This window comes from Pseudoxanthomonas sangjuensis, from assembly GCF_010211755.1.
In the GTDB taxonomy this organism is placed as follows: Bacteria; Pseudomonadota; Gammaproteobacteria; order Xanthomonadales; family Xanthomonadaceae; genus Pseudoxanthomonas_A; species Pseudoxanthomonas_A sangjuensis.
The window spans coordinates 1-55874 of the sequence record NZ_PDWR01000020.1 but is presented as its reverse complement, the minus strand read 5'-3'; the positions used below and the strand labels follow the sequence as shown (position 1 = coordinate 55874).

Here is a 55874-nt window from a genome sequence, read left to right as displayed (position 1 = left end):
GGATGGCCGGGCGCGGACGACGGCGCGTTCGTCGTCGATACGCTGGGCGAACTGATGGCGTTCTACGCCTGCGCCGACGTCGCCTTCGTCGGCGGCAGCCTGCAGCCGGTCGGCGGGCACAACCTGCTGGAACCGGCCGCGGTCGGCACGCCGATGGTTACCGGCCCGCACCTGCACAACTTCGCCGAGATCTCGAAACGGCTGAAGGAGGCCGGTGCGCTGGAAATCGGCAGGGACGCGGAAGAAGTCGGCGCGCTGGTCGAGGCGTTGTTCGACGACGAAGCGGAGCGCCAGGCGATGGCAGCGGCCGGCCGCGAGCTGGTCGAACGCGGGCGCGGCGCGCTGACGAAGACGCTGGAGATGATCGCGGCGGATATCCCGCCGCCGTAGGGGCGCGGCGCGTCGTGCGCCCGCGCGATCAATGCATCCGCGACGGACGTGCGCTCAGGTCCACCAGCTTCTCGCGCATCGCATCGGCATCGCCGGCCTGCGGCGCGGCGTGCAGGTAGCGGGCGAGGTCGTCGCGCGCGCCGCGGGCGTAGTCCATGTGCAGGTAGGCCAGGCCGCGGTCGCGCAGCGCTTCGGGCTGGTCGGGGCTCAGCTTCAGCACGCGGTCGGCGCTGCGCGCGGCGCGGTCCCATTCCTCGCGCTCGGCGTAGACGCCGTGCAGGTTGCGCAGCACGCGGATCAGGATCGAGCGGTGGCTGGCCGGGTCGAGGATCTGCAGCAGCGCGTTGTCGTCGGGGATGTCGCCGCCCAGGTGCGGCTTGGCGCGCTCGCGCAGCTCGTCGGCGCCGAGCGGGCGTCCGCCGTTGAACGGGTCCATCACCAGCAGGCCGTCGTCGACCGGCAGGCGCACGAGGAAGTGGCCGGGGAACGACACGCCGTCCAGCGGCACGCCGAGCCGGCGCGCGACTTCCATCTGCACCATCGCCAGCGAGATCGGGTTGCCGAGGCGGCGGTCGAACACCTCGTTGAGGTAGCTGTTGCGCGGGTCGTAGTACTCGTCGTGGTTGCCCGTGTAGCCGACTTCGTCGAACAGGTAGCGGTTGATCGCCGCCATCTTCAGCGGCCACGGGTCGATCGCGTCGATTTCCGGGCGCAGGTGCTCGGCGTGGGTCTGCGCCACGGTGTCGTACAGGTCGGCGTCGAGGTCGGGGTATTCGTCGCGCGCGATCAGCAGCGCGGTGCCCAGCAGCGGCAGGCTCTCGTCGGGCAGCTCCGCCAGCGCATTCCAGTCCGGCAATGTCAGTCGTTCCCCCATGCCCGCACTGTGCGGCCATTCCCGCGGACAATCAAGCCTTATGCCGGGAAATGTGCGGCATTGCGCCGTCCGGACGGGGCCCCGGTTCAGTTGGCCGGCGCGGGGATGCCCTTGCCGAACTTCAGCTGCGCGCCGTTCTCCAGCTTCAGCTTCGTCGCCTCGCCGGCATTCAATTCCAGCACGTAGCGCGCCGGCACCTTGCTGGGGTAGGACGGGCAGCCGTTGCCGGCCGAGCACGGCGGCACGTCGCGCTGCTGCGCGACCAGCTTGCGGCCGTTGTCGAAGTACAGGATGTCGAGCGGGATCTTCGTGTTCTTCATCCAGTACGCCTGCGGCTCCTCGTACTCGTGGATGAACAGCATGCCGTGGTCGGCTTCCATGCGGTCGCGGAACATCAGCCCGCGCTCGCGCTCGGCCTCGTCGTCGGCGATTTCCACCTGGTAGCGCTGGCCCGCGATCTCCACCCAGCTGCCGCTGGCGCTGGCGCAGCCGCCGAGCAGCAGCATCGAAACGAGGAAGGTCGGTCGGAGCAGGGACATGGCGGGATCCGTTGGATGCGTCCCGCCTAGGTTATTCGACCCGGCCGGCGCGGGCGATTTCCGCGGGAGCCGCCCCCGCGAATCAGAACAGCGGCTGCGTTTCGCCGCTTCCGGGCTCCGGCCTGCGCTTGCGCGGACCCCAGCCGCCGGCGCCGGCCTTGAACGGCTCCGCGCCTTGCGGCGCCGGCCGCGCCTTGCGCTGTCGCGCCTGGGCTTCCCGATGGCTCGCTTCGGCCATCTTCCTGACCTGGCGCTCGCGCTGCAGCCAGACCTCGTCGAGCACGGCATCCTTCCGCTTCGCGCTTTCCTTCAGCGCATTGTGCTTGCGGGTGACGACGTCTTCCTCGCTCGCGGTTTCCGGCACGTGCTGGAACGGGATCCGCATCGGCGCCGCGTCCAGCGCCACCGCGCGCTGCATCGCGCCGAAGTAGACCGAATTGTTGCCGTACTTGCGGTTGATCGCATCGACCACGCGGCTCATGCCGCGGTCGCGGCGGCGGTCTTCCATCAGCTCGCCGGTGACGCTGCCGGCTTCCTCCAGCCCGACCAGGGTCACCGCCACCGACAGCGGCGGGTTGCGCTTCGGGTTCCAGCGCCGGGTCGCGATGTGGCGTTCCAGTTGCGCCAGCTGTTCGCCGAGCAGGCGCAGGAACGTCGGCGTATCGTCGATCGGCGCGAACGACAGGTCGCGTTCGAAGCGGTTGTCCAGCCCGACGAAGCGGATGCGGATCGCCATGCCGCGGGCCAGGAAGGGGCCTTCCCCCTTCTTCTCGTCGCGCATCCGCAACCGCATCGCCGCCTTGGCCAGCAGCTTGAACAACACCGAGCGCGCGCCTTCGAAGCTGCGCAGCTCCGGGCCGAGCACGTGCGAATGGCCGATCGAACCGCGTTGCGTCCTGCGTTCCGGCAATTCGTGGCCGCGCAACTGCATCCAGAAACGCTCGCCCTCGACGCCGCCCCAGACGCGGCGCAACTGCTCGCGCGGCGCGCTGCACAGCTGTTCGCTGGTTTCGATGCCGGCGTCCAGCAGGCGCCGTTCCATCGACGGGCCGATGCCGCAGAAGTCGCGCAATGCCAGCGCGTGCAGGCGATGCGGCAGGTCGGACTGTTCCAGCACCACCAGGCCGTCGGGCTTCTGCATGTCGGACGCGGTCTTGGCCAGGAACCTGTTCGGCGCGATGCCGATGGAGCATTTGATCCAGTCGAATTCGCCGGCGATGCGCCGCTTGATCCGCCGTGCGATCTCGATGGCGTTGTCGCGCTGGCGTTCGCGGCCGATCAGCCAGCACGGCACTTCGTCGATCGACGCGGCGTTGCCATGCGGGATGCAGTCCTGGATGGCGTCCATCAGCCGGTGGTGGACCGCGACGTAGCGCGCCGGCCGCGCTTCGACCAGCGCCAGGTCGGGACATTTGTCCAGCGCCTCCCACACCAGCGTGCCCGTGCCGACGCCATGCCGCTTGGCTTCGATGCTGGCGGCGATGCAGCAGGTGTTGTGCGACACGACCGGCACCACGCCGACCGGCCTGTCGCGCAGTGCCGGCCGGTCCTGTTGCTCGACCGAGGCGAAGAACGAGTTGAAGTCGACGTACAGGCAGCGCAGGGTCATGGCGCGGCGGCGGCAGCCACTGGGTGGCCAGTATCGCGCCGTTTCGTCTCAGTCGCGGAGATACGCCGGCGGCGTCAGCCGGCCATTTCGACCAGCCGGGCGATGGTGTTGTGGATGCGCGTGGTCGCGGTCAGTTTCAGCCTGCGCTCGATCAGGTTGTTGTTGAGCTTCGAGTCGCCGAACCGCGACGCGACCAGCAGCCAGGCCTGGTCGCCGATGAATTCGATCCGGTCGGGTGCGTGACCCGGCGCGAGGAAGGCATCGAGCAGCCCGCGGTCCGGCGCCGAAGACAGCAGGGTGAGGTAGGTGCGGCCCGGGTCCTCGCGCCGGAACGGATTGCGCTGCAAGGCCTGGCGGAAATAGCCGGCCGGTCGCGCGAGCACGGCGATGTCGCCGCCGAATTCCTCCGCGATCACGTCGTGCACCAGCGTTTCCAGCCGCGCCTGCCCCAAGCGGGTGTCGGCGATCACGTTGCCGCTCTGGATCAGGGTGCGCACGTTGCGCAACCCGGCCTGCTCCAGCGCCTCGCGCAGCGGCGCCATCGGCACCTTGTTCCTGCCGGTCGGCATGACGCCGCGGAGCAGGACGATCCGGGTGGCCATCGACGCGGCCTTCGCGTCAGAACACCTTCGGCGGTTCGCCGCCGACGATCACCACGTCCGCCGGTCGCCGCGCGAACAGGCCGACGCTGACCACGCCCGGGATCTGGTTCAACTCGCGCTCGAGCCCGACCGGGTCGACGATGGCCAGGTTGTGCACGTCCAGCACCCAGTTGCCGTTGTCGGTGACCACGCCGTCGCGCCACACCGGCTGGCCGCCGGTCCTCGCCACGATCTCGCGCGCGACCAGGCTGCGTGCCATCGGGATCACCTCGATCGGCAGCGGGAACCTGCCCAGCACCGGCACCTGCTTGCTCGGGTCGACGATGCAGACGAACCTTTCGCTGGCCTCGGCGATGATCTTCTCGCGGGTCAGCGCCGCGCCGCCGCCCTTGATCAGGCGCTTGTGCGGGTCGCATTCGTCGGCGCCGTCCACGTACAGCGACAGCGGGCCGGTGTTGTTCAGGTCCAGCACCTCGATGCCGTGCTGCTTCAGCCGCGCCGTGCTCTGTTCGGAACTGGACACCGCGCCGGCGATGCGATGCCTGATCCTGCCCAGCGCGTCGATGAAGAAGGCGACGGTGGAGCCGGTACCGACGCCGACGATCATGCCGTCCTCGACGTATTCGATGGCCTTTTCGCCGGCCAGGCGCTTCGCTTCGGACATGGTCTATTCGAGGGAGAGGAGGAATTTCCATTGCGCCGCGGTCACCGGCATCACCGACAGGCGGCTGCCGCGCTGGACCAGGGCGAAGCCGTCGCCGAGTTCGTCGGCGCGGCCCTTGATCTCGTCCAGCGAAATCGTGCGCTTGAGCTTCTTCACGAACTTCACGTCGACCAGGTCCCAGCGCGGCTGTTCGCGCGTGCTCTTCGGGTCGAAGTAGTCCGACTTCGGGTCGAACTGGGTCGGATCCGGGTAGGCCTCGCTGGCGACTTCGGCGACGCCGACGATGCCGGGCACGTCGGTGTTGGAGTGGTAGAACAGCACGCCGTCGCCGGGTTGCATCGCACGCATGAAGTTGCGCGCCTGGTAGTTGCGCACGCCGTTCCAGGGCTCGACGCCGACCTTCTTCAGCGCGTCGATGGAAAAGGCGTCCGGTTCGGACTTCATCAGCCAGTAGTGCTTGCGGCGGCTCACGCGGCAGCTCTCATGGGGCAACCCCGGTCAGGTAAGTGGCGGATTCGGTGCAGATCGCATCGGCGTGCACGTCCCAGTCCTCGGCGCGCAGCGATTCGACGCGCTGCGCGTCGAAACCGGCGCCGACCAGGTGCGGCGGCGCGGGCGCGATGCGGCGGAAGGCGAAGGTGCGGTCGTACCAGCCGCCGCCCATGCCGAGGCGGCGGCCGTTGGCGTCGAAGCCGACCAGCGGCATCACGACCAGCGACATGGCCTCCGGTTCCAGCGCGCTCGACGGTTCCACCGCCGGTTCGGGGATGCCGAAGCGGTTGCTGACCAGTTCGTCGCCGGGGCGCCACGGGGCGAAGCGCAGCTCCTCGCCATGGAGGATGGGCAGGCAGTACACCAGGTTCTTCGGCAGCTTCAGCTGGAAGCTGTGCAGGGCGATCTCGCCGTCCATGGCCCAGTAGCCGGCGACGTAACCCTGCCCGGGTGGGGCGTCCTGCCGGAAGAAGGGTAGCGCGAGCAACTGCGCAGCCAGCCCGTCGGCGGCGGCGATGCGCTGCGCGGCCGGGAGCTCGCGGCGGCGCTGGCGCAGTTCGCGGCGCAGCGCGGCGCGGTCGTCGCCGGTCGGGGCAGGGCTGGAGGCCATGCGGGGGATTTTGAGGCAAATCGCGCCTCGAATGTAGGAGCGGCGTAAGCCGCGACCGCTTCGCCATTGTGCGGAAAGCGGTCGCGGCTTACGCCGCTCCTACAGGAATGAATACATCCTCCGCCATGCCGGTGCCCGCGAAACGACCTTGAACCCGGGGTTCAAGTAGGAAGGCTCTGGGAACCATCGGGCTTCCCGCTACATGGCGGACCTGCACTCCCGGCTCACCGTCGCCTTCCCGTGGTCGTCATTAAGGGACAAGGCGAATGTTTGCGCGTGCTGTCGGACACGGCAGAGGATGTGGAGGTCAGTATAGCGACGCGCCGCCGAATGCAAAAGCCGTTTGTCGGCTGGGAATCGATTCCATCTGAGGCCGACGCGTGGAACGCGGAATGCGCATGCAATGCGTGGCCCGGAATCCCTGAATCAGGTCGTCTCGCGAAGCGGATCCGGCCGGAGTGATCCGGTCGGGAGCTGACGACGGATCTGCGAACCAAGCCACATGGCTATGGCCAGGGCGAATACGTTGACCCCCACGACAACCGGCTGATCCGTTTGCATGAGCGAGTAGTTGAATTTGCTGCCCACCAAGAAGTCGCCGTTGAGTTTGAGCGGCGAAAACTGGATGGATGCGGTGACGTGGAACCCGCTCGACAGGAAATAGCCGATGATCGGCGAGCTGAAGGCGGGAATTTGCACAAGCCAGTATTTGAAGTTCGACCGCTCTGCGCCGGGTTGTGCCTCGATGAGCTTCACGCCACACCAGATTCCCCACGCATAAAGGGTCGTGACGGCGATGCAGACAAGCCATTCGAGGGGATTGCTGCGGGTGAACAGCAGGGCCAGGCTTGCTGCGAAGCCCACGGCGCCACCGCCTGCGGCCAAGATGCCGAGCGTCCGGCGCTGCCAAGTTTTCATCCATCCCCCCGATTGCGTTTCAGCTTCCCAGCGCCCGGTCCAGCTTGTGGTTCAGGTCTTCGAGCACGCGGGTGAGTTCGCGTTCGCGCGAGCCGGCCTGGTCGCGCAGCAGTTGCAGCTCGTGCGCCAGGTTCAGCGCGGCGAGCACGGCGACGCGGTCGACCGCGGCCATGCGGTTGCTGCCGCGGACCTCGCGCATCTTGCTGTCGAGCAGCTTGGCCGCGGCCATCAGGCTGCCGCGTTCGCCGGCCTCGACGCCAACCGTGTATTCGCGGTCGAGGATGTGGACGCTGACCGGCTCGTTTCCGCTCACGTGTGCTGCTCCAGCGACTTCAGCCGCGCGATCATCGCCTCGACCCGGGAACGCGCCTGCTCGTTCTTCGCCAGCAACTGCGAACGCTCGCCGACCAGCTGTTCCTGCTGGTTGCGCAGGCTGCGGTTCTCGTCGCTCAGGCGTTGGCAGCGGTCGGCCAGTTCCTGGACCCGCGCGGCGATGGCGCGGAGCTGGTCGAGGAGGGCGTCGTGGTCCATGGCGTCACGATAGGGGCGCGGCCGACGGCCGGTCAAGGGCGGGGGGCGGGCGGGCCGTGACGCGGCTCACGACGCGGCCACGAACGCCGATTGCGGGTAGTAGTCCCGGATGAACTGCAGGCACTGTTCGGCCGGCAGGGCGCGCGAGACGTAGTGGCCCTGGATCTCGTCGCACTGGTGCCCGTGCAGGAACGCCAGCTGGTCGGCGGTCTCCACCCCTTCGGCGACGACGGTCTTGGACAGCGAATGGCCCATCGCGATGATCGTGCTGGTGATCGCCTCGTCGTCGCCGTCGCGGGTCAGGTCGCCGATGAAGTCCTGGTCGATCTTCAGCGTGGTGATCGGCAGCCGCTTCAGGTAGGCCAGCGACGAATAGCCGGTGCCGAAGTCGTCGATCGCCAGCGACACGCCGAGGTCGCGGCAGGCGCGCAGGGTATCGGCGTTCTGCTCCGGGTTGGCCATGATCACGCTCTCGGTCAGTTCCAGCTCGAGGAAGCGCGCCTCCAGCCCGGTTTCGGCGAGGATCCTCGCCACCACCTCGGACAGGTCGCCGCGCTGCAACTGCAGCGCGGAAACGTTCACCGACACGCTCAACCCGGCCATGCCGGCGTCGTGCCAGCGGCGCAGGGTTTGGCAGGCCTGGCGCATCGCCCATGCGCCGAGGTCGAGGATCAGCCCGGATTCCTCGGCCAGCGGGATGAACAGCGCCGGCGAGACGTCGCCGAACTCGTGGCTGTGCCAGCGCATCAGCGCCTCGGCGCCGACCACGCGCTGCGACGACAGCGACATGCGCGGCTGGTAGACCAGCGACAGCTCGTTGCGCTCCAGCGCGCGGCGCAGGCCGCCGGCGAGGATCGCGCGATGGCGGGTCTTCTCGTCCATCGACTCCGAGTACATCTGGTAGGTATGGCGGCCGATCGCCTTGGCCTGGTACATCGCGGTGTCGGCGTGCTTGAGCAGGTCGGTCGGCACCTGGGCGTGGTCCGGATACAGGCTGATGCCGACCGACGGCGACACCGCCAGCTCGAGGCGTTCGCCGAAGGTCAGCGGCACGTTGAACGCGGCGATGATCTGCTGCGCGACCTGCTCGGCTTCCTGTGGCGAGCCGATGTCCTCCAGCACCACGGTGAATTCGTCGCCGCTCAGCCGCGCCACGGTGTGCTGCGCGCCGACGGTCTGCTGCACGCGCGCGGCGGCGGCGCGCAGGATGCGGTCGCCGGTGGCGTGGCCCAGCGAGTCGTTGATGTCCTTGAAGCGGTCCAGGTCGATGAACAGCACGGCGATGCGGCCGTTCTCGCGGCGCGCACGCACGATCGCGCGCGACAGCCGTTCCGACAGCAGCGAACGGTTCGGCAGGCTGGTCAGGGTGTCGTAGTTGGCCAGGTAGCGCAGCTCCTGCTCGGCGCGCTTCTGTTCGGTGATGTCGTTCAGCACCAGCACGTACAACTGGCGCTGGCCGCTGGCGTCCGGGACCACGTTGGTGTCGATCCGGCACAGGATCTCCTCGCCGTCCTTGCGCACTTCCCACACCTCGCCCGACCAGCTTCCGTCGCGCGCCAGGTCGTCGCGCATGCGCTGGAAGAAGGCCCGGTCGTGCTGGCTGCTGTTGAGCAGCGACAGCGGCTGGCCGATCACCTCGTCGTCGAGGTAGCCGGTGATGCGGCTGAACGACTGGTTGACCGCGATGAAGTTGTAGTCCCAGTCCAGCACCGCCACCGCCTCGCTCATGCTGCGCATCACTTCGCTGGCGATGCGGTGCTCGTACTCGGCGTTGCGGCTGGCGGTGATGTCGCGCGCGGTGCCGGCGATGCGCAGCGGGCGGCCTTCGCGGTCGCGCTCGACCACGCGGCCGCGCACGCGCACCCAGGCCCAGGTGCCGTTGCCGAACAGGTCCATGCGCATTTCCGACATGAACAGCGGCGACTCGTCCTGCAGGTGGCTGCGCAGCGCCTGCATCACCTGCGGCAGGTCCTGCGGGTGGATCGGCGGCACGTCGCCTTCGCGGTTGTGCACGGTGATGTCGGCCGAACGCGCCACGTTCTCGTCGGCGCGCATCCGGTGCAGGCGGCGGCGCTCCAGGTCGTAGTCCCAGAACAGTTCGCCGGAGGCCCACAGCGCCAGCTTCAGCCGTTCGTCGGGTCCCGGCACGGCAGCGTCCCAGGCCGGTCCGCGCGCATCCCGCCACCAGCGCGCCAGGCGCGCACGGTTGGCGAAGCCGACCACGCCGGCCAGCACCGCCAGCGCCAGCAGCAGCCACGGCCATGTCGGCGCGGCCTGCGCGGCGGACGCGATCGCGACGACGACGGAGGCGGCGATGGCGGCCATGGATGTTGGGGATCCCCTCGGCGCTGGGCCGGACAAGCGAGTGTAGGCATGCATCCGCCCGGACAACAAGCGGCGCGGGCGCGGCGGGTTGCTACACTTTGTCCATCCGGCCGCACTTTGTCCGGCCCGGCCAGTGGATTGCGTTCAAAAACGACGTTCTGGAAATGACCGAGCTACCCGAACTTGGCGATGTCGTCCGCAGCGCGCAGCGCCTGGCGCCGGGCGTGGACCCCTCCGAATTGCATGGCGCGCTCAGCGGCTGGCTGGCCGGCGGCGGCGCGGACGCCGCGGACTGGCCGGCGCGGGTGCTGGCCGATCCCGCGCTGCCGGCGCCGGAACCGGGCAGCGCGCTGGACGAATTGCGCACCGCCACCGTGGCGCAGCTGGAAGACCGCGAGCTCGGATTCGAACTGCTGCTGCCCGATGCCGCCGCACCGCTGGGCGAACGCGCCACCGCGCTGTTCGACTGGTGCCGCGGCTTCCTCGGCGGCTTCGGCCTGGCCGCCGGTGCGAAGCCGAAGCTGTCCGACGAGGGCGAGGAAGCGTTGCGCGACCTGGCGCGGCTGGCGCAGGCCAGCGCGGAGCAGGGCGACGACGAGCAGGAAGACGAGGACGCGCTGGCCGAGATCGAGGAATTCGTCCGCGTCGCCGCGCTGCTGCTGCATGGCGACGTGGTGCTGGCCGCGCGGCACCGGCAGAAGTTGAATTGAGGGTTGTTCGGTTGCTGGTTCTTGGTTGTTGGGCAAGCGCCGGCCGTCGATTCCCTCCAACAACCAAGAACCAGCAACCAAGAGCTAGATGAAGTCCCTTGCCGGCATCTCCGCCACCGAATTCGCCCGTCGCCGCAAGCAGCTGATGCGCATGGCCGGCGACGACGCCATCCTGGTGCTGCCGGCCGCGCCGGAACGCGTGCGCAGCCACGACACGCATTACCCGTACCGGCAGGATTCCGATTTCTGGTACCTCAGCGGTTTCCCCGAACCCGAGGCGGTGCTGGTGCTGGTGCCGGGGCGCCGGCACGGCGAGGCGCTGCTGTTCTGCCGCGAACGCGATCCCGAGCGCGAAAGCTGGGACGGCCCGCGCTACGGCCAGGAAGGCGCGGTCGACGTGTTCGGCATGGACGATGCCTACCCGATCGACGACCTCGACGAGATCCTGCCGGGCCTGCTCGAAGGCCGCGGCCGCGTCTACTACCATTTCGGCCGCGACGCCGACTTCGACCTCAAGCTGATCGGCTGGGTCAACCGCGTGCGCGCGCAGGTCCGCCACGGCGCGCAGCCGCCGCACGAGTTCCTCGAACTCGGCCACCTGCTGCACGAGATGCGCCTGTTCAAGTCGAAGGACGAAATCAGGCTGATGCAGCAGGCTGCCGACATCAGCGTGCGGGCGCACGAAGCGGCGATGCGCGCGGCGAAATCCGGCGTGCGCGAGTACGAGCTGCAGGCGGAAGTGGAGCGGGTGTTCCGCGCCGCCGACGCGTGGCCGGCCTACGGCAGCATCGTCGGCGCCGGCGCCAACGGCTGCGTGCTGCACTACCGCGCCAACAACGCGGCGGCGAAGGCGGGCGACCTGGTGCTGGTCGACGCCGGCGCCGAATACCGCGGCTACGCGTCGGACATCACCCGCACCTTCCCGGTCGGCGGCCGTTTCTCGAAGGAACAGCGCGCGCTGCACGACCTGGTCGGCGCGGCGCAGGCGGCGGCGCTGGCGCAGGCGAAGCCGGGCGCGCCCTACGAGGCCGGGCACAACGCCGCGGTCGAAGTGCTGACGGAAGGGTTGCTGCACCTGGGCCTGCTGAAGGGCAAGGCCGGCAAGCTGATCGCCGAAGGCGGCTACAAGCGCTTCTACCCGCACAAGAGCGGGCACTGGCTGGGCCTGGACGTGCACGACGTCGGCGAATACCGCATCGACGGCGAATCGCGCCTGCTCGAGCCGGGCATGGCCTTCACCATCGAGCCGGGCCTGTACATTCGCCCCGACGACGCCACGGTCGACGCGAAGTGGCGCGGCATCGGCATCCGCACCGAGGACGACATCGTCATCACCGCCGACGGGCATCGCGTGCTGACCGACAAGCTGGCGCGCAGTGCCGACGAGATCGAGGCGCTGATGGCGTCGTGACGGGTCGCAGGCCGGGGCCGCGCCCCGATGCGCCTGCCTCCCTGCATGGCCGGTTTCGTCGCCGCCAGCGGCGTTTCGTCGCAACGGCGCTTCCCCGGCCGCCGGTCGCGACTATGCTTCGCCGCATCTTCCCGCGACGGAACCGCCACCGTGATCCGCAACTGCTTCTTCCTGATTCGCCTGGTCGCTGCCTGGGTCGGCGTGTTCTTCCTGGCCGCGCTGCTGTGGAATGGCCTGCTGTTCCGTGGCGCTGATCCGTGGCCGGTCGTGTTGGCCGGCGCCGCGGTGCTGGTGTTCGTGATCACCGGCGCGTTCTCGCACCTGCGCCGGGTGCGCCTGATCGCCGGCCGCACCGACGGCGGCACCTTGGGCAACCGCCAGCGCCGGCAGATCGAGATTCCGTTCGAGGCCGGCGAAGCCTTCGACCTGCTCGACGCCGCGATCCGCGAGCTGCCGCGCGTCGAGGAGGTGGAAAGCGCGCGCGACAGCCTGCAGATCAAGGCGAAGGTGCGCCGCCCCGATCCCTACGGCCGCAATCCGCTGGGGCGCTGGAATCCGCTGGAATGGTTCGGCGTGCCGCGCAACCAGATCCTGGCCACCGTGACCCCCGGGCACGACAGCGGCAGCGTCACCCTGGTCTGCGAACCCGAGAGCGGGGCGTGGAGCGACTGGTTCCGCGTCGACGACGGCACCAACCTGGAGAACGCCGAGGCCATCGCCCGCGCCGTCACCCGCCGCGTGGCCGAGCGCCGCCGCAACGAGCAGGCCGATGCCCAGCGCACCACGGTGGAAAAGGACCTCACCGTGGCCAAGCTGAGCCTGCTGCACGCGCAGGTGGAGCCGCATTTCCTCTACAACACGCTGGCCAGCGCGCAGTTGCTGACCCGCAGCGACCCGGAACGCGCCGAAACCATGCTCGGCCACCTGATCCAGTACCTGCGCCATTCGCTGCCGCGCACCGACGATGCGTGGTCCACGCTGGGCGAGGAACTCGAGCGCGCCATCGCCTACCTGGAAATCCTGAAGATCCGCATGGGGCCGCGCCTGGCCGTGCAGGTCGACGTGCCCGACGCGCTGCGCGGCACCCCGTTGCCGCCGATGATGCTGCAGACGCTGGTGGAGAACGCGATCAAGCACGGGCTGGAGCCGAAGACCTCGGGCGGCACGGTGTGGATCCGCGCGCGCCGCAGCGACGATGCCGTGGCGGTCACCGTGGCCGACGACGGCGAAGGCTTCAGTGCGGCCAAGCCCGGCGGCACCGGCATCGGCCTGAAGAACGTGCGCGAACGCCTGCAATTGCTCTACGGCGGCGCCGCGGCGCTGGCGGTAGTCGCCAATTTCCCGGCGGGCGTGGCGGCGACGATCTCGGTGCCCGCCGCCCAAGAACCAGCGCGGGACATGGCCCATGGCTAAGGCCGTCATCGCCGAAGACGAAACCTTGCTGCGCGATGCGCTGGTCGATGCGCTGGCGCAGGCGTGGCCGGCATTGGAAATCGCGGCCGAATGCGAGGACGGCGCCAGCGCCCTGGAGGCCATCGCCGAGCACAAGCCGGAAGTCGCCTTCCTCGACATCCGCATGCCCGGGCTGACCGGCCTGGACGTCGCGGCGGCGGCGGCCGAGGCCAGCCCGCGCACGCGCATCGTGTTCACCACCGCGTACGACCAGTACGCCATCGACGCGTTCGAACGCGGCGCGGTGGATTACCTGCTCAAGCCGGTGGCGCCGGAACGCCTGGCCGCCACCGTGGCGCGGCTGCAGGCGCGCGCGGGCGAAGCCGAGGCCGACAGCGCCGCGCTGGCCGAACTGCTGCGCAAACTGGGGCAGGGCATGCCGGCCGGCCGCGGCCAGCCGCCATTGACCTGGATCACCGCCAGCGTGGGCCGCGAGACGCGCCTGATCGGCATCGACGACGTGCTGTACTTCCGCGCCGCGGACAAATACACCACCGTGGTCACCGCCGAAGGCGAGGCCTTGCTGCGCACGCCGATCAAGGACCTGCTGGCCGCGCTCGATCCCACCCATTTCAAGCAGATCCACCGCTCGACCATCGTCAACCTGCGCGCCATCGCCTCGATCGTGCGCGACGACAGCGGCAAGGGCGTCGTGCGGCTCAAGGCGCGCCCGGAAACGCTGGTCGTGAGCCAGCCGTTCATGGCGTTGTTCCGGAACATGTAAGTCGATCCGGCGCGACACCGCTTCGCATCCACGCCGAAACCTTCCGGAGATCCCGCCATGCGTAACGCCATCGCCGTGCCCATCGCCGTGCTTTGCCTGGCGTCCGTGCTGGCCGCCTGCTCGCCCGGCACCCGCACCTTCGTCTATCGCAGCAGCGAGAACGGCGAGTGGCGCGTCGACGCGCGGGTCAGGGTCGCCAACGGCATCGCCGATTTCGAATGCCGGCACAGCGCCAGCGGCCGCTGCCACTACACCCTGTTCGGCGATTGCGATGCCGACGCCGATACCGCCTGCGAAGGCAAGCTGCTGCAGAGCTTCAGCCTGGCGGTGAACGATCACCACCGCTTGGCCGGGTTGCCCGACTTCCGCCTGTGCGTCAACGACCGCGCCGGCCAGCCGCATCCCGTCTGCAATCTGAAGTCGGCGCCCGGGTCATGAACCCGGCAGGCTGGTCGTAACGTAGTGCCGAGCTTGCCCGGCGGCTTTTCTCCCGCGCACGGCCATGCAGGGCTTTACGCAGGGCCAACGGGATCGCGGCGTTGTTGGCGCCGCAGGGGGGGCGCCGCGTCGCAGGGGCGCGGCGTGTGCCATGCCCCTGCGAGATTGTGGCTCACGCCGCCGCGAACGCCGGCCGGGTCAGGTTCTCCGGCGCGCCATCGGTGCACAGCACGTCGTCCTCGATGCGGATGCCGCCGTAGGGGCGGAACGCGTCGACGCGCGACCAGTCGACCTGGTCGGCGACGCCCTTCTCCTTCAGTTCCTCGAGCAGCATGTCGATGAAGTAGATGCCCGGCTCGATCGTCACCACCATGCCCGGTTCCAGCACGCGGGTCATGCGCAGGTACGGGTGGCCTTCCGGGCGCGGGATCTTCCCGCCGCGGTCGCTTTCGGCGAAGCCGGCGACGTCGTGCACCTGCAGGCCGATCGGGTGGCCCAGGCCGTGCGGGAAGAAGGCGAAGCTGACGCCCGATTCCAGCGCCGTCTGCGGCGACACCCTGATCACGCCGAAGTCCTTCAGGATCGCCATCAGCTGCAGGTGCGCGTCGATGTGCAATTGCTTGTAGTCGACCCCGGCGCGGACCGCGGCGCACATCTTCTGCTGGGCGGCATCGACCGCGTCGATCAGCGCCTGGAACTCGCCGCCGGCGTCCTTCGCGTAGGTGCGGGTGATGTCGGCGGCGTAGCCGCACGCGCTGGCGCCGGCGTCGATCAGGAAACTGCGCAGCGGCGACGGCGCGGCGCGGCCCAGGTCGGTGTAATGCAGCACCGCGCCGTGCTCGTTCAACGCGATGATGTTGCCGTAGGGCAGGTCGTTGGCGTCCTGGCCGGCGGCGGCGCAGTAGGCCATGTGGATGTCGAATTCGCTGCGGCCCTCGCGGAACGCGGCCTCGGCGGCGCGGTGGCCGCGCACCGCGGTGCGCTGCGCCTGGCGCATCAGCGCGATCTCGTACGGGGTCTTGTACGAGCGCCGGTATTCCAGGTAGTTGATCGCCGCCTCGGGGTTGTTCGGCGCGTAGTCGCCGAGCGCGCTCTGCGCCTCGCCGACGATCGCGCAGCGCGCGGCCGGCTTCGGCAGCAGGGCGAGGGCGTCCTCCGGCTTGCGGATCACGTGGATGTCGAAGTGTTCGACCCACCAGCCGTTCGGCGCGTCCGGCACCACGTGCCAGTAGTCGCGCGGCTGGTAATAGATCACCTGCGGCTTCCTGCCCGGCGTATGCACCAGCCACGAATACGGCAGCCTGGTCAGCGGCAGCCAGTGCTTGAACTGCGGATTGACCGCGTACGGATAGTCGCGGTCGTCGAACACCTGCCAGTGCTGGGTGCCGCTGGGCACGACCAGGTGGTCGAAGCCGCTGCGCGCCAGCGCTTCGTCGGCGCGGCGCTTGAGTTCGCTCAGGTGGTCGGCGTACAGGGAAGACGGGTCGGTGGCGCTCATCGGATGGCGTGCTGCGTGCGGGAAAGCGCCATTTTGCCGCAAGCGGCGCGGCCGTGGCGTGGACGCGGCGTCAGTGGTTCGCGTCCAGCGTGGCCATCCATGCCCGCAACGCCGCGCGATGCGCGTCGGACAGGGTCACGAAGCGCAGCCCCATCCACACCTGGCCGGGCGTGTTGGCCGGGCCGATCCACTGCAGGTGCGCGCCGGCGTCGACCAGGACGTCGCGGTACTGGCCGTCGCCGAGCCGGAACTGCATCTGGTACAGCGCGTCCTCGACCAGCGGCGCGCCGGCGACCAGCAGCATGCCGGTTTCGGAAATGTTGCCCAGGCGGCCGACGATGTCGCCGGTCATCGCATCGGTCACCATGACCGGCTGCGGCACGTTGCGGCGCAGCGCGCGGCGGGTGTCGTGGTTCACTGGCCCCCTCCGGTGATGCTGCGCAGTGCGCCGAGCGTGGCGCGCCAGGCGCGGTCGATCAGGCGGCCGCGGTCCTCGGTGACCACGCGCACCTGGTCCTGCGCCATCAGCCGCGCCACGCTGTCCAGCGATTGCTCGCCGACCGGCTGGCCGCGCTGGTTGACGAACAGTGCGTGGTCGGTGACCGGGCTGTACCAGGACAGGCGCTGGCGGACGACATCGCCCTGCTGGTTGCGGATGAACTCGAACCAGCTGCCGAACGGCAGCGTGCGCAGGTAGTCGTACAGCTCCTGTTCGCGCGGCGTGCGCGGCGCCTGCACCTTCTTCCTGACCTCGTTCTGTTCGCCCAGCTTGGCGCGGGCCTTCAGCCTGGCGGTCAGTTCGGTGCGCGAGGTGTCGTCGTCGCCGGTGCTGGACAGGCGGCGCGCGATCGCCGCCGCCTCGTCCTCGTGGTAGCCGACCTGGACCAGTTCGCTTTCGACGCGGGCCGCCAGTTCCTCGTCGGCGACCGCATCGGCGCCGCTGGTGATAGCGGCGATGCGCCCGGTCAGGTCCAGCGCTTCCTGCCACTGCGGCGAATCCTCGCCGTTGCGCAGCAGGGCCAGGGTCAGCACGTCGGCCCAGGCCTGCTTCAGCAGGGCCTGCACGAATTTCGGCTGCTGCCGTTCCTTCAGCGCCGCCTCGACGGTCTCGGCGGCACGCAACTTGGCCGTTTCCAGCCGGTCCTTGCCGCGCGCGGCCTCGACGTGGCGGCGCTCGGTGAGCTCGGCCTTGCGCGCCGCCGCCAGGAAGTGGTCCTGCACCTCGCGGTTGGCCTGTTCGAACACCGCCTCGTCGCCGTCGTAGTGGGTGACCACCTTGTCGACGGTCTGGCGTAGCCGCTGCACCAGGTGCGGATCGCCGCCGTCGTCGAGCCACACGGCGCCGGATTCCGCGACCGTGTTCAGCAGTTCGCGCGCCGGGTGCTGCGGGCGCACGAAGAAACCGGTGTCGCGCAGCGCGGCCTGCGCCACCGGCGCCTGCAGCTTGACCAGCATTTCGGCCGCGGGCGCGTCGCGCCGGACCTCGCGCTCGATCTCGCTGTAGAGCATGTCGAGCAGCTCGAAGGTGTCGGCGTCCTGCTGGGTCAGCGTGGCGCCGGCACCGAAGCGCGAGCGGGCCTGGGCGAGCAGGTGGTCGCGCAGGTCCTGCAGGGTGCGGTGCGGGATGCCGTCGGCCAGCCGTACCGGCTGCGCCTGCAGCGCCCGCAGCGCGGAAAGCACGTCGCCGGTGGGCACCGGCGTGCCGCCGGCCGCAGGCGAAGCGGCCGCGGGATTGGTCGCGGCGGTCCGCGCCCGGCGGCCCGACAGCAATTGCTGCAGGCCGGCGAAAGCCTCGGCGTCGCCCGCTGCCGGGGCGTTGCCTTCCGGTGCGGCCCGGCTGGCGATCGCCGTCATCAGCGTGTTCCACGCCGACGGCGACAGCCCGCTCCAGTCGGTCATCGGCCGCTCGCGACGCGCGTACGCAGCCGAGCTGCCTTCCCGCGGCTTCGTTTCCGGCGGCAGGGTCGCGCGCTCGGTGCGGGTACGCGGCGGCAGGAAGATCAGGCCGGGCAGCACGCCTTCGCCGGCCAGCAGCCCGTTCAGCACGCCCAGCCAGCCGTCGTATTCGGCCAGCGCGCGCTGTTCGAACGCCCGGTACAGCAGCAGCTGCGACTCCAGGTCGATCCGCAGCAACGGGGCGGCGTCGTGCAGGGCGCTGCACAGCGACTGCGGCCCGCCGGGGATGCGCGAAACGTCGAAGGCCGGCGAACCGGCCAGCACGCCGAAGCGCTGGCCAAGCAGGTACAGCGCCGTGTGCGAGCGGGTTTCGTGGCGGCGCACGATGTCGCGCAGCGCGACTTCCCGATCCATCACGTCGTCTTCGACCAGGCTCAAGTCGCGGTATTCGTAGCTGCCCGCGCCGGGACCGTCGGACGCGGGCTGGGGCAGGCGGATCGAGGCCAGCTGCGCCTCCAGGATCGACAGCAGCTGCGGCAGCAGGTCGCTGCGGTGCCGGCGCAGGGTGTGCAGGTTGGCCAGCTGTTCGGTCTGCGCTTCGTTGCTGTGCGCGGCCTCGGCGCGGTGGAACATCTGCTGTTCCAGTTCGAGCAGGGTGTTATTGACCCGGGCGGTCAGTTCGCCGGTCAGGTTGGACAGGTAGATGTCCAGGATGCGGTGTACCCGCACGGGCAGCCTGGCCGCGGCAAGGGTTGCCGGCGACGGGACCGGGACAGGCGGCTTGGCTGGAGACATCAAGATCGAAGAAGTGTGACGGCGGTTTCCCCGCGACATATGTATCACATTCCCGGAGGGGCCGCCGGTCGAGACGGCATCGGGGCTTAGCCTTCCAGAAACAGCGTGATGATGTCGTTGGCGAAGCGCCGGCCCAGCTCGGTCGGGACGAAGCGTTCGCCGGACGGCGTGTCGACGCGCTCCAGCCAGCCATTGCGGACGGCCCGGCCCAGCCCATCGGCGATTTCCGCCCCGGTCAGCCCGGTCGCGGCCTCGAAACCGGCCACGGCGAAGCCTTCGCGCAGGCGCAGCGCATTCAGCATGAACTCGAACGGCCGTCGCGCCGGCTCGATGCGCTCGTCGCCGCCGATGGCCTGCGCGGTGCCGGCCGCGGCGAGGTAGGCGGTGGGGTGCTTCAGCTTCCAGCGGCGCAGGATCGCCTGCTCGCTGCCCAGGGTGATCTTGCCGTGCGCGCCGGCGCCGATGCCCAGGTAGTCGCCGAAGCGCCAGTAGTTCAGGTTGTGCGCGCATTGCCGGCCGGGCCGGGCGTAGGCGCTGGTTTCGTACTGCGCGTAACCGGCGCCGTCGAGCAGCGCCTGGCAGCGTTCCTGCATGTCCCAGGCCGTGTCGTCGTCGGGAATGCCCTGCGGCGGCCGGGCGAAGAACACCGTGTTCGGCTCCAGCGTCAGCTGGTAGTGCGAGACGTGCGCGGGTTGCAGGGCGAAGGCGCGTTGCAGGTCGTGCTCCGCCATTTCCGGCGTCTGCTGCGGCAGTGCGTACATCAGGTCGAGGTTGAGGTTGTCCAGGCCGGCGTCCTGCGCCAGCTTCACCGCGGCTTCGGCCTCGCGGCCGTCGTGGATGCGGCCGAGCCGTTGCAGGCAACCGTCGTCGAAGCTCTGGATGCCGAAGCTGATGCGGTTGACGCCGGCCTTGCGGTATTCCCCGAACCTGCCGTGCTCGGCCGTGCCGGGGTTGGTTTCCAGCGTGATCTCGCAACCCGGCGCGAAGCGCAGCCGGCTGCTGGCCTGCTGCAGGAAGCGGTCGATCCTGTCCGGCGGGAACAGGCTCGGCGTGCCGCCGCCGAAGAACACCGTCTGCACGGTACGGCCCCAGACCAGCGGCAGGTCGAAGTCGAGGTCGCGCAGCAGCGCGTCGACGTAGTCGTCGAACGGCAGCTCGCCCTTGCCCTGGTGCGAGTTGAAGTCGCAGTACGGGCATTTGCGCACGCACCACGGCATGTGCACGTACAGCGACAGGGGCGGCGGGATCAGCATCGTGCTCAGGCCGTGGCGAAACGGCCGACCAGGCGTTCGGACACGGTGAATGCTTCGCCCAGCGCGTCGATGGCGGCGTAGTCCGGCTTCGCCGAGGCGAGGAAGTCGTCGTAGGCGGCCTGCGAGGTCCAACGGTCGATGGTGAGGAACCGGGTCGGGTTGCCGGCATCCCGCAGCAATTCGGTATCGAGGTAACCGGCGTGTTTGCGGAACAGCGCCGCCCATTCGCCGTCGCCGCCGTACAGCGCGACGAACTCGGCAATGCATTCTTCCCGCACTTCGAATTCCCAGACCGCGACGAACATGCGCATCAGCCCCGGGCGACGAACCGGCGCCGCAATTCCGCCAGCGCCTTGCCGCGGTGGCTCAGCGCGTTCTTCAGCTCCGCCGGCATTTCCGCCGCCGACCGGCCGCGTTCGACATCGAGGAACACCGGGTCGTAGCCGTGGCCGCCGGTGCCGCGGCGTTCGCGCAGGATGCGCCCGCGCCATTCGCCCTCGGCGATCAGCGGCTGCGGGTCGTTGGCGTGGCGCACCAGCACCAGCACGCAGTAGAAGTGCGCGGCGCGATCCTCGTCGGCCACGTCGCGCAGTTCGTGCAGCAACTTGTCGATGTTGGCGTCGGCGTCGCCGTGCGCGCCGCTGTAGCGCGCCGAATGCAGCCCGGGCGCGCCGCCGAGCGCATCGACGCACAGCCCGGAGTCGTCGGCCAGCGCCGGCAGGCCGGTCAGCGCCGAGGCATGGCGCGCCTTCAGCAACGCGTTCTCGACGAAGGTCGCCGCGGATTCGTCGGCGTCGCCCACGCCGAGGTCCGATTGCGCGACCAGTTCGACGCCGGCGTCGGCGAGCAGGTGGCGCAATTCCTCCAGTTTGCCGCGGTTGGAAGAGGCAAGGACGAGTTTCATCGGCGCCGGATTCATGCCTTCGGTTCCAGCAGGTCCCACTTGTTGCCGTAGCGGTCGCGGAACACGGCGACGATGCCGTAGCCTTCCTCGCGCGGGGCCTCGAGGAATTCGACGCCGCGTCCGCGCATCGCCGCGTAGTCGCGCCGGAAGTCGTCGGTATGCAGGAAGAACGCCACGCGGCCGCCGGCCTGATCGCCAATCCGCGCGCGCTGCGCGTCGCCGTCGGCGCGGGCCAGCAGCAGCGCGGTTTCGGCGCCGCGCGGGGCGACGCGCACCCAGCGCTTGCCGCCGCCGAGGTCGCTGTCCTCGAGCAGTTCGAAACCCAGGTCGCCGGTGTAGTGGGCGATGGCGCGGTCGTAGTCGTCCACGACCAGGGCGACGAGGGCGATGCGCCGCTTCACCGCTCTCCCGCCAGCGCGGCCTGCTGCGCGGCGAACAGTTCGCCGATGCCCTTCTCGCCCAGCGCCAGCAGCGCATCGAGCTCGTCGCGGCGGAAGGCATGGCCTTCGGCGGTGCCCTGCAGTTCGATGAAGCCGCCGCCGTCGTTCATCACCAGGTTCATGTCGGTGTCGCAGTCGCTGTCCTCGGCGTAGTCCAGGTCGAGCACCGGCACGCCGCGGTAGACGCCGACCGAGACCCCGGCGACCGCGCCGAGGATCGGGTCCTTCTTTATCTCGCCCTGCCGTTTCAGCCAGTTCACCGCGTCGACCAGCGCCACGTAGGCGCCGGTGATCGCCGCGGTGCGGGTGCCGCCGTCGGCCTGCAGCACGTCGCAGTCGAGGGTGATGGTGCGCTCGCCCAGCGCCGCGCGGTCGACGCAGGCGCGCAGCGAGCGTCCGATCAGGCGCTGGATCTCCAGGGTGCGGCCGCCCTGCTTGCCGCGCGCCGCCTCGCGGTCGCCGCGGGTGTGGGTCGCGCGCGGCAGCATGCCGTACTCGGCGGTCACCCAACCCTCGCCCTTGCCGCGCAGGAACGCCGGCGCCTTGTTCTCGACGCTGGCGGTGCACAGCACGCGGGTGTCGCCGAAACTCACCAGCACCGAGCCCTCGGCGTGACGGGTGTAGCCGCGCTGGATCGCGACCGGGCGGAGCTGGTCGGGCGCGCGGCCGCTGGGGCGGGCGAAGTTCATGCGGAAATCCGTGGCAAAGGGCGGCATAGGTTACCATTCGCGCTCTTTCGGACCGGCCGTTCCCATGATTCGCAGCATGACCGCCTACGCCACCGTCGAGCGCGCCACCGCGGGCGGCACGCTGGTCGGCGAACTGCGCGCGGTCAACCACCGCTTCCTCGAGCTGGGGCTGCGCCTGCCGGACGAATTGCGCGCGCTGGAACCGGCGCTGCGCGAGCGGATCGCCGCGCGGATCAGCCGCGGCAAGCTGGACTTCGCGATGCGCCTGCGCGCGCCGGAAGGCGCTGGTGCATTGCAGTTGAACCCGTCCGTGGTCGCGCAGCTGTCGGAACTGGCGCTGGACCTGGACGCGCGCTTCCCGAAGCTGCGCACCGAGCTGACCGAACTGCTGCAGTTCCCCGGCGTGCTGCAGAACACCGCGATCGACGCGGCGGCGTTGCAGGCCGAGGCGATGGCCCTGCTCGACGCGCTGCTCGACCAGTTCGTCGCCGCCCGCGAACGCGAGGGGGGCAAGCTCGCCGCGGTGATCGGCGAGCGCGTCGATGCGATCGCCGCGCGTTCGGCCGAGGCGCGCGCGCTGATCCCGCTGATCCGCGCCGGCCAGCGGCAGAAGCTGGAAACGCGGCTGGCCGAACTGTCGCAGCCGGCCGATCCGGGCCGGCTGGAGCAGGAACTGGTGCTGTGGCTGCAGAAGCTGGACGTGGACGAGGAGCTCGACCGCCTCGACAGCCACGTCAAGGAGATCCGCCGCGTGCTCGGCCAGCGCGAGCCGGTCGGCCGCCGCCTCGACTTCCTGCTGCAGGAGTTCAACCGCGAGGCCAACACCTTCGGCTCCAAGTCGGTCGACGTGCGTACCACCAACATCGCGGTCGAGCTGAAGGTGCTGATCGACCAGATCCGCGAGCAGGCGCAGAATATCGAGTGAAGAGCAGAGAGGAGCGAGAAGTGAGAAAAACCCCGGCCATCGCGGTTGCCACCGCCCGCTCCTCGCTTCCCCGCGCTCGTTCCTGACTTATGCGCGGAACCCTGTACATCGTCGCGGCGCCGTCCGGCGCCGGCAAGTCGAGCATCGTCAACGCGGTGCTGGCGCGCGACCCGCAGATCGCCCTGTCGATCTCGTTCACCTCGCGCGCGCCGCGCCCGGGCGAGCGCCACGCGCAGCACTACCACTTCGTCAGCGCGGAAGAGTTCCAGCGCATGATCGATGCCGGCGATTTCTTCGAGCATGCGCGGGTGCATGGCGACTGGAAGGGCACGGCGAAGCAGTCGGTCGAGCCGCAGCTGGCCGCCGGCAAGGACGTGCTGCTGGAAATCGACTGGCAGGGCGCGCAGCAGGTCAAGGCCAAGGTGCCGGACGCGGTCAGCGTGTTCATCCTGCCGCCGTCGCGCGCGGCGCTGGAGGAGCGCATGCGCAAGCGCGGCCAGGACAGCGAGGAAACCATCCGGCGCCGGCTCGCCGCCGCGCGCGAGGAGATGAGCCACTACGCCGAGTTCGACTACGTGATCGTCAACGAGGTGTTCGCGACCGCGGTGGACGAGATGTGCGCGATCTTCGTCGCCAGCCGCCTGCGCCGCGAGGCCCAACAGGCCCGGCACGGGGCACTGATTTCGACCCTGCTGGGCGGCTGATGGCGCCGGAATCCAGCCTAACCGGCTGATTTTCAAGGAAATGCTTGCAAGGAAGGGCGGCTTCCCCTAGAATCCCGGCCCCTTTCCCCATTTCGTTCGCGCGGCCGGCCGGCCGCCGGGAGCCCGCATGGCCCGCATCACCGTAGAAGATTGCCTGGAAGTCGTCGACAACCGTTTCGAGCTGGTCATGATGGCCGCCAAGCGCGCCCGCCAGCTGGCCAACGGCGTGGAATCGACCATCGACAACAGCGAAGACGCCGACAAGCCGACCGTGCTGGCGCTGCGCGAGATCGCCGCGCGCAGCATCGACAACGAATTGATCGACCGGGTCGAGAAGGCCGAGCGCGAGCGCAAGGAACGCGAGGCGCTGGAATGGGCCGCCGCCGAAGTGGTGGCCGACGACGACCTGTCGAAGGGCGACGACTGAGTTCCAGCCCGCTGCCAAGCCTCCTGCAACGGCCCGCCATGTGCGGGCCGTTCGTTTTCGGGCGCCGGCAATGCGGCATCGATCCGGCCTTTCGCCTGCATTCAGCGGCCGAATTTGCCGGATCCAGGCGGCAGGAATACTCTTCGGGGATGAACCCCGGCAATCCCGTCAAGACGGTGCGCAGCCGCGTCTCGTCCCCGGCGGACGAGGCGCCGGATTACGTGCTCAAGTTCGAACAGCTGGCGTCCTACCTGCCCAAGGACCAGCTGCCGCTGCTGCGCCGCGCCTGGGAAGTGGGCGCCGCCGCGCACGAGGGGCAGGTGCGCAAGTCGGGCGAGCCGTACATCACCCATCCGGTGGCGGTGGCCGGGGTGCTGGCCGAGCTGCGCATGGACGCCGAAACCCTGATCGCGGCGATCCTGCACGACACCATCGAGGACACGCCGCTGACCCGCGACGGCATCGCCGCCGAATTCGGCGAGTCGGTCGCGGAGCTGGTCGACGGCGTCACCAAGCTGGACAAGCTGAAGTTCCGCGACCGCCAGGAGGCGGCGGCGGAGAGCTTCCGCAAGATGCTGCTGGCGATGTCGCGCGACCTGCGCGTGATCATGATCAAGCTGGCCGACCGCCTGCACAACATGCGCACGCTCGGCGCGCAGGGCCCCGAGGCGCGCAAGCGCATCGCCCGCGAGACGCTGGACATCTACGCGCCGATCGCCCAGCGCCTGGGCATGAGCCTGGTCAAGTCGGAACTGCAGGACCTGAGCTTCCGCGCGATGTACCCGTGGCGGCACGCGGTGATCGACAAGCACATCCGCAGCCAGCCGGTGATGCGCCGCGAGTCGATGGACCAGATCGAGGGGCTCCTGTCGAAGCGGCTGCACAAGGAAGGCATCAAGCACCGCCTGGTCAGCCGGGTGAAGACGCCGTGGAGCATCTACAACAAGATGCGCGCGGAGGGCAAAAGCTTCGACCAGGTGATGGACGTGTTCGGCTTCCGCGTGGTGGTGAAGACGGTGCCGGAGTGCTACCACGCGCTGGGCGCGGTGCACGCGCAGTACAAGCCGCTGGACGGGCGCTTCCGCGACTTCATCGCGATCCCGAAGGCCAATGGCTACCAGTCGCTGCACACGGTGCTGTTCGGCCCGTACGGCTCGCCGATCGAGGTGCAGATCCGCACCGAGGAGATGGACCTGGTCGCCGAACGCGGCGTCGCCGCGCACTGGAGCTATAAGTTCGGCAACGAGGCGCCGAACAGCGCGCAGAGCCGCGCGCACGCGTGGATCGTCGACCTGATCGAGAGCCAGCGCGCCGCCGGCTCGTCGCTGGAGTTCCTCGACAACGTCAAGGTCGACCTGTTCCCGGACGAGGTCTACCTGTTCACGCCGAAGGGCAAGATCCTGTCGTTGCCGCGCAATTCCACCGCGCTCGACTTCGCCTATGCGGTGCACACCGACGTCGGCAACCAGGCGGTGGCTTCGCGCGTGGACCGCAAGCTGGTGCCGCTGCGCACCAGGCTGGCCAGCGGCCAGACCGTCGAGATCATCACCGCGAAGTCGGCGGCGCCGAAACCGCAGTGGCTGGAATTCGTGGTCACCAGCAAGGCGCGCACCGCGATCCGCCACCAGCTCAAGCAGCTGGAGCACGAGGACGCGGTGCAGCTGGGGCACCGCATGCTCGACAACGCGCTGGAGCAGCTCGACAGCTCGCTGGAGCGCCTGCCGCAGCAACGCCTCGAAGCCTTCCTCGCCGAACACCGCTATCCGCGCCTGGAGGCCTTCCTCGCCGACGTGGCGTTGGGCAACTGGATGCCGATGCAGGCGGCGCAGGCGCTGACCGCGTTCGCGGAACTGCGCGGGGGCGGGCATTCGAAGCACGTGCAGGAGAAGATCCTGATCACCGGCAGCGAGCGCGGCGTGGTCAGCTTCGCCAATTGCTGCCAGCCGATCCCGGGCGACGAGATCATGGGTTACCACACCGCCGGCAAGGGCATCGTGGTGCACCGGATGGATTGCCCGAACGTGGTCGAGTTCCGCAAGTCGCCGGAACGCTGGGTGCCCATCGGCTGGGATTCGAAGGTGACCGGCGATTTCGACGCGTCGCTGCTGGTCGACGTGGAGAACCGCACCGGCGTGCTGGCGCAGGTCGCGGCGGCGATGGCGCAGGGGCAATCGAACATCGACCGCGTCGAATACCTGGAGCGCGACTACAACGCCGCGGTGCTGCGCTTCCAGATCCAGGTGCGCGACCGCAACCACCTGGCCGAGATCATGCGGCGGCTGCGGCGGTTGAGCGTGGTGCAGGGCGTGCGGCGGCAGTGATAGCCGATGCACTCGAGCCGGGGGCATAAATGATCGGATTTCTTATCCTGCTTACAGCAGTGTTGAATGCTGTTTACCTGACATCGTTTTATCTATTGATGTCTGCGCTGCAGAGGTATGCGCCCGTCTATTGGGACGAAATTGGCCGTCCGAAAAGTTTCTCGGGGAGGGATATCTCCAGCATGCTGAATAACCTGTACTCGAGTCGATTGCAGGTGGCCACTGGTGAGAAGGCGAGAACTCTCGTGATGGTGGTAAGGGCATTGTTGCCGCTGAGTTTCGTGATTTCCGGTTTGACGATTTGGCTGGTTGCTGAGGCTCTCGACTCGGTCAATTGACTAATGGGGTCACGAGTCGAGGCGGACCCGCCCTATAATTCGTCGCAATCGCCGACAATCGGAACCGCCATGACCAAGCAGATCATCAACACCAGCAACGCCCCCGCCGCCATCGGCCCGTACTCGCAGGCCGTGAAGGTCGGCAACACCGTCTATTTCTCCGGGCAGATCCCGCTGGACCCCGCGACCGGCAACGTCGTCGAAGGCGGCATCGAGGCGCAGGCGCGCCGCGCGTTCGACAACCTCAAGGCGGTGGCCGAGGCCGCCGGCGGCTCGCTGGACAGGATCGTCCGCGTCGGCCTGTTCCTGACCGACCTGTCCGAATTCGCCGCGGTCAACGCGGTGATGCAGGAGTACTTCAAGGCGCCGTACCCGGCGCGTTCCACCGTGCAGGTCGCCGCGCTGCCGAAGGGTGTCGGCTTCGAAGTCGAAGCGACCATGGTGCTCGACTGACGGCCGGCATCACGCCGGGTCGGCGTCGGCGCGTACTTCGCTCGGAGTTTGCCCGGTCCAGCGCTTGAACGCGCGACGGAATTCGCGTGCGTCGTTGAAGCCGATGTGGCTGCCGACATGGGCGATGCTCAGTCGCGGATCGCGCAGGAGTTCCATCGCGCATTCGGTGCGGATGCTGTCGTGCAGGGCGCTGAAGGTGGCGCCGTCGGCGGCCAGGTGGCGACGCAGCGTGCGTTCGCTCAGGTGCATGCTGCTGGCGACCCTGGACAGGGTCGGGTTCTCGGCCAGGTGCCGGCGCAGGTAGCGCTCCACCGCCGCGGCGACTTCGCTCTGCTCCTGCATGTCCAGCATCAGCTGCCTGTGGCAAAGCTCCTGCACCTGGCGCGCGGTGACCGGGTTGTAGGTCGGGAAAGTCAGCGACATCAGCGCATCGTCCACCACCAGCGCATTGCGCGGCTGGTCGAAGCGGACCTCGCAACCGAACGATGCGACGTATTCGTCGGCGTAGGCGGGGGCCGGGTAGGCCAATTCCACCCGCAGCGGCGCGAAGCAGGAGCCGGCCAGGTCGCGCGCGACCATCAGGCAACTGGCGAACATTTCCTCGCACAGGAACGGCAATAGCTCCGGCGCGGGCACGGGCAGGTGCGCCCGCATCGCGATTTCGCCGTCGCGGCCGGCATCGATGTCCAGGTCGAGCAGCGCGCCGGTGGTGCGCTGGAAGGTCATGCCCAGCGCGATCGCTTCGCTGAAGCCGGATGCCGTCTTCATCGCCAGTCCGAGCAGGCCGAAATTGCCGAGGTTCTGCCGGCGGCCCACGACCAGGCCCAGATCGGGCCGGCCCAGCGCCCGTTGCGCGCGGGCGATGAATTCGAATGCCTGCCGATAGGACACGCGGGTGTGCGGATCGCTGATTTCCTCCGGCTCCAGGCGCAGGCCGCGGAACCACGGCGCGGGGTCGGTGCGTTGCTCGCGCGCCAGCTGCACCAGATGGCACAGGATGTTGGTCGGCAGGTTGGCCACCGACCAGCGCGCATCGCCTGTCGCGGTACAGCGTTGCAGCATCCAGATTCCGCCTTTGTCCGTTTTGCCCCCCTTAATATGCCACTGCCGCCCTCTCCTGCCATGCTGCAGGCGCACCAGACTTCGGCATGGCTCCACGCCGCGCGCGCTTCGCGCGGGGCGTCGAACCGCCAACAGGAGGAATGCATGCGTTTGCGCACACCCATCGCTCTGCTGGTCCTGGCCTGCGCCGGCTGCGGCAAGCAACCGGCTCCCGCGGCCGCGACGACGGAAGGCGGCGCCGACGTGGTCGCCGGCCTGCTGCAGAAACTGCTGGACGCCAAGCCGGGCGACGTGATCGAGATACCGGAAGGCAAGTTCTCCGTCGACCGCGGCCTGGTCCTGCGCGCCAGCGGCGTCACCATCCGCGGCGCCGGCATGGACAAGAGCGTGCTCAGCTTCAAGGGGCAGAAGGCCGGCGCCGAGGGCTTGCTGGTCAACGGCGACGATTTCGCCATCGAGGACCTGACCATCGAGGACTCGAAGGGCGACGGGCTGAAGATCAGCGAATCGCAGAACATCACCATCCGCAACGTCAAGGTGCAATGGACGGGCGGGCCCAGCACCGAGAACGGCGCCTACGGCCTGTATCCGGTGCTGACGAAGAACGTGCTGATCGAGAATGCGGTGGCGATCGGCGCCTCCGACGCCGGCATCTACGTCGGCCAGTCCGACGGCATCATCGTGCGCAACAGCCGCGCCGAGCGGAACGTGGCCGGCATCGAAATTGAGAACAGCCGCAACGCCGACGTGTACGGCAACGTCGCCACGGGCAACACCGGCGGCATCCTCGTGTTCAACATGCCGGCGCTTTCGCAGCAGGGCGGCAACGTGCGGGTGTTCGACAACAAGGTCGTCGCCAACAACCACGAGAACTTCGGCGCCAAGGGCACGCCGGTGTCCAGCGTGCCGGCCGGTTCCGGCATCGTGATCAATTCCAACGACGACATCGAGATTTTCGGCAACGAGGTGGCCGACAACGCCACCGCCAACTTCATCATCTCCAGCGTGTATTCCACCGGGTACAAGGACCAGAGCATGAACGCGCAGTTCGATCCCTACCCGGAGCGGATCTACGTGCACGACAACAAGGTCTCGGGTGGCGGCGACTCGCCGGACGGCCTCGACCTGAAGGCGCTGAAGCTGGCCGTTTACGGCCTGCGCGGGCGCTTCCCCGACGTGCTGTGGGACGGTTATCGCAACGACAAGCTCGCCGGCGGTCCGCAGATCTGCCTGCGCGGCGTCAACGGCATCATCGACGCCGACGGTCCCGGGGGCTACAAGCACCCGAAGAAGGACCTCAAGCCGTTCGATTGCGAACTGCCGCCGCTGTCGGCGGTCGACCTGAAGCGGGGTTGAGCCGGCCGTGCTGTCGAGGAAATCGATTTCGCGCTTCGGCGTCGCGCTGGCCCTGGTCCTGTCGTTGCCGGCGTGCAAGCCGGCCGGCGTGCATTTCTTCGCCGAGGGCCAGCCGGCGGCGTTGAGCGAATGGAGCGTGCTGAAGGTGCGGGACGGCCGCCTGTCGCTGAACGAAGGCGTGGTGCCGTACGACCTCAATACCCCGCTGTTCACCGACTATGCGCACAAGCTGCGCACCATCTGGATGCCGCAGGGGAAGTCCGCGCGCTACGACGCGCAGGGCGCGTTCGATTTCCCGGTCGGCACCATCATCAGCAAGACTTTCTACTACCCGTTGCCATGGGGAACGGCGTGGGACGGGAAATCCGTCGCGCGCACTTCGCCGGCCGACAGCGTGCTGGAAGGGGAAACGCTGGACCTGTCGAAGATACGTCTGGTCGAAACCCGCCTGCTGGTGCGGCGGGAAGGCGGATGGGTGGCGCTGCCCTACGTGTGGAACGATGCGCAGACCGAGGCGGTGCTGACCCGCACCGGTGCGATGGAGGACCTGGAGCTGGTCGGCGCGGACGGCGCGCGCGAGGCCTTCACCTACGTCGTGCCCGACCAGAACCAGTGCGGCAGTTGCCACATGCCGGAGAACCGCAGCCGCGCGCTGCAGCCGATCGGGCCGAAGGCGCGGCACCTCAACCGCGACTTCGATTATGCCGGCGGCGCGGAAAACCAGCTCGTGCGGCTGGCCAGGGCCGGCTATCTCTCCGGCGCTCCCGCCGATCCGGCGCAGGCGCCGCGCAACGCCGACTGGCTCGACGACGCGCACGCCTCGCTCGATGCGCGCGCACGCGCCTACCTCGACATCAACTGCGGGCACTGCCACAGCCCGACCGGTGCGGCGATCACTTCCGGCATGTGGCTGGACGCGCACACCCGCGATCGCCTGCACAACGGCTTCTGCAAGCAGCCGGTCGCCGCGGGCAAGGGCACGGGCGACCGCCTGTACGACATCCTGCCCGGCGACGCCGATGGCTCGGTGCTGGTGTTCCGTATGGAAAGCGACGACCCGGGGATGATGATGCCGGAACTGGGCCGTTCGGTTACGCATCGCGAAGGCGTGGCGCTGATCCGGGCGTGGATCGATGCGCAGCAGGGGAAATGCGACTTGTAGGAATTCGTGGGAGAACCGCGGCCTGAGCCGCCTGGCAAGTTCGACGGGAGGGGATCATGGGATTGATGCAACGGGAGCTGGTGGTGGGAGTGCGCCGGGCCCTGCTGGGCACGTGCGCGATGGCTGCGTCCGCCGGCATGGCGTGGGCACAGGAAGCGCCGGCGGCGGATGGCGAGGCGGTGGAGCTGGATCGCATCGTGGTGACCGCGCAGAGCCGCGAGCAGGAACTCAAGGACGTGCCGATCGCGCTGCAGGTGATCGGCGAGGACGTCGTCCGCGAAACCGTGGCCGAGAACATCGGCGACCTCGACAGTTTCGTTCCCGGCCTGGAGGTTTCCGACGGCCAGCCGACCCAGGCCGGCTTCAAGCTGCGCGGGTTGAGCACGGGCGATTTCGGCATCGGCACCGACCCCACCGTCGGCGTGTACGTCGACGGCGTCTATGCCGGCCGCGGCGGCGGCACCGTGCTGCCGTTCCTCGACGTCGAGCGCATCGAAGTGCTGAAGGGGCCGCAGGGCACGCTGTTCGGGCGCAACACCGCGGCCGGCGCGGTGTCCATCGTCACCAAGCGGCCGAGCGACCATCTCGAGGGCCGCGCCCGGCTGCGTGCCGGCAACTACGGCAAGCAGTATTTCGACGGCATGCTGAACCTGCCGGCTGGCGAAACCGCCGCGTTCCGCATCAATGCGTTGTACAGCGGCACGGACGGCTGGCTGGACGACGCCGCGACCGGGGAAGCGCTCAACGATGGCGAAAACTGGGCCACGCGCGCGGCGTTCCGCTGGAACATCGGCGACAACACCCAGGCGCTGGTCAGCTGGGACCACGAGGACCTGGACGCGCGCTCGCGGCCGAGCATCGGCATCGTCGCGTTGCCGGACCTGCCGGCGTTGCCGATGGTCCCGGCCGATGCCGGCCTGTACGAGGACCCCATCGGCCATCCCGCCTATACCGACGTCGGGGACAACAACGAAACCCGCAAGTTCGATGGCGCGACGCTGATCCTGGACCACGCCTTCGAATGGGGCCACCTGACCGCGACCACCGCATGGCGCACGTTCGATACGTACAACCGCGCCGAAGAGGACGGCACCAACCGGCGCTACCTGTACATCGACACCATCAACATCGAAGACAACACGACCTGGTACCAGGAATTCAAGTTCAGCGGCGCCACCGACCGGCTGGACTGGGTGGCGGGCGCGAGCTGGTTCAAGGAGAAGGCGGAACAGGCCAGCGTGGTGGACCTGTACAGCGACAGCGTGGACACCGCCGCCGGCGCGGCGCTGGGCATGCCGATCTTCAGCCTGCTGCAGTCCGTGGCCGACATGTACGGGGTGCCCGTCGACCTGTTCGGCCATCCGTGGCGCGAGGCTTACCGGAACACCGCGGACAGCACGGCATACGCCGCCTTCGGCGACGTCATCTGGCACGCCACCGACCGGTTGAACCTCACCTTCGGCCTGCGCTACACGCGCGACCAGAAGGACTTCAGCTGGCTCAACGGCTTCCACCAGGCGCCGGAGCTGCAGGCGCAGATCCAGGTCTTGGAGGACCTGGGGATCCTGGCCGCCGCGGGCCTGACCGCCGCCGACATCGCCGGGCTCGACCTCGCGTTCTCCGATCCGGTCTCCTACGCGAACAAGGGCGTGACCAATCGCGCCAGCGACGCCTGGAGCGACTGGAGCCCGCGCTTCGTCGTCGACTACCACCCCTCCGACGACACCATGCTGTTCGCCTCGCTGGCCAAGGGCTACAAGGCCGGCGGCTACAACGCGTTCTCGCCGGGCGCCAGCTTCGACAACGAGGAGGTGTGGAATTTCGAGACCGGCATCAAGCGCGACCTGCGCGGCCTGCGCGTGCAATACGAGGCCTCGGCGTTCCATTACGTCTACGACAACCGCCAGGCGATCCGCCTCGACACCTCGACCGACATCCCGCGTTACGTCATCAGCACCGGCGACCTGACCGCGTGGGGCCTGGATTTCACCGTGCGCTGGCGGCCCAGCGACAACCTCGGCATCGACTTCGCCACCGAGTGGATCGACTCCACCTACAAGGACTTCGTCACCCCGGATGGCTACGACCTGAGCGGCGAACCGACCGGCGAGGCGATGTGGTCGTTCGCCGCCGGCATCGGTTACACGGTGCCGCTGGCCGAACGCGGCGACCTGCTGTTCTCGCTGCGCCATTCCTATCGCGGCGGCGGGCGGTGCAATTCGGCTTCGTCCAGCCAGGGCAACTGCGGCCGTTACGCCAACTTCACCATCGGCGAGGAGCAGAACCGTACCGACCTGTACCTGCGCTGGCGTTCGCCCGCCGACCGGTGGAGCGTGGCGGCCTATGCGAACAACCTGTTCGACAACCGCTACGTGACCGGTTTGCACACGTATGGGACCACGGTGATCGGCACCACCGGCGCCAGCATCAGCGAGCCGCGCTACTACGGGATGGAGCTGCAATACCAGTTCTGACGGCGGAGCGAGGGGAAACCCGACTGGCGCGCGACGCGCTCTGCCGGCATCCTTACGCGATGCCGGCAGCACGGTCCGATACAACCAGATCCGCGGTTTCCGCGTTCGACCAGCCCATCGGTCGCCTGCCCGGCGCCGGCCCGCGCGCGCTGGAGAAACTCGCCGCGCGTGGGCTGGCCACGCTGCAGGACCTGTGGCTGCACCTGCCGCTGCGCTACGAGGATCGCACTACGTTGACGCCGATCCGCGACCTGCAGCCGGGCGTGCCGGCGCAGGTCGAAGGCCGGGTCGAAGCGGTCGAACGCGGCTTCCGCTACCGGCCGCTGCTGCGCGTCGCGATCGGCGACGATTCGCAGGCCACGCTGGTGCTGCGCTTCTTCCATTTCCGTTCGCAGCAGGTCAACCAGTTCCGCGTCGGCGCGCGGGTGCGCTGCTACGGCACGCCGCGACCGGGCCAGCACGGCCTCGAAATCGTCCATCCCAGCTATCGCGTCCTCGGCGACGACGAGGAGGCCGCGCTCGGCGCGCAACTCGATCCGGTCTATCCCGCGGTCGAAGGCCTCGGCCCGGCGACGCTGCGCAAGCTGATCGGGCAGGCGCTCGACAAGCTGCCCGACGAGGCGGCGCTGGAGCTGCTGCCGGCGGGCCTGCTGCGCGAACTGCGCCTGCCGTCGTTGCGCAGCGCGCTGCTGGCGATGCACCGCCCCGAGCGCGACGCCGACCTCGCCGCGCTTGCCGCCGGCACGCACCCGGCGCAGCGCCGGCTCGCGCTCGAGGAATTGCTCGCGCACCACCTCAGCCTGCGTCGCCAGCGCATCGCGATGCAGAAACACCGCGCGCCGGCGCTGGCGGGGAAGGGTGCGCTCGCGCGGAAGCTGCAGGACACGCTGCCTTTCCGGCTGACGAATGCGCAGCAGCGCGTGTTCGCGCAGATCCGCGACGACCTCGCCAGGCCCGTCCCGATGCTGCGGCTGGTGCAGGGCGACGTCGGTTCGGGCAAGACCGTGGTCGCGGCGCTGGCGGCGATGCTCGCGGTCGAGTCCGGCAAGCAGGCCGCGCTGGCCGCGCCGACCGAACTGCTCGCCGAGCAGCACCTCAACAACCTGCGCGCCTGGCTGGAGCCGATCGGCGTGCGCGTGGCCTGGCTGGCCGGCAAGGTCACCGGCAAGGCGCGCGCGGCGGTGCTGGCCGACGTTGCGTCCGGCGCGGCGCAGGTGGTGGTCGGCACCCATGCATTGATGCAGGAAGCGGTGGTCTTCCACGACCTCGCGCTCGCCATCGTCGACGAGCAGCATCGTTTCGGCGTGCACCAGCGCCTCGCCCTGCGCGACAAGGGGGCGGTCCTCCGGCAGGCTCAGGATGAGCGGGTTTCAAGCGTGCCGCACCAACTGGTGATGACCGCGACGCCGATCCCGCGCACGCTGGCGATGGCCGCCTACGCCGACCTCGACGTGTCCGCGATCGACGAGCTGCCGCCGGGCCGCACGCCGGTGCAGACCGTGGCGCTGAGCGCGGAGAAACGCCCCGAGCTGATCGAGCGCATCCGCGCCGCCTGCACCGAGGGCCGGCAGGCGTACTGGGTGTGCACGCTGATCGACGAAAGCGAGGAAGTCGTCGCGCAGGCCGCGCAAACGACCTTCGAGCAATTGTCCGCGTCGATGCCGGAACTGCGCATCGCCCTCGTCCACGGGCGGATGAAGGCCGCGGAAAAGCAGGCGACGATGCGCGCGTTCAAGCACGGCGACGTCGACCTGCTGGTCGCGACCACGGTGATCGAAGTCGGCGTCGACGTGCCGAACGCTTCGCTGATGATCGTCGAGAACGCCGAGCGCCTCGGCCTGGCCCAACTCCATCAATTGCGCGGCCGGGTCGGCCGCGGCGCGGCCGCGTCGACCTGCGTGCTGCTGTACCAGCCGCCGCTGTCGCAGATGGCGAAGCAGCGGCTGGCGACGATGCGCGAGACCAACGACGGCTTCGTCATCGCCGAAAAGGACCTGGAGCTGCGTGGCCCGGGCGAACTGCTCGGCACGCGCCAGACCGGGCTGGCCGGGTTCCGCGTCGCCGACCTGTCCCGCGACGCCGGCCTGCTGCCGCAGGTGCACCAGCTCGCCGACCGCCTGCTCGCCGAAGCGCCGGACCTGGCCGACTGCATCGTCGCGCGCTGGGTCGGCGGCGCGGCGCGCTATGCCTCGGCGTGACAAGGCAGTAGCGGGCGCAGGGGAGTGGGAAGCGGGCCGGGAAGCCCGCTCTCGCTCGCTTCTCACTCCGCTCCACCCACTCCTCGCTCTTCCCGCATAATCCCGCCATGACCAAACCCATTCCATTGCTGATCGACACCGATCCCGGCGTCGACGATGCGCTGGCCATCCTGATGGCCTTCAACGATCCCGGCCACGACGTCGTCGGCCTGAGCATCGCCGCCGGCAACGTCGGCCTCGAGCACACCGTGCGCAATGCGCTGAAGCTGTGCGAGGTCGCCGGCCGCGACGACGTGCCGGTGTTCGCCGGCTGCGCGTCGCCGCTGGTGTTCGTGCCGCGCGAGGACGCCGCCCACGTGCACGGCCGCGACGGCTTCGGCGACGTCGACTACGAGCCGGTCGCGCGCCGGGCCGAAGCCGAGCATGCCGCGCTCGCGATCCTGCGCCTGTCGCACCGGTACGCCGGCGAGCTGCTGCTGGTCGCGCTGGGGCCGCTGACCAACATCGCACTGGCGCTGAAGCTCGATCCCACCCTGCCGTCGCGCATCAAGCGTTTCGTCGTGATGGGCGGTGCGGTCACCGGCCATGGCAACATCACCCAGGCGGCCGAGTTCAACGTCGCCTTCGATCCGGAAGCGGCACACGTGGTGTTCGAGGGCTTCCCCGTGTTCGACCTGGCCGACTGGGAGGCGGTGATCGCCCACGGCTTCCACCACCAGAAGGCCGAACGCTGGCTGCAGGCGGACTCGCCGCGGGCGCGGTTCTACGACGCGATCTCGCTGCAGACCCGCCGGTGGTCGGCCGACCGCCGCGGCGAGCTGTGGCACAGCGCCGATGCGCTGGCGATGGCCTACGCGCTGCAGCCGGACGGCGCGCTGGAGCTGGCCAAGCGACCGCTGCAGGTCGAAACCGCCGGTGCGCTGACCCGCGGCGCCACGGTGACCGACTGGAACCGGCAGACCGGCCGCCCGGACAAGGCCCGGATCCTGCTGCGCTACGACCAGGCCCGCTTCGAGGGGCTGGTCGAGGCCGCATTGGCCGCGGGATAGGGCGGCTTGCGCCGGGCTCCGGCAGGCCGCTATAATGCCGCTCTTTCCCTGCGCCCTGGCGCAATCCAGACCTGAAAGGTGCCGCCATGAAGGCCGACATCCATCCGAATTACCGCGACGTCGTTTTCCACGACGTGACTTCCGATTTCAAGATCCTGACCCGCTCGACCATTCCGACCAAGGAAACGATCAAGTGGGAAGACGGCAACGAGTACCCGCTGGTCAAGGTGGAAATCTCGTCCGCGTCGCATCCGTTCTACACCGGCCAGCACAAGGTCGTGGACACCGGCGGCCGCATCGACAAGTTCAAGAAGCGCTTCCAGAAGAACTGAGCGCCGCGCGGGACGGATTCCATGCCGTCCACGACGCCCTGACGGCCGCGCCCAGCGCGGCCGTTTTCGTTTGCGCTCGCCGCGGGAACGGCGGCCGGCGATGTTCCGCTCCGGCGCTGCGGATTAGCCTTTGGTATGGGAACGGTATTTCCCGCTGGCGCCGTACGTAGGCGCCTGTGCGATAATTTTCGTTCCCGCGGCCGCGCCGCGGACTCCCGTCCCGTGTCCGCCGTGCGCAACCGGCGGGCGCAACCCCACGAAGGAGCGCTTTGTGTCCGATCTCAACCAGGCCACCCTGACCGCCGGCGACAAGTCGGTGGCCCTGCCGGTCCTCAAGCCCACCCTCGGCAACGAGTGCGTCGACATCTCGAAGCTGACCAGGGAAACCGGCCTCTTCACCTACGATTCCGGCTTCACCGCCACCGCCAGCTGCAAGTCCGCGGTTACCTACATCGACGGCGACAACGGCGTGTTGCTGTATCGCGGTTACCCGATCGAGCAACTGGCGGCGAAGTCCAGCTTCCTCGAGGTGGCCTACCTGCTGATGAACGGCGAGCTGCCTTCGAAGGCGGAATTCGCCAAGTTCGAGGACGAAGTCACGCATCACACGATGATGCACGAGTCGCTGAAGAACTTCCTGCACGGCTTCCACTACGACGCGCATCCGATGGCGATGCTGGCGGGCACCGTGGCCTCGCTGTCGGCGTTCTACCACGACACCCTCGACCTCGAGGACCCGGAGCAGCGCCGCCAGGCCGCGATCCGCCTGATCGCGAAGGTGCCGACCCTGGCCGCCGCCGCGTACCGCTATTCGATCGGCTGGCCGATCCGCTACCCGCGCAACAACCTCGACTACGTCAGCCGCTTCCTGCACATGATGTTCGAGGTGCCGAGCGAGCCGCTGGAACTCAACCCGGTGGTGGCCAAGGCGCTGGACCTGCTGTTCATCCTGCACGCCGACCACGAGCAGAACGCCTCGACCTCGACCGTGCGCCTGGTCGGTTCGACCGGCGCCAACCCGTACGCCTGCATCGCCGCCGGCATCACCGCGCTGTGGGGCCCCGCGCACGGCGGCGCCAACGAGGCGGTGCTGAAGATGCTGGAAGAGATCGGCACGCCGGACAAGGTCGACAGCGCCGTGGCCAAGGCCAAGGACAAGGAATCGGGCTTCCGCCTGATGGGCTTCGGCCACCGCGTCTACAAGAACTTCGACCCGCGCGCCAAGATCATCCGCGAGATGACCCACAAGGTGCTGGGCGAGCTGGGCGTCAACGACCCGCTGCTGGAAGTGGCGATGAAGCTGGAAGAGGCGGCGTTGAAGGACGAGTACTTCATCCAGCGCAAGCTGTACCCCAACGTCGACTTCTACAGCGGCATCATCTACAAGGCGCTGAAGATCCCGACCGAGATGTTCACGGTGATGTTCGCGATCGGCCGCACCGCCGGCTGGGTCTCGCACTGGCTGGAGCAGCAGGTCGACCCGGAAGCCAAGATCGGCCGCCCGCGCCAGATCTACACCGGCCACGACGTGCGCGACTACAAGGACATCGGCTCGCGCTGAGCCGCCGCGCCCACCGAGTGGAGGAAAAGCCCCGGCAACGGGGCTTTTTTCATGCCCGCGACAGGTGCGCGACCGCCGCGGTCGCCGCGTCGCGGTCGTTGTCGTCGAACTTCCCGACGATCAGCTCGTCCATCGGCACGCCGTCGAGGCAGCGCGCATTGACGTCGATGCCGTCGGGGTTCGACCTCGGCACGTAGAACGGCTTGATCCCGCAGTGCCTGCAGAAGAAGTGGCGGGCGACGCCGGTGTTGAAGCGGTATTCGGCCAGGCTTTCCCCGCCGGACAGCAGTTCGAACGCCGACGCCGGCACGATCAGGTGCAGGAAGCCGCTCATCCGGCAGATCGAGCAGTTGCAGTCGAGCACGCGCAGCGGCCATGCCGCGCGCACGGCGAAGCGCACCCGGCCGCAGTGGCAGCCGCCCTCGAGCGGAACGGTTTCCTCGCTCATGCCGGGGAGTGCGCCTCGTAGCCGGCGATTTCCTCGTCCGCCAGCAACTGCCGCAGTTGCGCGGCCGACGCGCGGCGCATCGGTTTCTCGTCGACGTTGGACAGTGGCGCCTGGCGCAGCGCGGCATGCGGCAGCACGGTCAGGTCGAAGGCCAGGTTTTCGGCGCTGAACAACCACACCGGCAGGTCGGCGTTGCGCTCGCGGTCCAGGCGCAGGCGGCGACTGCGCGATTCGGCGGGGATGCGGTGCTCCTCGAGGAAGCGCGCCACCGCGTCGGCGTCATCGCTGTGCAGGTGCAACTGCACCGGTGCGTGCGCGTCGGCGGTGCCGTCGAGCACCGCGCCGACCAGGCGCGGCGAGAACGGCGCGAAGAAGTCGAGCGCGCGCAGCGCGGCCTCGCGGCGCGCGCGCAGGCCGGCGGCATGCGCTTCACCGGCGAACAGGCGCTGGTATTCGCGCAGCGCGTCCTCGATCTCGCGGTTGCGCGGCAGCGAGGCATCATCGAGGATGCCGAGGCGGCTGGCGGCCTTGAGCTTGGCCTGGTGGTAGTCGCGGATGCCGCCTTCGGCCATCAGTCGCGCGGCCTCGTGGGCGAGCTGGCGGCGGCGTTCCCGGGTGCGGGTCTCGGCGTGCTGTCGGGCGTGGTGCATGGTCGGCCTCCGCGTCCAGAGCTGCGACGACTGTACACCGGAAGCGGAGAACGAGGAATGAGGGGCGAGTGGCGAGGAAGGCGTGGGCTTCCACGCGTTCCCCGTTCCTCTGCGCTCGTTTCTCTCCGCTGGCTCCTCGCTAGAAGATGTCGAACGCTTCCTCGTCCGGCACCGCGTCTTCGGTGTTGTACAGGTCCTGGGTCAGGATCCGTTCCGCGTCCTCGGCCTTGACCCATTCGGTGGCGCCGTTGCTGGTGATCTGCACCATGCCCGCGGGCGGATCGTTGCGCGCGACCGGCTCGTCCTTCAGTGCCTCGCGCATGTAGTCGATCCAGATCGGCAACGCGGCGCGGCCGCCGTATTCGCCCCGGCCCAGGCTGCGGAAGTCGTCGCGGCCGACCCAGACCACGGTGGCGTAGCGGCCGCCGAAACCGCCGAACCAGGCGTCGCGGTAATCGTTGGTCGAACCGGTTTTGCCGCCGATGTCCTCGCGTTCCAGCACCCGGGCCGGCGTGCCGGTGCCGCGCAGGACCACGTCGCGCATCATCGACACCAGCTGGTACACGGTGCGTTCGTCGATCGCGCGTGGCGCGGTCTTCGTTTCCGCATCGACGGGCTTGGCCGGCTCCGCCTGTGTCGGGGCACGCTCGGCGGGCTTCGGCGCCACCGGTGCCGAGCGCGCCGGGCCGAGGTCGAAGCCGTCGACCACGTTGCTGGCCGGCGCGGCGGTCGCGCCCGGCGCGACCTGGCCGCAGCCGCGGCAGGCGATCGCCGGGGTTTCCTTGAAGATCACCTTGCCTTCGCGGTCCTTGACCTCGTCGATCAGCCACGGCGTCACCAGCGAGCCGCCGTTGGCGAAGGTGGCGTAGCCGCGCGCCATCGACAGCGGGGTCAGCGAGGCGGTGCCCAGCGCCATCGACAGGTTCGGCGGCAGTTCCGCTTCGTCGAAGCCGAACTGCTTGATGTACTTGCGCGCGAAGTCCACGCCGATTGCGTCGAGCAGGCGCACCGAAACCAGGTTCTTCGACTGCACCAGCGCCTCGCGCAGGCGCATCGGCCCGGAGAAGCCGCCGCGGTCGTTCTGCGGCCGCCACAGGTGGCCGCGGCGGTCGCGGAACACCACCGGTGCGTCGAGCACGATCGACGCCGGGCTGAAGCCCTTGTCGAACGCGGCGGCATAGACGAAGGGCTTGAAGCTGGAGCCGGGCTGGCGGCGCGCCTGGGTGGCGCGGTTGAACTTGTTGCCGGCGTAGCTGTAACCGCCGACGATGGCCCGGATCGCGCCGCTGTAGGCGTCCAGCGAAACCAGCGCGGCCTGCGCGCTCGGCACTTGGGAGAGCAGGAATTCGCCCGGGTTCTTGCCGGCCTTGATCCGCACCAGGTCGCCGCGCTTGAGCAGCGCGGCCGGCGACTTGCCGGCCCACTGGCTGGCCGAGGCAGGCAGGGGGATTTCCTTGGCGTCGGCGGTCACCACGACGGCGCCGCCATCGGCGCCGGTGCGGGCGACGACGGCCGGCCACAGGCCGGCCTGCGGCGCGATGCCGGCCAGCTTCGCCGCCAGCGCCGTCGCGTCGGCCCCGGCCGGCACGTCGAAATGCTGTTCGACGCCATGCCAGCCGTGGCGGCGGTCGTACAGATCCAGGCCTTCGCGCACCGCACTGTCGGCGGCCTGCTGCGCGGTCGCGTCGATGGTGGTGACGACCTGGTAGCCCTTGGTCAGCACGTCGCCGCCGTAGCGGGCGATCATTTCCTGGCGGACCATTTCCGCGACGTACGGCGCCTGCACTTCGACCGGGCGCTCGTGCGGGCTGGCGTGCATCGGCTCGGCGGCGGCGGCCGCGGCTTCGGCCGCGCCGATGTAGCGGTCCTCGCGCATGCGCTCGACCACGTACACGCTGCGCTCGTGGTTGCGCTGCGGGTTGCTGATCGGGTTGCCGCTGGACGGGAACTTCAGCGTGCTGACCAGGGTGGCGGTCTCGGCCAGGGTCAGCTGATCCAGCGGCTTGCCGTAGTAGTACTCGGCCGCCGCGGCGACGCCGTAGGCGCGGTTGCCGAAGAAGCTCTTGTTGAGGTACAGCTGCAGGATCTCGTCCTTGGTCAGTATCCGTTCGATCTTCAGCGCCAGCATCATTTCCTGCAGCTTGCGCGCGTAACTGACCTCGTTGCTGAGGAAGAACTGGCGCGCGACCTGCTGGGTGATGGTGCTGCCGCCGGCGACGCGGCCCTCCTTGCCGCTGACGATCTGCCAGATCGCGCGGCTGATGCCCTTCGGCGAGATGCCGCGGTGCTTGTAGAAGCTGGCGTCCTCGGCGGCCACGAAAGCCTGCTTGACCCGGTCGGGGACCTGGGCGATGTCGACCGGGTAGCGCCGGGTCTCGCCGAACAGGCCGATCAGGCGGCCATCGCTGGCGTAGACGTAGAGGGGCTCCTGCAATTCGACGTTGCGCAGCGCCTGCACGTCCGGCAGCTTGGCCGAAACCACGAAATACAGCGCGGTCAGGCCGATCGAGGCGAGCAGGGACAGGGCGAGCAGGGCGATGATCGCCCAGCGCAGCAGGCGGGGGAAGCGCGGCATCCTGACGGGTCCGATTGCAGAAATTCCAGCGACGGAGTATAGATGACGGGCCGGAACCGCAGGGGGCGTTTCTTTGGGGAACAATAACTTGAGGCGCATCCTTCGTGAACCGTGACAAGCGGCACAGGGCGGGAAGGCGAGCTTGCAAGTCGTAATGTCTTCGTTATTAATGTGTCGGCAGGCTGAGTCCGGTCTGCCCGTTGTGCCCGTCGGAAAGGGGAAATACCGTGGGGCTAATCCCTAAAAGCCAGTCGCCGCTGATCGGCGTGGACATCAGTTCGACCGCGGTCAAGCTGATGCAGCTGTCCCGTGCCGGCAACCGCTACCGCGTGGAGCACTACGCGGTCGAGCCGTTGCCGCCCAATGCGGTGGTCGAGAAGAACATCGTCGAGGTCGAGGCGGTCGGCGAGGCGATCCGCCGCGCCGTGACCCGTTCCGGCGCCAAGGCCAAGTACGCCGCAGCCGCGGTGGCCGGTTCGGCGGTGATCACCAAGATCATCCCGATGCCCGCCGACCTGGACGAGGCCGACCTGGAAGCCCAGGTCGAGCTGGAGGCGGTCAACTACATCCCGTACCCGATCGAGGAAGTGAACCTCGATTTCGAGGTGCTGGGGCCGATGCCGAACAACCCCGAGATGGTGCAGGTGCTGCTGGCCGCGTCGCGCTCGGAGAACGTGGAGCTGCGCCAGTCCGCGCTCGAACTGGGCGGCCTGACCGCCAAGGTGATGGACGTGGAGGCCTTCGCGGTCGAGAACGCCTTCGCCCTGATCGCCAACGAATTGCCGGTGCCGCGCAACGGCGTGGTCGCGCTGGTCGACATCGGCGCCACCATGACCACGCTGAACGTGTTGCGCGGCGGGCGCAGCCTGTACAGCCGCGAACAGGTGTTCGGCGGCAAGCAGCTGACCGACGAGGTCATGCGCCGCTACGGCCTGACCTACGAGGAGGCCGGCCTGGCCAAGCGCCAGGGCGGGCTGCCGGAAAGCTACGAGGTCGAGGTGCTGGAGCCGTTCAAGGAAGCCACCGTGCAGCAGATCAGCCGCCTGCTGCAGTTCTTCTATGCGGGCAGCGAATTCAACCGGGTCGACCAGATCGTCCTTGCCGGCGGCAGCGCCGTGCTGCCCGGATTGCCGGACATGGTCGAAGAGCAGCTGGGCGTGCCGACCGTGGTCGCCAACCCGCTGGCGCAGATGACCCTCGGGCCGCGCGTGCAGGCGCATGCGCTGGCGCAGGACGCGCCGGCGCTGATGATCGCCACCGGCCTGGCCCTGAGGAGCTTCGACTGATGGCCAAGATCAACCTGCTTCCCTGGCGCGCGGAACGACGCGCGGCCCGGCAGAAAGAGTTCTACGCGATGCTCGGCTTCGCCGCGGTCGGTGGCGTGGTGCTGTCGTTGCTGCTGTGGTTCTACTACGGCCAGCTGATCAGCGGCGAGCACCGGCGCATCGATTTCCTGAATGGCGAGATCACCAAGGTCGACGCGCAGATCAAGGAAATCGAGGAGCTCGACAAGAAGAAGGGCCGCCTGCTGGCGCGCAAGAAGGTGATCGAACAGCTGCAGGCCAACCGCTCGCAGATGGTGCACCTGTTCGACTCGCTGGTGCGCACGATCCCCGATGGCGTGATCCTGACCAACATCAAGCAGGAAGGCGACCTGCTGACCCTCGAAGGCAGCGCCCAGTCCAACGCGCGGGTCAGCACCTACATGCGCAACCTGGAGACCTCGGGCTGGATGACCAAGCCGGACCTGGCGATCATCGAGGCCAAGGACAACAGCAAACCGGGGCAGTCGGTGCCGGTCAGCCGCGCCCTGCCGTACCAGTTCAGCCTGCAGGTGCGCCTGGCCAACCCGAATGCCGACGCGGATGGCGACGGCAAGCCTGACGCCCCCGTTCCCGCCCCTGCCGCGTCGCCCGCGACGACGGCACCCGCCGCTCCCGCGACCCCGGCCGCCGCTCCGGCACCGGCACAGCCCGCCCCCGAAACGCAGACGAGGCCGGCGTCATGAGCCAGAAGAAACCGTTCAAACTCAGCGACCTCGATTTCAACAACATCGGCGCCTGGCCGCGCAATGCCAAGCTGGTGTTCTGCGTGCTGGTCGGCCTGTTCATCCTGGTGATGTTCTGGCTGCTGCTGATCAGGGGCCAGCGCGACGAACTGAAGGGCCTGGAGCGCCAGGAAGCCGACCTGCGCCACCAGTTCGAGGAAAAGGCCGGCCGTGCCGCCAACCTTGAGCCGCTGAAGCAGCAATTGGCGCAGATGGAGCAGGTGCTGCAGCAGATGCTGCGGCAGCTGCCCAGCAAGACCGAAATGCCCGACCTGATCGTCGACATCTCGCAGACCGCGCTGTCCAGCGGCCTGGCCAACGAACTGTTCAAGCCGGGTCCGGAATCGCCGCGCGAGTTCTATGCCGAGAAGCCGATCGCGCTGCGCATGGTCGGTACCTACCACCAGTTCGGCGCCTTCGTCAGCGGCGTGGCTTCGCTGCCGCGCGTGGTGATCCTGACCATGCACGACATCTCGCTCAAGCCCAAGGGCACGAAGGGCGCGCTGGAACTGTCCGGCACGGTCAAGACCTACCGTTATCTCGACGAGCTGGAAACGGCCGAGCAGGAAAAGAAGGCCACCCAGGCCGCTGGTGGCAAGCCAGCGGGAGGTATGAAATGACCGCTCTGAAGATTGGCGCAACCGCGACTCGTGTCCTCATGGTCACAGGCATGGCGATCGCGCTCGGCGGGTGCCTGCGCGACGTCGGCAGTTCCTATGGGAATGCCCCCAACCTGAAGAAATGGGTGGACGACGTGCGTGCGCGTCCGGCACCGCCGCTGGAGCCGCTGCCGGTGATGCAGCAGTTCGAGACCTTCGAATACGCGGCGCAGGGCCTGCGCGACCCGTTCAGCGACGCCTGGAGCAACAGCGACAGCGGTGGCCTGCGCCCGGACCCGAACCGGCGCAAGGAGACGCTCGAGCAGTATCCGCTGGACAGCCTCGACATGGTCGGCACCATCGGCACCGGTCCGGGGCTGGTCGCACTGGTGATGGCGCCCGACAAGGTGACCTACCGGGTGCGGCCCGGCGCCTATCTGGGCCAGAGCGACGGCCGCGTCACCAGCGTCCACGAAGACCGCATCGAACTTGTTGAACTGGTACCGGACGGCGCAGGCGGATGGCTGGAACGCCCGGCTTCCATCGCGCTCGAAGATCAATGATTAGGGGATACCCGATGACCGCTTCCAAAGCTCACAGCCTGCGTCCTTCGCGTCGCCTGGCCACCGTCCGGGCCTGTGGCCTGGTACTGGCGATCGGCTTGTCGGCCGTTGCCGGTGCCGCCATGGCCGCGCCCGCAACGCCCATGTCGCCGGCCCCGGCGGGAAGCGCCGCAACCGCGCCGGTCGAGGTGTCCGCGATCGACTTCAAGCGTGGCGAGAACGGCGAAGGCCGGCTGATCCTGCGCTTCAGCGACAATGGCGCGACGCCGGACCTGCGCAGCCAGGGCGACTCGGTCGTCGTTGACGTCGGCAACGCGGCTTTGCCGGCCAGCCTGCAGCGTCCGCTCAACGTCGTCGACTTCGCCACCCCGGTGCAGCGGGTCGACGCGCACGCGCTCGGCAAGGGCACCCAGCTGGTGCTGAGCACCAAGGGCGGCTTCGAGTCGCTGGCCTACCAGACCGGCAACGAGTACATCGTCGAGATCGTGCCCCGCGCCGACCAGCGCGCGGTCGGTGCGACGGCCGCCGTCGCCGGCGCTTCCGCGACCGCGGCGACCAAGGCCCGCGGCTACACCGGCCGCCCGGTCACGTTCAATTTCCAGGACGTGCCGGTACGCACCGTACTGCAGCTGATCGCCGAGGAATCGGGCCTGAACATCGTTGCGTCCGACACCGTCACCGGCAACGTCACCCTGCGCCTGGTCAACGTGCCGTGGGACCAGGCGCTGGACATCGTCCTGCGCGCCAAGGGTCTGGACAAGCGCCGCGACGGCGGCGTGATCTGGATCGCCCCGCAGCCGGAGCTGGCGAAGTTCGAGCAGGACAAGGAAGACGCGCGCATCGCGATCGAGAACCGCGAGGACCTGGTCACCGACTACATCCAGATCAACTACCACAGCGCCAGCGCCATCTTCAAGGCGCTGACCGAGGCGAAGGGCGTCGGCAACCAGGGTGGCGGTGGTGGCGGTACGGGCAACAACCAGAACGAGAACGGCTTCCTGTCGCCGCGCGGCCGCATCGTCGCCGACGAGCGCACCAACACGCTGATGATCAGCGACATCCCGAAGAAGGTCGCGCAGATGCGCGAACTGATCGGCGTCATCGACCGCCCGGTCGACCAGGTGCTGATCGAGGGCCGGATCGTCATCGCCACCGATACCTTCGCCCGCGACCTGGGCGCGCGCTTCGGCGTCATGGTCAACAACCTCCAGGACGACGGCAAGGGCGATGTCTACGGCGGCAACACCGCGGACAACGTCAACATCGTCAACGGCTCCGACCGCGTATTCCCGAGCGCATACAACGTCAACCTGCCGGCCAGCGGCTTCACCAACAGCCCGGCGGCGGCCATCGCCTACACCCTGCTGCGCAGGAGCTTCAATCTGGACCTCGAGCTGTCGGCCATGCAGGAGGAAGGCCGCGGCGAAGTCGTTTCCAACCCGCGCATCGTCACCGCCAACCAGCGCGAGGGCGTGATCCGGCAAGGCCAGGAAATCGGCTACGTCACCATCACCGGCGGCACCGCCGGCGCCGCGGCCACGCCGAACGTGCAGTTCAAGGAGGCGTTGCTCGAGCTGAAGGTCACCCCGACCATCACCAACGATGGTCGCGTGTTCCTGAACCTCAACGTCAAGAAGGACGAGGTCCGTGATTTCATCACGTTGTCCGGCTACGGCACCGTGCCGACGCTGGACAAGCGCGAGATCAACACCGCGGTGCTGGTCGAGGACGGGCAGACGGTGGTGATCGGCGGCGTGTACGAGTTCACCGATCGCAGCAGCATCGCCAAGGTGCCGTTCCTGGGCGATATCCCCTTCCTCGGCAACCTGTTCAAGAAGAAGAGCCGGATGAAGGACAAGGCCGAACTGCTGATCTTCATCACCCCGAAGGTGCTGTCGGTGGCCAAGCGCTGAGCGCGGGCCATCCGCCAGGCGAAACGAACGGGCCGCAGCGATGCGGCCCGTTCGCGTTTGCGCCGGCAGGGATGCGTTCGACAAAGAACGCGGTCTGAATCCCGGAGGCGGACCGGCGACGCGGTTAGGAACCAACGTGGCACACTCCGGTCAAACGAAACCCGCATGCAGATCGTCGCCATGGACTCGCCCGTTCCGCCGCTTTCCGATATCGCCGCATCCCGCCTGCACGACGCGTTCCGCGCGTTGCGCGACGACCTGTCGCGGCAGATCGTCGGCCAGTCGGCGCTGATCGAGCGCCTGCTGATCGCGCTGCTTGCCGACGGCCACCTGCTGGTCGAAGGCGCGCCCGGCCTGGCCAAGACCACCGCGATCCGCGCGCTGGCTTCGCGCCTGCAGGCCGACTTCGCCCGCGTGCAGTTCACCCCCGACCTGCTGCCGGCCGACCTGACCGGCACCGAGGTCTGGCGGCCGCAGGAAGGCCGCTTCGAGTTCCAGGCCGGGCCGATCTTCCATCCGTTGCTGCTGGCCGACGAGATCAACCGCGCGCCGGCCAAGGTGCAGTCGGCGCTGCTGGAGGCGATGGGCGAACGCCAGGTCACCGTCGGCCGCCATACCTATCCGCTGCCGCCGCTGTTCCTGGTGATGGCCACGCAGAACCCGATCGAACAGGAAGGCACCTTCCCGCTGCCGGAGGCGCAGCTGGACCGTTTCCTGATGTACGTGCGCATCGGCTACCCGGAAGCGGCGGCGGAAACCGAGATCCTGCGGCTGGCGCGCGAACGCGCGCGCGAAACGCTGCGGCCGGCCGCGCAGGAGGTCGAAAGGATGCCGCAGGAAGACGTGTTCGCCGCGCGCCGGGCGGTGCTCGACCTGCACGTGGCGCCGCAACTGGAACGCTACCTGGTCGAACTGGTGCTGGCCTCGCGCGATGCCGGGCGCTACGACCCGCAACTGGCGCGGCGCATCGCCTGGGGCGCGAGCCCGCGCGGTTCGATCGCGCTCGAGCGTTGCGCGCGGGCACGGGCCTGGCTGGCCGGGCGCGACTACGTGACCCCCGACGACGTGCGCGCGATCGCGCCGGACGTGCTGCGCCACCGCGTGCTGCCGAGCTACGAGGCGACCGCCGAAGGCTGGGACGGCGACAGGCTGGTCGCGGCATTGCTCGAGAAAGTGCCGCTGCCGTGAGCCGGCGATGAGCGACGGCATCCAGCCAACCCTGTCCGAACTGATCGCACTGCGCGCGGTCGCGCAGCGTCGCCCGCCGGCGCGGAAGGGTTCGCAGCATTCCGCGGGGCCATCGTCGTCGATGCTGCGCGGGCGCGGCATGGAATACGCCGAGTCGCGCGAATACGTGGCCGGCGACGACGTGCGCCACATCGACTGGCGGCTGACCGCGCGCAGCGGCCGCACCCACACCAAGCTGTTCCAGGCCGAGCGCGAACGGCTGACGTTGATCGTCGCCGATACTTCGCCGGCGCTGTATTTCGGTACGCGCGTGCGCTTCAAGTCGGTGCAGGCGGCGCGCGCCGGCGCGGTCGCGGCGTGGGCGGCGGTGCGCGCCGGCGACCGCATCGCGGTATTGCGCGGGACGAAGGGCGAGGCGCCGGTGCCGCCGGCGTCGGGATCGCGCGGCGCCCTGCGCGCGCTCGACGCGCTGGCGCGCTGGTATGCGCAACCGCCGGCGGACGACGCGGGGCTGGCCTTCGCGCTCGACCATGCCGCGCGCCTGTTGCGGCCCGGCTCGCGGCTGGTCGTGCTGGCCGATCCGCACAGCATCGTGGGCATCGACGCAAGGCGCTGGCCGACGCTGGCCGCGCACAACGAGGTCGTCGTGCTGCTGCTGAGCGATGCGCTGGAACGCGAGCCGCCGAAGGCGGCGCTGCCGTTCTCCAGCGCCGGCCATCGCGTCGAACTGGACCTGGGCAACGCCACGCAGCGGCAGAATTGGCGCGGCGAGTTCGTGCGGCCGCTGGAGGCGGCGCTGGACGCGTTGCCGAAACGCGGCGTGCGCGCGTTCGAATTGCGCGCCGATGCGCCGAGCGAATCGTGGCTGCCGCTGCTCGGCCGGCCGCAGGCGCAGGTGGCCTGATGCCGGCGGGCATGGCGAGTGGCGGGCTGGTGCTTCGCGACGTGCACGTGCCGGCCGCGCCGTCGTGGTGGCCGCCGGCACCGGGCTGGTGGCTGGTCTTCGCCCTCGTCGCGCTCGCGCTCGCCGTCGGTCTTGCCTTCGCATGGCGCCACCGGCGCCGGCGGCGCTCGTGGGAGCGACTGTTCGACGCCGCCGCGAACCTGCCGCCGTCGGGCGAGCGCGTCGCGGCGGTTTCCGAGTTGCTGCGCCGCGCCGCGCGCAAGTGCGATCCGGCGGCGGACAAGCTGGATGGCGAGGCGTGGCTGCGTTTCCTCGATGGGCGGAAACGCGGTGATTTCAGCGGCGAGGCCGGTCGCCTGCTGCTGGACGGCGCTTACCGGCGCGATGTCGATGAAGCCGATGTCGCGCGGCTGCTGCCGCCGGCGCGCGCGCGCTTCCTCGAATTGATGGCGGGGAAGAAGCCGTGATCGACACGTGGCTCGACCCGCTGCGTACGGCCTTCGGCGGCTTCGCCTGGCCCTGGGCGTGGGCCGCGTTCCCGCTGCCGTGGCTGGTGGCGTGGCTGCTGCCGGCGCGGCGCGGCGGCGCGGCGGCGCTGAAAGTGCCCTACGGCAAGCGGCTGGAGGCGATCGCCGGCGCAGGCACGGGGTCGCCGCGGCACCTGCGGGCGCTGGCGCTGCCGTGGCTGGCGTGGTTCCTGCTGTGCGCCGCCGCCGCGCGTCCGCAGCAGCTCGGCGCGCCGGTCGCGCCGCCGCAGAGCGCGCGCGACCTGATGCTGGCGGTCGACCTGTCGGGCAGCATGAGCGAGCCGGACATGGAACTCGGCGGGAACGTCGTCGACCGGCTGACCGCGGCGAAGGCGGTGCTGGCCGACTTCCTCGAACGCCGCGCCGGCGACCGCGTCGGCCTGCTGGTGTTCGGCCAGCGCGCCTATGCGTTGGCGCCGCTGACCCTGGACCGCGATTCGGTACGCGAGCAACTGCGCGACAGCGTGGTCGGCCTGGCCGGGCGCGAGACCGCGATCGGCGACGCGATCGGCCTGGCGGTCAAGCGCCTGCGTGCGCAACCGGAAGGGCAACGCGTACTGATCCTGCTGACCGACGGCGTCAACACCGCCGGCGCGCTCGACCCGCTGAAGGCGGCGGAACTGGCGAAACAGGAAGGCGTGCGCGTGCACACCATTGCCTTCGGCGGTGCGGGCGAAGACGCATCGTTCTTCGGCTTGCCGTTGCCGATGCCGGGCGGTGGCGAGGAAATCGACGAGACGACGCTGCGCCGGATCGCGCAGACGACTGGCGGGCGTTTCTTCCGTGCCCGCGACACCGACCAGCTCGCCGGCATCTATGCCGAACTCGACCGCATCGAGCCGGTGCAGAAGGAGGGCGAGATGGTGCGGCCGCGCATCGAGCGTTACTGGTGGCCGCTGTCCGCCGCGTTGCTGGTCGCGTTGCTCGCCTTCGCCAGGCCGGGACGGAGGCGCGGATGAGCCCGGCCTTCGCCAGCCTGCATTTCCTGCGCCCGCACTGGCTGTGGGCGCTGCTCGCGCTGCCGTTGCTGTGGTGGTGGTGGCATGCGCGGCAACGCCGCGCCAGCGCCTGGCGCGAAGCGGTGGACGCGCACCTGCTGCCGCACCTGCTCGAGCACGGCGGCAGGTCGGCGCGCGGCGCGTGGTGGCTCGGCGCGCTCGGCTATGCGCTGGCGGTGTTCGCGCTGGCCGGGCCGAGCTGGCGGCAGGACGAGCAGCCGCTGTGGCGGACGCAGGCCCCGCTGGTCGTCGCGCTGGACCTCTCCGGCGCCATCGCCGCAGGCGACCTGCCGCCGTCGCGGCTGCTGCAGGCGCGGGCCAAGCTCGCCAGCCTGCTGCGCGAACGCCGTGGCGGCCAGGTCGCATTGGTCGTGTACGCGGGCGACGCCTTCACCGTCGCGCCGCTGACCGACGACGCCGACAACGTCGCGCTGTTCCTCGACGCGCTGGAGCCCTCGGTGATGCCGGTCGACGGACAGGACGCCGCGCGCGCGATCGAATGGTCGGCGCGGCTGATGCGCCGCGCCGGCTTCCCGCGTGGCGAAATCCTGCTGCTGACCGACCAGGCCGACGCAGCCGCGCGCGCGGCGGCGGCGAAGGCGGCAGGCGCGGGGTTCCATGTTTCCGCGCTGGGCCTCGGCACCGCGGACGGCGCGGTCTACCGCACGGCCGACGGCCGCATCGGCCGCGCCCGTCTGGATGCCGCATCGCTGCGCGCGCTGGCGCTGGCCGGCCACGGGCGCTATGCGCCGTTGACCGCGGACGATGGCGACCTGCGCGCGCTCGGCGTGCTCGATCCGCAGCAGGCCGTGCTGGGCGAAGGCGCGCAGGGCAAGCGGCGCCTGGCGTGGCGCGACGAAGGCTACTGGCTGCTGCCGCCGCTGATGCTGCTCGGCCTGCTCGCGTTCCGCCGCGGCAGCGCGGTCGCCGCGCTGGCATTGTGCGTGCTGCTGCCGCTGTCGCAGTCGGCGCGGGCCGCCGACGGTTCGCTGTGGCGCCGACCCGACCAGCAGCGGCACGCGCGCATCGCGAAGGGTGCGGAGGCCTACCGCAAGGGCGATTTCGCCACTGCGGAACGGGCTTTCTCCGGCATCGACAGTCCCGATGCGTTCTACAACCGCGGCAATGCGCTGGCGAAGCAGGGCCGCTACGACGAGGCCATCGCCGCCTACGACGAAGCGCTGCAACGGCGGCCGGGCATGGAGGACGCCATCGCCAACCGCAGGGCGGTCGAGGCGGCGCGCAAGCGGCAGACGCAGGACCAGCAGGACAGGAAGAACCAGAAAAACCGGCGGCAGGACGATTCCGGGCAGAACCGGCAACGGGAGCAGGGTCAGGGCAACCAGGACGAGTCGCCGGTACAGGGACAGCAGGATCCGTCCGACCCGCAATCGGATGATCGCTCCAAGGGTCGGCCGCAAGCCCGTTCGCAACAGCAGGATCGACAGGATCCGCCACCGAAGCCGCAAGACCCGCAGGACCAGCAGGCCGCCGACGCGGCGCAACGCGAGCGCATGCGACAGGCGAAGCAGCAGCAGCCGAAGGCTGGCGAAGGCGAACCGCCAGGCGAGCGCCAGCAAGCGGAGACCGCGCAGCAGCGCGAACGCCAGCAGGCGACCGAAGCCTGGCTGCGCCGCGTGCCCGACGATCCGGGCGGCCTGCTGCGCGCCAAGTTCCGGATCGAATACGCGCGCCGGCAACGGGAGGGACGATGATGCGCCGGATCGTGGCCCTGTTCGCGATCTGCTTCGCCTGCGCATTCGTGCCGGCGCAGGCGTCGGTGCGCGCGTGGCTGGACCGCACCGAAGCGGCGGAGGGCGAAGCAGTCACGCTGAACATCGAGACCGACGAGGCCGCCAGCCCGGATTTCTCGCCGCTGCGTGCCGATTTCGACATCGTCGAACAGTCCAGCAGCAAGCAGATGCAGTGGGTCAATGGCGCGTTCAGCGCGAAGACGCTGTATGCGGCGAGCCTGCTGCCGAAGCACGGCGGCAGAATCGCGATTCCGCCGCTGCGCGTGGGCACGCAGGCGACGCCGCCGTTGAGCGTCACCGTGCGCGCCGCCTCCGCGGCGTCGCCCGGCACGAACGCCGACGTCTTCCTGCAGACCGAAGTCGACGACCCGAATCCCTACGTGCAGCAGGCCGTCGGCGTGACCGTGCGGCTGTACCACGCGGTGACGCTGACCGGCCAGCTCGACCTCGAGGCGCCGGACGGCGCCGCGCTGCAGCAGGTCGGCAACGATGCGCAGTCGACGCGCACCGTCAACGGCCGCACCTACAACGTGTTCGAGCGCCACTACCTGCTGGTGCCGGACCGCAGCGGCGCGCTGACCTTGCCGGCGCCGCGTTTCGCCGGGCGCGGCGTCGGCGGCTGGATCGACGAATTCCTCGGCGACGGTCGCCGCGAACTGCGCATCAGCGGCACGCCGCGCACGTTGCAGGTGAAGCCGCAGCCGGCCAATGCGCCGCAGCCCTGGTTGCCGCTGCGCGACCTGCGCCTGCGCTACGTGTCCGCGCCGCAGAGCGTGCGCGCGGGCGAGGCGATGACGCTCACCGTCGAGGCGGTGGCCGTGGGCGCGACGCGCGCGCAGTTGCCGGACCTGCCGGCGCCATCGGTGCCCGGCGCGCAGGTATTCGCCGAGCCCCAGCAGTACGACGAGACCTTCCGCAATGGCGTGCCGCAGGTCGTGCTGACCCGGCGCTATTCCGTGGTGCCCGACGGTAGCGGCACCCTGCGCATCGCCGGCATGCGCATGGCGTGGTGGGACGTGCGCGCCGGCGCGGCGAAGACCGCGACGCTGCCCGACCTCGACGTGAAGGTAACGCCGGGCAACGGCGGTTTCGCCAACCGGCGCCCGCCGCCGCCCGTCGCGCCGAGCGCCGATGCTGCCGCGTCGGCGAACGGAACCGCCGACGCGGCGCAGATTCCCGCGCACGTGTGGACCTGGCTGGCGGTATTCTTCGCGGTGCTGTGGCTGGCCACGCTGATCTGGGCGGTGTGGCGGCGGCATGGCGGCGCGCCGGCCGATGCGGCATCGTCGCAACCCGCGGCGGCGCGCCGGCCCACGCGTACGCTGCCCGACCTGAGACGGGCGCTGGACACCGGCACGCTGGACGAGATCGGCGAAACCCTGCGCGCGATGGCGCCGTCGCCGGTCGCCGACCTGGACGCGCTGCTGGCGCGGCTCGACGACGCGCGGCAGCGCGAGGCGATCGAAACGATGCGCCGCGCGCGCTGGGCCGATGGCGATGGCAGTGCGGCGCGCACGGTCCTGCGTGCCGCGTTCAAGGACGGGCCGAAGTGGAAGCCGCCGGCGATGCAAGGCAAGGAAATCCTGCCGCCGTTGTATCCCGAGTGAGGATCGAAGCCCCTCTCCCGCCGGGAGAGGGGTTGGGGTGAGGGTACGGCGAAGTCAGCAACGTTCTGGGTATTGCAGGCTTCGCCGTACCCTCATCCGTCCCTTCGGGACACCTTCTCCCGACGGGAGAAGGGAGGGGCAGAAACGGGTTTGCTAAGCTTCGCGGCTGTTTCCACAGGATTTCCCGCGCATGACCGACGCCAACGCCGGCCACAAGGCCAAGCTGCCCCTGCACTGGAAGATGCTGATCGGCTTCGTCGCCGGCCTCGTGCTGGGCCTGGTCGTGCACGCCACGGGTGGTGCCGAGGCCGGATGGGTGCAGTGGCTGACCGAGCACGTGACGCAGCCGGCGGGCACGCTGTTCCTGCGCCTGATCTTCATGCTGGTGCTGCCTTTGCTGTTCTCGGCGCTGATTGTCGGCGTGGCGGAGATGGGCGACATCCGTTCGCTCGGCCGCATCGGCTGGCGCACGCTGGGCTATACCGTGGTCGTCTCCGGCATCGCGGTGGTGATTGGCCTGGTGCTGGTGAACGTGATCAAGCCGGGCGCCGGCGTCGATCCGGTCGCCGCGCAGCAGATGCTGGCGCAAGGCAGCGAACGCGCGCAGGCGATCATCGGCAGCAACACGCAGAGGCCGGGCGTCGGGAACATGCTGCTGTCGCTGGTGCCGGACAACGTGGTCGGCGCGGCCGGCAAGAACGAGATCCTCGCGGTGATGTTCTTCGCGCTGATGCTCGGCGTCGGCCTGGTGCTGACCAAGGGCAGCGAGGCCACGGGTGCGTTCAAGCGCGCGGTCGAGGGCCTGTTCGAGGTCTCGATGACGTTGATCGGGATCGTGATCAAGCTGGCGCCGTACGCGGTGTTCTGCTTCATGTTCAACCTGGCGGCGCTGTTCGGCTGGGACCTGCTGGTCAAGCTGGGCTGGTACGTCGGCGTCGTCGTGCTGGCGTTGGCGCTGCACATGTTCGTGGTCTATTCGGCGGCGCTGAAGTTTTCCGGCTGGTCGCCGCTGGCGTGGTTCCGCCAGATCCAGGAAGTGATGGTGATGGCGTTCTCCACCGCGTCGAGCAACGCGACGCTGCCGACCTCGCTGCGCGTGGCGGAGGACAACCTGAAACTACCGAACAAGGTGTCGCGCTTCGTGCTGACCGTCGGCGCGACGGCCAACCAGAACGGCACGGCGCTGTTCGAGGGCGTGACGGTGCTGTTCCTGGCGCAGTTCTTCGGCGTGGACCTGGACCTGGGCCAGCAGCTGATGGTGATGTTCGTCTGCATCCTCGGCGGCATCGGCACCGCCGGCGTGCCGGCCGGCTCGCTGCCGGTGGTGGCGCTGATCTGCGGCATGGTCGGCGTGCCGGCCGAAGGCATCGGCATCATCCTCGGCGTGGACCGCTTCCTCGATATGTGCCGCACGACGCTGAACGTCACCGGAGATCTGGTGTTGGCGACGATGGTGTCGAAGGGCGAAAGTGCCACGGATTAGTGTTGGGTCGCGCGGAATTTCGAGTAGACATGGATAAGCAGCATATTTTGAATGAGATCCGGCGGACTGCCGTGGCTAACGGTGGTGTCGCATTGGGTCTCGACAGGTTCCTGTCTGAAACTGGCATCAAATACAGCGATTGGCGCGGAAAGTATTGGGCTCGTTGGTCCGATGCCATTATCGAAGCTGGATTCGAGCCTAACGAGTTGAATGCGGCGTTTGACGACTCTGAGATTCTTTGGCAGCTAGCCACCTTAACTAAAAAGCTTGGTAGATATCCTACGAATTCCGAAATGCGGTTGGAAAGAAATGGAGGTAATTCCAGCTTTCCTAGCCACAACGTGGTAGCTCGGCTTGGCAGGAAGGGGTTCACCCCCGTTTTCACGGACACTTACGAGAAGGCCGATCAAGGCCATGAGGAGTGTTCATGTCGAAGCGAAGGAAGTTCAGCACCGAGTTCAAGCGCGGTGCGGTTGAGCAGGCCAGCCAGCC

General features: G+C 69.1%; 54 protein-coding genes, 1 other RNA gene and 1 pseudogene (1 of these 56 running past the window's edge). 32 read left to right on the top strand and 24 right to left on the bottom strand.

Annotated elements, in window-relative coordinates:
* A protein-coding gene (gene waaA, locus CSC71_RS11285) for a lipid IV(A) 3-deoxy-D-manno-octulosonic acid transferase (protein WP_162374478.1) crosses the window boundary here: on the top strand, window positions 1–390 show its final stretch. Its footprint begins 903 nt before the window's first position; only the last 390 of its 1293 coding nucleotides appear in the window; the start codon falls outside the window, past its left edge; it ends in the stop codon at window positions 388–390.
* A gap of 28 nt (window positions 391–418) precedes the next feature.
* Here the strand turns inward: waaA and CSC71_RS11280 are convergent, their stop codons facing one another.
* From CSC71_RS11280 to CSC71_RS11225, 12 genes are all read right to left on the bottom strand, one after another.
* On the bottom strand, window positions 419–1264 hold the full coding sequence (locus CSC71_RS11280; protein ID WP_162374477.1) for a SirB1 family protein: 846 nt from the start codon (window positions 1262–1264) through the stop codon (window positions 419–421).
* 86 nt (window positions 1265–1350) lie between these two features.
* A complete protein-coding gene (locus tag CSC71_RS11275; protein WP_162374476.1) occupies window positions 1351–1803 on the bottom strand; it encodes a DUF192 domain-containing protein in 453 nt (150 codons plus the stop codon).
* 82 nt (window positions 1804–1885) lie between these two features.
* A complete protein-coding gene (locus CSC71_RS11270; protein ID WP_162374475.1) occupies window positions 1886–3412 on the bottom strand; it encodes a DNA polymerase Y family protein in 1527 nt (508 codons plus the stop codon).
* A 74-nt stretch (window positions 3413–3486) separates the two neighbouring features.
* On the bottom strand, window positions 3487–4014 hold the full coding sequence (locus tag CSC71_RS11265) for a DUF1697 domain-containing protein (RefSeq protein ID WP_162374474.1): 528 nt from the start codon (window positions 4012–4014) through the stop codon (window positions 3487–3489).
* Window positions 4015–4030: 16 nt separating this feature from the next.
* Window positions 4031–4678 carry a ribose-5-phosphate isomerase RpiA gene (gene rpiA / locus CSC71_RS11260; protein WP_162374473.1) on the bottom strand — a complete coding sequence of 216 codons (648 nt, stop codon included), beginning with the start codon at window positions 4676–4678 and terminating at the stop codon, window positions 4031–4033.
* Between the two features lie 3 nt (window positions 4679–4681).
* Window positions 4682–5149 carry an EVE domain-containing protein gene (locus tag CSC71_RS11255; protein ID WP_162374472.1) on the bottom strand — a complete coding sequence of 156 codons (468 nt, stop codon included), beginning with the start codon at window positions 5147–5149 and terminating at the stop codon, window positions 4682–4684.
* A 10-nt stretch (window positions 5150–5159) separates the two neighbouring features.
* A complete protein-coding gene (locus CSC71_RS11250; RefSeq protein WP_162374471.1) occupies window positions 5160–5780 on the bottom strand; it encodes a 5-formyltetrahydrofolate cyclo-ligase in 621 nt (206 codons plus the stop codon).
* A 113-nt stretch (window positions 5781–5893) separates the two neighbouring features.
* A non-coding RNA gene (gene ssrS / locus CSC71_RS11245) (6S RNA) lies at window positions 5894–6081 on the bottom strand.
* Between the two features lie 125 nt (window positions 6082–6206).
* Entirely contained in the window at window positions 6207–6698 is a 492-nt protein-coding gene (locus tag CSC71_RS11240) for a hypothetical protein (protein WP_162374470.1), read from the bottom strand.
* A gap of 19 nt (window positions 6699–6717) precedes the next feature.
* The gene (locus CSC71_RS11235) at window positions 6718–7011 is read right to left on the bottom strand and encodes a cell division protein ZapA (protein ID WP_162374469.1); all 294 of its coding nucleotides are present in this window, start codon (window positions 7009–7011) and stop codon (window positions 6718–6720) included.
* Window positions 7008–7229, bottom strand: a complete 222-nt coding sequence (locus CSC71_RS11230) for a TIGR02449 family protein (RefSeq protein ID WP_162374468.1) — start codon at window positions 7227–7229, stop codon at window positions 7008–7010. The genes CSC71_RS11235 and CSC71_RS11230 overlap by 4 nt, the downstream gene beginning before the upstream one ends.
* Before the next feature lie 66 nt (window positions 7230–7295).
* Entirely contained in the window at window positions 7296–9554 is a 2259-nt protein-coding gene (locus CSC71_RS11225) for a putative bifunctional diguanylate cyclase/phosphodiesterase (RefSeq protein ID WP_162374467.1), read from the bottom strand.
* Between the two features lie 164 nt (window positions 9555–9718).
* On the opposite strand from CSC71_RS11225, the gene CSC71_RS11220 reads away from it, so the two are divergent.
* From CSC71_RS11220 to CSC71_RS11200, 5 genes are all read left to right on the top strand, one after another.
* Window positions 9719–10264 (top strand): UPF0149 family protein, encoded by a 546-nt coding sequence (locus tag CSC71_RS11220; RefSeq protein WP_162374466.1) that lies wholly within the window; start codon window positions 9719–9721, stop codon window positions 10262–10264.
* Between the two features lie 88 nt (window positions 10265–10352).
* Window positions 10353–11675 carry an aminopeptidase P N-terminal domain-containing protein gene (locus tag CSC71_RS11215; protein ID WP_162374465.1) on the top strand — a complete coding sequence of 441 codons (1323 nt, stop codon included), beginning with the start codon at window positions 10353–10355 and terminating at the stop codon, window positions 11673–11675.
* 150 nt (window positions 11676–11825) lie between these two features.
* Window positions 11826–13088: a histidine kinase gene (locus CSC71_RS11210; protein WP_425501950.1), complete on the top strand. Its 1263-nt coding sequence runs from the start codon at window positions 11826–11828 to the stop codon at window positions 13086–13088.
* On the top strand, window positions 13081–13851 hold the full coding sequence (locus CSC71_RS11205; protein ID WP_162374464.1) for a LytR/AlgR family response regulator transcription factor: 771 nt from the start codon (window positions 13081–13083) through the stop codon (window positions 13849–13851). The genes CSC71_RS11210 and CSC71_RS11205 overlap by 8 nt, the downstream gene beginning before the upstream one ends.
* Before the next feature lie 57 nt (window positions 13852–13908).
* Window positions 13909–14289, top strand: coding sequence for a hypothetical protein (locus CSC71_RS11200; protein WP_162374463.1), 381 nt, complete (start codon window positions 13909–13911; stop codon window positions 14287–14289).
* Window positions 14290–14461: 172 nt separating this feature from the next.
* Here the strand turns inward: CSC71_RS11200 and pepQ are convergent, their stop codons facing one another.
* The 8 genes and pseudogenes from pepQ to rph form a co-directional block, all read right to left on the bottom strand.
* Window positions 14462–15787, bottom strand: a complete 1326-nt coding sequence (pepQ, locus tag CSC71_RS11195; RefSeq protein WP_162374462.1) for a Xaa-Pro dipeptidase — start codon at window positions 15785–15787, stop codon at window positions 14462–14464.
* Window positions 15788–15857: 70 nt separating this feature from the next.
* Window positions 15858–16205, bottom strand: coding sequence for a PilZ domain-containing protein (locus tag CSC71_RS11190; RefSeq protein ID WP_162374461.1), 348 nt, complete (start codon window positions 16203–16205; stop codon window positions 15858–15860).
* Window positions 16202–18403, bottom strand: a pseudogene (locus tag CSC71_RS11185) (DUF1631 domain-containing protein); the annotation flags it as partial. The pseudogene CSC71_RS11185 and the gene CSC71_RS11190, both read right to left, overlap by 4 nt.
* A 161-nt stretch (window positions 18404–18564) precedes the next feature.
* Complete coding sequence (gene hemW / locus CSC71_RS11180) at window positions 18565–19731, bottom strand: radical SAM family heme chaperone HemW (RefSeq protein ID WP_162374459.1); 1167 nt, start codon at window positions 19729–19731, stop codon at window positions 18565–18567.
* Between the two features lie 5 nt (window positions 19732–19736).
* Complete coding sequence (locus tag CSC71_RS11175) at window positions 19737–20036, bottom strand: putative quinol monooxygenase (protein ID WP_162374458.1); 300 nt, start codon at window positions 20034–20036, stop codon at window positions 19737–19739.
* 5 nt (window positions 20037–20041) lie between these two features.
* Window positions 20042–20635 carry an RdgB/HAM1 family non-canonical purine NTP pyrophosphatase gene (gene rdgB, locus CSC71_RS11170; protein ID WP_162374457.1) on the bottom strand — a complete coding sequence of 198 codons (594 nt, stop codon included), beginning with the start codon at window positions 20633–20635 and terminating at the stop codon, window positions 20042–20044.
* An 11-nt stretch (window positions 20636–20646) separates the two neighbouring features.
* Complete coding sequence (locus CSC71_RS11165; RefSeq protein ID WP_162374456.1) at window positions 20647–21036, bottom strand: VOC family protein; 390 nt, start codon at window positions 21034–21036, stop codon at window positions 20647–20649.
* On the bottom strand, window positions 21033–21764 hold the full coding sequence (gene rph, locus CSC71_RS11160) for a ribonuclease PH (protein ID WP_162374455.1): 732 nt from the start codon (window positions 21762–21764) through the stop codon (window positions 21033–21035). The genes CSC71_RS11165 and rph overlap by 4 nt, the downstream gene beginning before the upstream one ends.
* A 64-nt stretch (window positions 21765–21828) precedes the next feature.
* Here rph and CSC71_RS11155 point away from each other — a divergent pair, with 64 nt between their 5' ends.
* From CSC71_RS11155 to CSC71_RS11130, 6 genes are all read left to right on the top strand, one after another.
* Window positions 21829–22689 carry a YicC/YloC family endoribonuclease gene (locus CSC71_RS11155; RefSeq protein ID WP_162374454.1) on the top strand — a complete coding sequence of 287 codons (861 nt, stop codon included), beginning with the start codon at window positions 21829–21831 and terminating at the stop codon, window positions 22687–22689.
* An 89-nt stretch (window positions 22690–22778) separates the two neighbouring features.
* Complete coding sequence (gene gmk, locus CSC71_RS11150; protein ID WP_162374453.1) at window positions 22779–23393, top strand: guanylate kinase; 615 nt, start codon at window positions 22779–22781, stop codon at window positions 23391–23393.
* A gap of 127 nt (window positions 23394–23520) precedes the next feature.
* Entirely contained in the window at window positions 23521–23820 is a 300-nt protein-coding gene (rpoZ, locus tag CSC71_RS11145) for a DNA-directed RNA polymerase subunit omega (protein WP_162374452.1), read from the top strand.
* A 149-nt stretch (window positions 23821–23969) separates the two neighbouring features.
* Entirely contained in the window at window positions 23970–26141 is a 2172-nt protein-coding gene (locus CSC71_RS11140) for a RelA/SpoT family protein (protein ID WP_162374451.1), read from the top strand.
* 29 nt (window positions 26142–26170) lie between these two features.
* Window positions 26171–26479 (top strand): hypothetical protein, encoded by a 309-nt coding sequence (locus tag CSC71_RS11135; protein ID WP_162374450.1) that lies wholly within the window; start codon window positions 26171–26173, stop codon window positions 26477–26479.
* Between the two features lie 69 nt (window positions 26480–26548).
* Window positions 26549–26932, top strand: a complete 384-nt coding sequence (locus CSC71_RS11130) for a RidA family protein (protein WP_162374449.1) — start codon at window positions 26549–26551, stop codon at window positions 26930–26932.
* A gap of 9 nt (window positions 26933–26941) precedes the next feature.
* On the opposite strand, the gene CSC71_RS11125 is transcribed toward CSC71_RS11130, so the two are convergent.
* Window positions 26942–27994, bottom strand: a complete 1053-nt coding sequence (locus tag CSC71_RS11125; RefSeq protein ID WP_162374448.1) for an AraC family transcriptional regulator — start codon at window positions 27992–27994, stop codon at window positions 26942–26944.
* 144 nt (window positions 27995–28138) lie between these two features.
* Here CSC71_RS11125 and CSC71_RS11120 point away from each other — a divergent pair, with 144 nt between their 5' ends.
* The 7 genes from CSC71_RS11120 (at window position 28139) to CSC71_RS11090 (ending at window position 38126) form a co-directional block, all read left to right on the top strand.
* Window positions 28139–29350: a parallel beta-helix domain-containing protein gene (locus CSC71_RS11120; RefSeq protein WP_162374447.1), complete on the top strand. Its 1212-nt coding sequence runs from the start codon at window positions 28139–28141 to the stop codon at window positions 29348–29350.
* A 7-nt stretch (window positions 29351–29357) separates the two neighbouring features.
* Window positions 29358–30512 (top strand): SO2930 family diheme c-type cytochrome, encoded by a 1155-nt coding sequence (locus tag CSC71_RS11115; protein ID WP_246192171.1) that lies wholly within the window; start codon window positions 29358–29360, stop codon window positions 30510–30512.
* Between the two features lie 56 nt (window positions 30513–30568).
* Window positions 30569–32986 (top strand): TonB-dependent receptor, encoded by a 2418-nt coding sequence (locus tag CSC71_RS11110; protein WP_162374446.1) that lies wholly within the window; start codon window positions 30569–30571, stop codon window positions 32984–32986.
* Window positions 32987–33045: 59 nt separating this feature from the next.
* Window positions 33046–35184: an ATP-dependent DNA helicase RecG gene (gene recG / locus CSC71_RS11105; RefSeq protein WP_162374445.1), complete on the top strand. Its 2139-nt coding sequence runs from the start codon at window positions 33046–33048 to the stop codon at window positions 35182–35184.
* Between the two features lie 107 nt (window positions 35185–35291).
* Window positions 35292–36233 (top strand): nucleoside hydrolase, encoded by a 942-nt coding sequence (locus tag CSC71_RS11100; protein ID WP_162374444.1) that lies wholly within the window; start codon window positions 35292–35294, stop codon window positions 36231–36233.
* Window positions 36234–36319: 86 nt separating this feature from the next.
* Complete coding sequence (locus tag CSC71_RS11095) at window positions 36320–36565, top strand: type B 50S ribosomal protein L31 (RefSeq protein ID WP_162374443.1); 246 nt, start codon at window positions 36320–36322, stop codon at window positions 36563–36565.
* Window positions 36566–36836: 271 nt separating this feature from the next.
* Entirely contained in the window at window positions 36837–38126 is a 1290-nt protein-coding gene (locus CSC71_RS11090) for a citrate synthase (protein WP_162374442.1), read from the top strand.
* Between the two features lie 49 nt (window positions 38127–38175).
* Here the strand turns inward: CSC71_RS11090 and CSC71_RS11085 are convergent, their stop codons facing one another.
* The 3 genes from CSC71_RS11085 to CSC71_RS11075 form a co-directional block, all read right to left on the bottom strand.
* Complete coding sequence (locus CSC71_RS11085; protein WP_162374441.1) at window positions 38176–38574, bottom strand: GFA family protein; 399 nt, start codon at window positions 38572–38574, stop codon at window positions 38176–38178.
* Window positions 38571–39224 (bottom strand): hypothetical protein, encoded by a 654-nt coding sequence (locus CSC71_RS11080; protein ID WP_162374440.1) that lies wholly within the window; start codon window positions 39222–39224, stop codon window positions 38571–38573. Before CSC71_RS11080 ends, CSC71_RS11085 begins: the two co-directional genes overlap by 4 nt.
* A gap of 139 nt (window positions 39225–39363) precedes the next feature.
* Entirely contained in the window at window positions 39364–41799 is a 2436-nt protein-coding gene (locus tag CSC71_RS11075; protein ID WP_162374439.1) for a penicillin-binding protein 1A, read from the bottom strand.
* A gap of 227 nt (window positions 41800–42026) precedes the next feature.
* Here CSC71_RS11075 and CSC71_RS11070 point away from each other — a divergent pair, with 227 nt between their 5' ends.
* The 13 genes from CSC71_RS11070 to CSC71_RS15470 form a co-directional block, all read left to right on the top strand.
* Complete coding sequence (locus CSC71_RS11070; RefSeq protein ID WP_162374438.1) at window positions 42027–43085, top strand: pilus assembly protein PilM; 1059 nt, start codon at window positions 42027–42029, stop codon at window positions 43083–43085.
* On the top strand, window positions 43085–43807 hold the full coding sequence (locus tag CSC71_RS11065) for a PilN domain-containing protein (RefSeq protein WP_162374437.1): 723 nt from the start codon (window positions 43085–43087) through the stop codon (window positions 43805–43807). Before CSC71_RS11070 ends, CSC71_RS11065 begins: the two co-directional genes overlap by 1 nt.
* Window positions 43804–44466: a type IV pilus inner membrane component PilO gene (locus CSC71_RS11060; RefSeq protein WP_162374436.1), complete on the top strand. Its 663-nt coding sequence runs from the start codon at window positions 43804–43806 to the stop codon at window positions 44464–44466. The genes CSC71_RS11065 and CSC71_RS11060 overlap by 4 nt, the downstream gene beginning before the upstream one ends.
* Window positions 44467–44516: 50 nt before the next feature.
* Window positions 44517–45008, top strand: coding sequence for a pilus assembly protein PilP (locus tag CSC71_RS11055; RefSeq protein ID WP_425501948.1), 492 nt, complete (start codon window positions 44517–44519; stop codon window positions 45006–45008).
* 14 nt (window positions 45009–45022) lie between these two features.
* Entirely contained in the window at window positions 45023–46921 is a 1899-nt protein-coding gene (locus CSC71_RS11050; protein WP_162374435.1) for a type IV pilus secretin PilQ, read from the top strand.
* A gap of 180 nt (window positions 46922–47101) precedes the next feature.
* Window positions 47102–48109, top strand: a complete 1008-nt coding sequence (locus tag CSC71_RS11045) for an AAA family ATPase (protein WP_162374494.1) — start codon at window positions 47102–47104, stop codon at window positions 48107–48109.
* Between the two features lie 7 nt (window positions 48110–48116).
* Entirely contained in the window at window positions 48117–49013 is an 897-nt protein-coding gene (locus CSC71_RS11040) for a DUF58 domain-containing protein (protein WP_162374434.1), read from the top strand.
* Window positions 49014–49024: 11 nt separating this feature from the next.
* Window positions 49025–49480, top strand: a complete 456-nt coding sequence (locus CSC71_RS11035; RefSeq protein WP_162374493.1) for a DUF4381 domain-containing protein — start codon at window positions 49025–49027, stop codon at window positions 49478–49480.
* On the top strand, window positions 49480–50499 hold the full coding sequence (locus CSC71_RS11030; protein WP_425501949.1) for a vWA domain-containing protein: 1020 nt from the start codon (window positions 49480–49482) through the stop codon (window positions 50497–50499). Before CSC71_RS11035 ends, CSC71_RS11030 begins: the two co-directional genes overlap by 1 nt.
* Window positions 50496–52253, top strand: coding sequence for a VWA domain-containing protein (locus CSC71_RS11025; RefSeq protein ID WP_162374432.1), 1758 nt, complete (start codon window positions 50496–50498; stop codon window positions 52251–52253). Before CSC71_RS11030 ends, CSC71_RS11025 begins: the two co-directional genes overlap by 4 nt.
* Complete coding sequence (locus CSC71_RS11020) at window positions 52250–53899, top strand: BatD family protein (RefSeq protein ID WP_425501947.1); 1650 nt, start codon at window positions 52250–52252, stop codon at window positions 53897–53899. Before CSC71_RS11025 ends, CSC71_RS11020 begins: the two co-directional genes overlap by 4 nt.
* 190 nt (window positions 53900–54089) lie before the next feature.
* The gene (locus CSC71_RS11015; RefSeq protein WP_162374430.1) at window positions 54090–55382 is read left to right on the top strand and encodes a dicarboxylate/amino acid:cation symporter; all 1293 of its coding nucleotides are present in this window, start codon (window positions 54090–54092) and stop codon (window positions 55380–55382) included.
* A 29-nt stretch (window positions 55383–55411) separates the two neighbouring features.
* Window positions 55412–55874 (top strand): hypothetical protein (locus CSC71_RS15470; protein ID WP_211367998.1); only part of this gene is annotated, 463 nt, incomplete at its 3' end.

What these genes read in the sequence shown, in the direction of transcription:
- CSC71_RS11280 (WP_162374477.1), bottom strand. Translation starts at nt 1,264, where the DNA reads ATGGGGGAACGACTGACATTGCCGGACTGGAATGCGCTGGCGGAGCTG.
- CSC71_RS11275 (WP_162374476.1), bottom strand. Translation starts at nt 1,803, where the DNA reads ATGTCCCTGCTCCGACCGACCTTCCTCGTTTCGATGCTGCTGCTCGGC.
- CSC71_RS11270 (WP_162374475.1), bottom strand. Translation starts at nt 3,412, where the DNA reads ATGACCCTGCGCTGCCTGTACGTCGACTTCAACTCGTTCTTCGCCTCG.
- CSC71_RS11265 (WP_162374474.1), bottom strand. Translation starts at nt 4,014, where the DNA reads ATGGCCACCCGGATCGTCCTGCTCCGCGGCGTCATGCCGACCGGCAGG.
- rpiA (WP_162374473.1), bottom strand. Translation starts at nt 4,678, where the DNA reads ATGTCCGAAGCGAAGCGCCTGGCCGGCGAAAAGGCCATCGAATACGTC.
- CSC71_RS11250 (WP_162374471.1), bottom strand. Translation starts at nt 5,780, where the DNA reads ATGGCCTCCAGCCCTGCCCCGACCGGCGACGACCGCGCCGCGCTGCGC.
- CSC71_RS11240 (WP_162374470.1), bottom strand. Translation starts at nt 6,698, where the DNA reads ATGAAAACTTGGCAGCGCCGGACGCTCGGCATCTTGGCCGCAGGCGGT.
- CSC71_RS11230 (WP_162374468.1), bottom strand. Translation starts at nt 7,229, where the DNA reads ATGGACCACGACGCCCTCCTCGACCAGCTCCGCGCCATCGCCGCGCGG.
- CSC71_RS11225 (WP_162374467.1), bottom strand. Translation starts at nt 9,554, where the DNA reads ATGGCCGCCATCGCCGCCTCCGTCGTCGTCGCGATCGCGTCCGCCGCG.
- CSC71_RS11220 (WP_162374466.1), top strand. Translation starts at nt 9,719, where the DNA reads ATGACCGAGCTACCCGAACTTGGCGATGTCGTCCGCAGCGCGCAGCGC.
- CSC71_RS11215 (WP_162374465.1), top strand. Translation starts at nt 10,353, where the DNA reads ATGAAGTCCCTTGCCGGCATCTCCGCCACCGAATTCGCCCGTCGCCGC.
- CSC71_RS11205 (WP_162374464.1), top strand. Translation starts at nt 13,081, where the DNA reads ATGGCTAAGGCCGTCATCGCCGAAGACGAAACCTTGCTGCGCGATGCG.
- CSC71_RS11200 (WP_162374463.1), top strand. Translation starts at nt 13,909, where the DNA reads ATGCGTAACGCCATCGCCGTGCCCATCGCCGTGCTTTGCCTGGCGTCC.
- pepQ (WP_162374462.1), bottom strand. Translation starts at nt 15,787, where the DNA reads ATGAGCGCCACCGACCCGTCTTCCCTGTACGCCGACCACCTGAGCGAA.
- hemW (WP_162374459.1), bottom strand. Translation starts at nt 19,731, where the DNA reads ATGCTGATCCCGCCGCCCCTGTCGCTGTACGTGCACATGCCGTGGTGC.
- CSC71_RS11175 (WP_162374458.1), bottom strand. Translation starts at nt 20,036, where the DNA reads ATGTTCGTCGCGGTCTGGGAATTCGAAGTGCGGGAAGAATGCATTGCC.
- rdgB (WP_162374457.1), bottom strand. Translation starts at nt 20,635, where the DNA reads ATGAAACTCGTCCTTGCCTCTTCCAACCGCGGCAAACTGGAGGAATTG.
- rph (WP_162374455.1), bottom strand. Translation starts at nt 21,764, where the DNA reads ATGAACTTCGCCCGCCCCAGCGGCCGCGCGCCCGACCAGCTCCGCCCG.
- CSC71_RS11155 (WP_162374454.1), top strand. Translation starts at nt 21,829, where the DNA reads ATGATTCGCAGCATGACCGCCTACGCCACCGTCGAGCGCGCCACCGCG.
- gmk (WP_162374453.1), top strand. Translation starts at nt 22,779, where the DNA reads ATGCGCGGAACCCTGTACATCGTCGCGGCGCCGTCCGGCGCCGGCAAG.
- rpoZ (WP_162374452.1), top strand. Translation starts at nt 23,521, where the DNA reads ATGGCCCGCATCACCGTAGAAGATTGCCTGGAAGTCGTCGACAACCGT.
- CSC71_RS11140 (WP_162374451.1), top strand. Translation starts at nt 23,970, where the DNA reads ATGAACCCCGGCAATCCCGTCAAGACGGTGCGCAGCCGCGTCTCGTCC.
- CSC71_RS11135 (WP_162374450.1), top strand. Translation starts at nt 26,171, where the DNA reads ATGATCGGATTTCTTATCCTGCTTACAGCAGTGTTGAATGCTGTTTAC.
- CSC71_RS11130 (WP_162374449.1), top strand. Translation starts at nt 26,549, where the DNA reads ATGACCAAGCAGATCATCAACACCAGCAACGCCCCCGCCGCCATCGGC.
- CSC71_RS11125 (WP_162374448.1), bottom strand. Translation starts at nt 27,994, where the DNA reads ATGCTGCAACGCTGTACCGCGACAGGCGATGCGCGCTGGTCGGTGGCC.
- CSC71_RS11120 (WP_162374447.1), top strand. Translation starts at nt 28,139, where the DNA reads ATGCGTTTGCGCACACCCATCGCTCTGCTGGTCCTGGCCTGCGCCGGC.
- CSC71_RS11110 (WP_162374446.1), top strand. Translation starts at nt 30,569, where the DNA reads ATGGGATTGATGCAACGGGAGCTGGTGGTGGGAGTGCGCCGGGCCCTG.
- recG (WP_162374445.1), top strand. Translation starts at nt 33,046, where the DNA reads ATGCCGGCAGCACGGTCCGATACAACCAGATCCGCGGTTTCCGCGTTC.
- CSC71_RS11100 (WP_162374444.1), top strand. Translation starts at nt 35,292, where the DNA reads ATGACCAAACCCATTCCATTGCTGATCGACACCGATCCCGGCGTCGAC.
- CSC71_RS11095 (WP_162374443.1), top strand. Translation starts at nt 36,320, where the DNA reads ATGAAGGCCGACATCCATCCGAATTACCGCGACGTCGTTTTCCACGAC.
- CSC71_RS11085 (WP_162374441.1), bottom strand. Translation starts at nt 38,574, where the DNA reads ATGAGCGAGGAAACCGTTCCGCTCGAGGGCGGCTGCCACTGCGGCCGG.
- CSC71_RS11080 (WP_162374440.1), bottom strand. Translation starts at nt 39,224, where the DNA reads ATGCACCACGCCCGACAGCACGCCGAGACCCGCACCCGGGAACGCCGC.
- CSC71_RS11075 (WP_162374439.1), bottom strand. Translation starts at nt 41,799, where the DNA reads ATGCCGCGCTTCCCCCGCCTGCTGCGCTGGGCGATCATCGCCCTGCTC.
- CSC71_RS11065 (WP_162374437.1), top strand. Translation starts at nt 43,085, where the DNA reads ATGGCCAAGATCAACCTGCTTCCCTGGCGCGCGGAACGACGCGCGGCC.
- CSC71_RS11060 (WP_162374436.1), top strand. Translation starts at nt 43,804, where the DNA reads ATGAGCCAGAAGAAACCGTTCAAACTCAGCGACCTCGATTTCAACAAC.
- CSC71_RS11055 (WP_425501948.1), top strand. Translation starts at nt 44,517, where the DNA reads ATGGCGATCGCGCTCGGCGGGTGCCTGCGCGACGTCGGCAGTTCCTAT.
- CSC71_RS11050 (WP_162374435.1), top strand. Translation starts at nt 45,023, where the DNA reads ATGACCGCTTCCAAAGCTCACAGCCTGCGTCCTTCGCGTCGCCTGGCC.
- CSC71_RS11045 (WP_162374494.1), top strand. Translation starts at nt 47,102, where the DNA reads ATGGACTCGCCCGTTCCGCCGCTTTCCGATATCGCCGCATCCCGCCTG.
- CSC71_RS11040 (WP_162374434.1), top strand. Translation starts at nt 48,117, where the DNA reads ATGAGCGACGGCATCCAGCCAACCCTGTCCGAACTGATCGCACTGCGC.
- CSC71_RS11035 (WP_162374493.1), top strand. Translation starts at nt 49,025, where the DNA reads ATGGCGAGTGGCGGGCTGGTGCTTCGCGACGTGCACGTGCCGGCCGCG.
- CSC71_RS11025 (WP_162374432.1), top strand. Translation starts at nt 50,496, where the DNA reads ATGAGCCCGGCCTTCGCCAGCCTGCATTTCCTGCGCCCGCACTGGCTG.
- CSC71_RS11020 (WP_425501947.1), top strand. Translation starts at nt 52,250, where the DNA reads ATGATGCGCCGGATCGTGGCCCTGTTCGCGATCTGCTTCGCCTGCGCA.
- CSC71_RS11015 (WP_162374430.1), top strand. Translation starts at nt 54,090, where the DNA reads ATGACCGACGCCAACGCCGGCCACAAGGCCAAGCTGCCCCTGCACTGG.